This is a genomic window from Halostagnicola alkaliphila (assembly GCF_055379965.1).
Window position 1 is genome coordinate 1952856 of record NZ_AP043826.1, and the last position, 56118, is coordinate 2008973.

Consider the following 56118-nt stretch of genomic DNA (forward strand, 5'->3'; position numbering starts at 1 on the left):
ATCTCGAAATTCTCCAGCTCCTTTCGGAGGACGCTCGACGGCCTTATAGCGACATCGCGGACCACGTCGGGTTGACTCCGCCAGCCGTCTCCGATCGAGTGAACCGACTCGAGGAACAGGGCGTGATCCGGGGCTTTACTGTCGACGTCGACCACTCGTTGCTCGAGCGGACGCTTCCCGTTCTGATCGAGTTACAACCGAAACCGGAAGCGGTTACTGATGTGTACGAGTCCGTCGCCGCACTCGAGGAAGCCGAACACGTGTTCGAAGGACTCGACGGATCGCTGATCGTCTACGCGACGCTCCCCGAGACGGACGCGCGGTCCTGGCTCGAGTCTGGACTCGACCTGACGCGACTGCTCGGATACGACGTGACGGTCCTCAATCGCTCGAGTCGATCCCTCGGCGTTTCCGCGACCGGATTCTCCCTCGAGTGCGTCGTCTGCGGGAAAGCGATTACGGGCAACGGCGTCACTGCGACGGTCGACGGAGAACTCAAGCAGTTCTGCTGTTCGTCCTGCGAGTCACGGTACGTCGAGCGGTACGAAACTCACCAGAATGCGCTCGAATAATTTCCTAGCTCGAATAGCTATCGAAATAATATTTTGAATAGTGTCTTTATGGAGTCTATAGATTGAAAGCGGTCAAGTGGTCAGTTTGTGTCTTCTGCCGCGAGGGTTACTGGTCGAACGTTCACTCGGAATCGCGCGCGAGCGTTGCTCCAGTTCAATTCTCCATATTATTCTCGGAATTATTCGTGCGCGGGGCGATAGCTTGCTCGAGTCGGCCCGGTAGTATGGTAGCATATAGGGGAATAGTAAGGTGTATTAGGACGTTGATGTCTTGCGGTTTTGGACGCTCGACTGAGTGACACGCTCACAGCCGACGGAGGAAAAACACTAACAGCGTTAGCTTTATATATATCGTCGCACCTCGAAACTGATACAATGTCTTCACCAGACAACGGCTCTGATACCAGTCAGGGCGGTCGAGTTCTTCCAGGGCACGTTAGATTCCACTGAAGAAATCGAAACTGCTCGAGTCTTCGATACGACGCTCAGGGACGGCGAACAGTCCCCTGGAACGTCGTTTTCTTACGACGACAAGCGCCAGATCGCCTCGATACTGGACGAGATGGGCACCCACGTGATCGAAGCTGGGTTCCCCGTCAACTCCGACGCCGAATTCGAGGCAGTCCGGGATATTGCTTCGGCAACCAATGCGACGACCTGCGGGTTAGCCCGCGTCGTCGACGGGGATATCGAAGCAGCGCTAGATTCCGGCGTCGAGATGGTTCACGTCTTCGTGAGCACGAGCGATGTCCAGATTGAAGATTCGATGCACGCCACAAGAGAACAAGTCGTACAGAACGCAGTCGAGTCGGTCGAACGCGTCACCGAGGCGGGAGCTACTTGCATGTTCTCCCCGATGGACGCAACCCGAACCGACGAGGCGTTCCTGATCGACGTGATCGAAGCGGTCACTGAGGCAGGAACCGACTGGATCAACATTCCCGACACCTGCGGCGTCGCCACGCCCGGTCGATTCCGGGCGATGATCGAGAAGGTGTGCGATCACACCGACGCACGGATCGACGTCCACGCCCACGACGACTTCGGGCTGGCGACCGCGAACGCGATCGCCGGCATCGAAGCCGGAGCCGACCAGGCGCAGGTTTCGGTCAACTCCATCGGCGAGCGAGCGGGCAACGCCGCCTACGAGGAGTTCGTCATGTCCGTCGAATCCCTCTACCAGGTCGATACCGGTATCGACACCACTCGAATCACCGAACTCTCCGACATCGTCGAAGAGAAAAGCGGGATGGAGACGCCGGGCAACAAGCCGGTCGTCGGCGACAACGCCTTCTCTCACGAGAGCGGGATCCACGCCGCCGGTGTCATCGAAAACTCCGATACGTTCGAGCCGGGCGTCATGACCCCCGAAATGGTCGGCGCAGAACGCAAACTGGTCATGGGCAAACACACCGGCACCCACTCGGTCCGCGAGCGCCTGCACGAACGCGGGTTCGACCCCACGGACGAGCAGGTTCGTGCGGTCACTCGACGGGTCAAAGACTACGGCGCGGAAAAACGCCGCGTCACCGTCAGCGACCTCGAGCGCTTCGCCGAGGAAGCGGACGTCGAGCGCACACAGGAAAAAGAGGAGGTGCGCGCCTAGGGATGTTCTCCCCGTTTGCAAGCGTTCCCGAGCATCGGCTACGGGACCCATCGCGTCCTAATAAGACACGGAAGAGTTATGTCACTCGAGATAGCTACAGTCGAGGTAATGAGGTCACGCGCACAGTCGTTGGCCAGCGCGGTCGACACCGGCGCGTCCGTTCGGTTCGCTATTGTAGGGGCCGTCTAGCCCCTCACACTCCTCCTTCTCGTTCCGGCTCCGCATCGATTTCACAGCGACAAGTCACCCAACAGATGACACAACACACTACAGATTATCGCCGTACAACGGCGGGAGGACCCATATGAGCGAACGCGCTTCCTCGATCACATCACCAACAGAAGCGGACGACCCACCGGCAGGGGAACAGCACGCGGACGAACCGGACACATCGGAACCGGCGACGTCGGTTCCCGATAACGAGACCGACCAGGACCCCGTCACGACGGGTGCCCAGTCGGTGATTCGAGCGCTCGAGAACGCGGGCGTCGAGTACGCCTTCGGCGTTCAGGGCGGCGCAATCATGCCCGTCTACGACGCGCTCTACGATTCGGATATCTACCACGTGACGATGGCCCACGAACAGGGTGCCGCTCACGCGGCGGACGCCTATGGCATCGTCTCGGGCGAACCGGGAATCTGTCTGGCGACCTCCGGACCGGGTGCGACGAACCTCGTCACCGGCATCGCCGACGCCGACATGGACTCGGATCCGATGCTCGCACTGACGGGACAGGTTCCGCGGGAGTTCGTCGGCAACGACGCGTTTCAGGAGACCGACACCACCGGCGTCACCACGCCGGTCACGAAGGATAACACTTTCTCGAACGATCCTGACACCGTCGGATCGGACGTGAGCGAAGCGTTCGCGCTCGCTCGCGAAGGCCGACCTGGACCCACCCTAGTCGACCTGCCCAAGGACGTGACGAAAGCGGATACCGAACACGAACCCGACGAGCCACTGGTTCCGGACACCTACGAGGTCCAAGAACGCGCGGATCCCGAAATCGTCGAGCAAGCGGCTCGACGGATCGAAAACTCGAGCAAGCCCGCCTTGTTGTTGGGCGGCGGCGTCATCAAGGGCGAAGCCAGCGAAGCCTGTCGCGAGTTCGCCATCGAACACGAGATTCCGGTCATCACGACGATGCCCGGCATCGGTTCGTTCCCCGAAGATCACGAGCTGTCGATGGAGATGGCCGGCATGCACGGCACCGGCTACGCCAACATGGCGGTCACCCACTGCGACACGCTGATCGGCATCGGAACGCGCTTCGACGACCGGCTCACCGGCGGGATCGAGACGTTTGCACCCGACGCCGAACTGATTCACGTCGACATCGATCCAGCCGAGATTTCGAAGAACATCCACGCGGACTACCCGCTGATCGGCGACGCCGAAACGGTCGTCACCCAACTGGCCGAGGAGATGGAAACCTCGCCGCAGGCGACCAAGTGGCGAGCCCAGTGTCAGCAGTGGAAATCCGACTACTCGATGGCCTACGACGCCCCGGAGGACCGACCGGTCCAACCGGAGTTCGTCGTCGAAGCCTTGGACGAAGCGACCAGCGATCGAGCGGTCGTGACGACCGGCGTCGGCCAACACCAGATGTGGGCCTGCCAGTACTGGACCTACACCGAGCCGCGGACGTGGGTCTCGAGTCACGGACTCGGCGCGATGGGATACGGTCTCCCATCGGCTATCGGGGCGCGGATCGCCGCCGACGACGACCAGGAAGTCGTCTGCATCGACGGCGACGGCTCGTTCCTGATGACGCTGCAGGGTCTGTCCGTCGCGGTTCGCGAAAATCTCGACATCACCGTCGTCGTGCTCAACAACGAGTACATCGGGATGGTCCGGCAGTGGCAGGACGCCTTTTTCGAGGGGCGTCACGCCGCCTCGGAGTACAACTGGATGCCCGAGTTCGACAAGCTCGCCGAAGCGTTCGGCGCGCAGGGCTTCCGAATAGACGAGTACGACGAGGTTGCAGACACCATCGAGGAAGCGATCGACTACGACGGACCATCAGTGATCGACGCGCACATCGATCCGCAGGCGAACGTCTATCCGATGGTTCCAAGCGGCGGCGACAACGGCCAGTTCGCGCTGGCGGAGGACCAACTATGAGCGGTGGACTCGACGGACCGACCCCAGAGGAACGTCCGACGCCGGCGGGGCGGCGGACCGCACAGGGGATCCGCGTCGACCCCGAAGTCGAGGCCGAACACGAACCGCGCCGAACCGTGATCTCGACGCTCGTCGAGCACGAACCCGGCGTTCTCTCTGACGTTTCGGGGCTGTTCTCGAGACGCCAGTTCAACATTGAGAGTCTCACGGTCGGCCCGACGGACAACGAAGACCGGGCGCGGATCACCCTCGTCGTCGAGGAGACCGATCCCGGCATCGAACAGATCAAAAAGCAACTCCGGAAGCTCGTCCCGGTCGTTTCGGTCCAGGAGCTCGAGCCCGACGCGATGCGTCGCGAACTCGCGCTCGTAAAGGTCAACGCGATGCGGCCCGATCGGGTTGCGGCTGTTGCGGATATGTTCGACGGGAAGACCGTCGACGCCACTCCCGAGACGGCGACCATCGAGATCACGGGAAGCGACCAGAAGATCGATTCGGCGATCGAAGCGTTCGGCCAGTTCGGCATTCGCGAGATCTCCCGAACCGGAACGACGGCGCTGGCGCGCGGAACGACGGACACCGCCCGCGAAGCGCCGCCGGAAGAATCGGCCCAGAACGAACCAACCCAACCACAACAATCACACGCAGACGATGACTGAAGACTTTACCACCGAAATCTATTACGACGGAGACGTAGACGAATCGCACCTCGCAAACTCGACCGTTGCCGTCCTCGGCTACGGAAGCCAGGGCCACGCCCACGCGCTGAACCTCCACGAAAGCGGCGTCGACGTGATCGTCGGCCTCCGCGAGGATTCGTCCTCGCGCAAACCCGCCCGCGAAGAAGGCCTCGAGGTCGCGACCGCGGCCGAAGCGGCGAAACAGGCGGACGTCGTGTCCGTACTGGTCCCCGATACGGTCCAGCCGGCCGTCTACGAGGAGATCGAACCGCACCTCGAGGAGGGTGACACGCTCCAGTTCGCCCACGGTTTCAACATTCACTACAACCAGATCCAGCCGCCCGAGCACGTCGACGTGACCATGATCGCGCCGAAGTCGCCGGGCCACCTGGTTCGGCGAAACTACGAGCGCGACGAGGGAACACCCGGACTGCTCGCCGTCTATCAGGATACGACCGGAGACGCGAAGGAACGAGCGCTCGCCTACGCGAAGGGAATCGGCTGCACTCGAGCGGGCGTCGTCGAAACGACGTTCAAAGAGGAGACGGAAACCGACCTCTTCGGCGAGCAGGCCGTCCTCTGTGGCGGCATCGCCCAGCTGATCAAGGTTGGCTACGAGACGCTCGTCGACGCCGGCTACAGCGAGGAGATGGCCTACTTCGAGTGCATGAACGAGATGAAGCTCATCGTCGATCTGATGTACGAGGGCGGCCTCGGCGCGATGTGGGATTCGGTTTCCGACACGGCCGAGTACGGCGGCCTCACCCGCGGCGACGAGATCATCGACGACCACGCTCGAGAGAACATGGAGGAAGTTCTCCGGCAGGTTCAGGAAGGCGAGTTCGCGACCGAGTGGGTCGCGGAGAACCAGGCCAACCGGCCAGTCTACACCCAGTTGAACCAGGCGGAGAAGAACCACGAGATCGAAGATGTCGGCGAGCGACTTCGCGCCCTCTTCGCGTGGGAAGAAGCGAACGAGCAGAGCGAAGACGAGGACGAGAAAACGCGCGTTCAGGCGGACTAATCGAGGCGACCGAACACAGATGACACGAGAGACAGAAACGACGACCACCGATTCCGGGACGACGAGCGGCGCTTCTGGATCGACGACAAACACGTCCGGAACGACGACGGAAACAGCGTCCGGTTCGAGTGATACGATGGGAGAGATCAGTCACACTAATCCCTACACCGACGAATCGACGGGACAGCTGTTCAGTCGCGGCCCGATCGTTGCGGCGGACGGCGGCCGATCGGAGGCCGTCGAACCGGACGACGAACAATCCGAACGAACAGCGACGGACGAGCAAATGACGACCGACGAGCGAACGACGGCGGACGACCGAAGGATGAAAACCGTCAGTCACACGCCGCCGACCGAAGAAGCGGATTCGAATCGAACGAACCGGGTCTTCGAGCGGGGACACGTACGAACTGACGGGGTTGAGGACAACAAATGAGCGAGGGAACACTCTACGATAAGGTGTGGGATCGGCACAAAGTAACGACGCTTCCGACCGGACAGGATCAGCTGTTCGTCGGACTGCACCTCATCCACGAGGTCACCAGTCCGCAGGCCTTTGGCATGCTCGAGGAGCGCGACCTCGAGGTCGCCTACCCCGAACTGACCCACGCGACGGTCGATCACATCGTGCCGACATCCGATCAGTCGCGTCCGTACGACGAGGACTCGGCCGAAGAGATGATGTCCGAACTCGAGCAGAACGTTCGAGACGCGGGCATCGACTTTTCCGATCCGACCTCGGGCGATCAGGGGATCGTCCACGTCATCGGACCGGAGCAGGGACTCACCCAGCCGGGTAAGACGATCGTCTGTGGCGACTCACACACGAGCACCCACGGCGCGTTCGGCGCGCTGGCGTTCGGTATCGGGACCTCCCAGATTCGGGACGTCCTCGCGACGGGAACGCTCGCGTTCGAGAAACAGAAGGTCCGCAAGATCGAGATCACCGGCGAGCTCGGCGACGGCGTCGAAGCCAAGGACGTCATCCTCGAGATCATCAGCCGCCTGGGAACCGAAGGCGGCGTCGGCTACGTCTACGAGTACGCCGGCGAGGCCATCGAGAACCTCGGCATGGAGGGCCGGATGTCGATCTGTAACATGTCTATCGAGGGCGGCGCTCGAGCGGGGTACGTCAACCCCGACGAGACCACCTACGAGTGGCTCGAGCAGACCGATCACTTTCAGGAGAACCCCGAGAAGTTCGAGGCGCTCAAACCGTACTGGGAGTCGATCGCGAGCGACGACGACGCCGAGTACGACGACGTCGTCACCATCGACGGCTCGGAGCTCGAGCCCGTCGTCACCTGGGGAACGACCCCGGGCCAGGGAATCGGTATTACGGAGGAGATTCCGGCACCCGAAGACCTCCCCGCGGACAAAGCGGATACGGCAGAACGCGCACAGGAACACATGCGCGTCGAGCCCGGCGAGACGATGGACGGCTACGATATCGACGTCGCCTTCCTCGGCTCGTGTACCAACGCTCGACTGCCGGATCTGCGACGCGGTGCCGAAATCGTCGAAGGCCGTCAGGTCGACGACGACGTTCGGGCGCTGGTCGTTCCCGGCAGTCAGCGCGTACAGGAGACCGCGGAGGCCGAAGGCCTCAAGGACATCTACGAGGAAGCCGGCTTCGAGTGGCGAAACGCCGGCTGTTCGATGTGTCTCGGCATGAACGAAGACCAACTCGAGGGCGACGAGGCGTGTGCCTCCTCCTCGAACCGGAACTTCGTCGGCCGACAGGGGAGCAAGGACGGCCGCACCGTCCTGATGAACCCGCGGATGGTCGCCGCGGCGGCGATCACCGGGGAGGTTACCGACGTGCGCGAACTCAAGGAGGTGAACCTGGCGTGAGCGACGAAGTCGACATCCCGGAAGTAACCCACGAATCGGGATCCGGCGTTCCGATCGAGGGCAACGACATCGACACCGACCAGATCATCCCGGCTCGGTTCATGAAGGTCGTCACCTTCGACGGACTCGGAGAGTTCGCCTTCTTCGACCTGCGCTTTGACGACGACGACAACCAGAAGGAACACCCCTTCAACGAGGAGCGCTATCAGGACTCCTCGGTGATGGTCGTCAACAGCAACTTCGGCTGTGGCTCCTCGAGAGAGCACGCACCCCAGGCGCTGATGCGCTGGGGAATCGACGCGATCATCGGCGAGAGCTTCGCCGAGATTTTCGCGGGCAACTGTCTGGCGCTCGGGATTCCGACCGTCACCGCCGACAGCGAGACGATCCAGGAACTGCAGGCCTGGGTCGACGAGAACCCGAACGAAGATATCGACGTCGACATCGAGGAGGAGACGGTTACCTACGGCGGAGAGACGATCGACGTCACCGTCGACGACGCCCAGCGAAAGGCGCTAGTCGACGGCATCTGGGACACGACGGCGCTGATGAAGTCGAACGCCGGCGAAGTCCAGAAGAAGGCCGAAGAGTTGCCGTACGTCGACGACTCGACGGCTTCGTCGTAGCCGCGACGCTCGGTTTGAAGCTGTTTTCTTGTGGCGATCTGTTGAATCGACTTTCCCGTTCCGCTCGAGTCTAGCACGGAGGACAACGACGAACAGGGTTCCGTAGTACCGCGCGGCGCGCGATTGCCGATCCCGGTATCGACACCCTCATTTCGGTCCCCTCGAGACGTTCAACCATGACTCACGAAATCGCCGTTATCCCCGGAGACGGAATCGGACAGGAAGTAACGCCGGCAGCGGTCGAAGTTTTAGAATCCCTCGAGATCGACTTCGAGTTTCGCGAGGCCGACGCCGGCGACCGCGTGAAGGAAGTCACGGGCGAGGCACTTCCCGAGGAAACGTACGAACTGGCGGCCTCGGCGGACGCGACGCTGTTCGGCGCGGCGGGCGAGACTGCGGCGGACGTTATTCTGCCGCTCCGAGAGGCGGTCGATTCGTTCGTGAACATTCGTCCGGCGAAAGCCTATCCCGGAATCGACGCCGTTCGCCCGGAAACTGACCTGGTCTTCCTCCGCGAGAACACCGAAGGCGTCTACGCGGGCCACGAGGATCGCCTCTCCGAGGACGTCTCGACGTTGACGCGTGTCGTCACCCAATCGGCCTCGAGAGATCTCGGCGAGTTCGCCTGCGAGTACGTCGAAGACGGCGATCACGACGGCTTTACGATCGCCCACAAGGCGAACGTCATGCGCGAGACCGACGGCGTCTTTCGGAACACGATCAAGTCGGTCGCCGACGAGCAGGGCGTCGAAACCGACGAGGTGCTGATGGACGCCTTCGCGACGAAAGTCTGTCTCGATCCCGAGCAGTTCGACGTGATCGTCTGTCCGAACCTCGCGGGCGACGTGCTCTCGGATCTCGCCGCGGGGCTCGTCGGCGGCCTCGGCTTGCTCCCCTCGGCAAACGTCGGCTCCGAACGAGGTCTGTTCGAGCCCGTCCACGGCACCGCCCCCGATATCGCCGGCGAGGGCGTCGCGAACCCGGCCGCAACCATCGTCTCCGCCGCGATGATGCTCGAGTTCCTCGGCCACGACGAGGAGGCCGACGCGGTTCAGGATGCGGTCGAGACAACCCTCGAGAACGGGCCGCGGACGGCCGATCTCGGCGGAAGCGCCTCGACCGAGGACGTGACGGCCGCGATCATCGACGAGCTGTAGTCGAGCGCCACATTCCGCGCGAACAGTTATTTGGGGCGACGTGGTAGCGCCCCGTCGTGACTCGAGCGGATACACTCTCCGGCGTCGAATCGCGACTGGTCGAAACCGAACGGCTCGAGACGCACGTGCTTGAGGCCGGCGATCCCAGCGGACATCCAGTCGTCTTTCTTCACGGGAACGTCTCGTCCTCGCGATTTTTCGAAGATCGATTGATGGAGCTTCCGGACGGCTACCAAGCAATCGCACTGGATTTCCGAGGATACGGCGATTCGGAGACGAAACCCGTCGATGCAACGTGCGGCCTCGAGGATTTCGTCGCGGATCTCCGAGCGCTGTGCGTTGATCTCGAGATCGAAGACGGGGCGACGCTCGTGGGCTGGTCGAACGGTGGCAGTGTGGCTATGGAGTACACGATAGAGTACCCGGACGCCGTGGAAAGGCTCGTGTTACTGAACCCGGTCTCGCCGTACGGATTCGGCGGAACGAAGGATCTCGAGGGAACGCCGTGTTACGACGATTACGCCGGCTCCGGCGGCGGCCTCTCGACGGACGAGTTCGTCGCGGGCCTCGAGCAGCGAACTCGGAAGCCGACGGGCGACGGCTCTCCGCGGGCGGTGTTGCGCTCGTTCTACGTCGACCCGACGTACGATTTCGATCCGGAACGCGAGGAGTCATACGTCACCGGCATGCTCGATACGGAAACTGGAACCGAAAACTACCCTGGCGAATCGCTCGAGTCGCCGAACTGGCCCGGTGTGGCACCTGGCGAGGCCGGCGTCAACAACGCCGTTTCGCCGAAGTATTGTGACCTCTCGACGATCGCGGAGATCGATACGAAACCGCCCATCTTGTGGCTTCGCGGCAAAACCGACCAGATCGTCTCGAACGAGTCCGTGTTTGACCTGGGAGCGCTCGGTCGACTCGGAAAGGTTCCCGACTGGCCTGGCGAGGACGAGTTCCCACCGCAACCGATGGTCGACCAGACCCGCGCCGTCCTCGAGGACTACGAGGACGCAGGCGGCGAGTTCGAGGAGGTCGTCCTCTCCGGCGTCGGACACACGCCCCACGTCGAAGCACCGACGGAATTCGAGTCGCATCTCGAGTCGGCCCTCGAGCGGTAGTTCGACACACAGTAACGGTTTTACTTGGTGACAGATATGGTCGACTATGGCCACCGATCTTCCCACGTTCGAACAACGTCGGCTACTGGTCGGGATCGCGCTTCTTTCGGTCGGACTCTGGTTGTTCATCGGATTTCTGGCGCTCCCGGCGTTTTTGATGGCGATCCCGTTTTCGGGAATTCTCATCGTCCTCCCGCTCGTCTGGCTCCTCGGCGACGATTTCCCGCTCGTCGAATCGGCGGGAGACGAGAACTCATCGGCCACCGAAGACCCGGTCGATTCGCTTCAACACCGGTATTCGACCGGAAGGATCGACGAAGCCGAGTTCGAGCGGCGACTCGAGACCCTGCTCGAATCGGACGAACCGGAGACGGACGAACTGGAGAGAGACAAAATAGACAGGCAATCCGAAGGGTCGTCGAAGTACGACCGGCTTCCCGAAACCAAACTGGACGATGAGAGATTGTAGGTCGTCTTTTCGCTGAATTGATCGCAGTTCGTCTCGACCGAGCAAGCGAATCTCAGACGATATCGAGATCCTCGCGATTCGCACCCGCGAGTTCGACCAGCGCATCGGCCTCGAGTAAGTGACAGTCTCCGGGGACCACAAGCAAGTGGAGCGGGTCGCCGAACTCCCGCGTCGCGAGGTCGGTCATCGTCCCCGCTTCGACGAGCGGATCGGGGCTTCCCGCTCGAGCGACGACGACGCCGACGAGGTCGGGGTACTCCTCGGCGAGCAACTCGGCTCCGACGTCGGCGGTCATGTACTCCTCTATCGTCTCGTCGGTGTCGACGCGTTCGGTCGCGGCCTCGTTGTCGACTTTGATGTCCAGATAGACGACGGTGTGACTGCCTTCTTCGCGATTGTCGTCGATCGTATTCGTGACGCTCGCGGGAAGGCCGTCGGCGCCGTGAGCATAGGGAAACGGCAGCGTGGTCGCCGTTCCGAAGCGGTAGTTCTGGAGCCCCGTCAACGCGCTCGTGGCCGTCTGTGCCGTGACGCCGTGAATAACCCGCGTCTCGATCCCCCGTTCGTGTGCGCGGAGCCGAAGGTCGACGTGGGTCGTCGAGATCATCGTATCCCCTGCGGTGAGGAAGGCGACGTCTTCGGACTCGGCGGCCTCGAGAATCTCTTCGGGGTGCTGTTCGACGCCGGCGCGATCGCGAACCTCGATCGAGATGTCGTGGTGCGTCTCGAGGTTCTCAATCGTCGTTCCGACGAGTTTGCTGGTGTAGAACTCCGCGAACGCCTGATCGGCGGTTCGGAGCGCCTCCTGGCCCTCGACGGTGATCGAGCGTTCGTCGTAGAGACCGAGGCCGATGAAGGTGAGCATGGACTACCGTAGTGACGGGATCGTGGAGTAGGTTTCGAGTCGGAACCGTATCGTCGAGGGGACCTCTCAATCGGCTGGTGAGGCGTTTCGAACTGGGACAGCTTGTAGTGTATCCGTTCGAAGCGTATCGTTCAAAAATGCAAATTCGCGTGCGTACTGTGGGGAGTGGCATGAGTACGCTGCCAATCGATCGCGAGAACGATCGGCAACACAGAAGCTCCAGTCATCAGAGTGACGACCGATTGGTGACTGATCACGTAACCGTGACGCCATCTGCACAGACGCGTCACAGTCCATATCGCTTACCGGCCGGGTGTCACCTGGCACGTCCGTAGCCGGTCAGCACTTCCGTTTTCCGTTGTTCATCTCGAGTTGTTGATCACCTCCATGCGTAGTAGTCACGTCCACGCGACCCACCTTAAATTTTACCTAGCTAATTTTATTTTTAGACCTATCTAATCTCGTGGAGACAAAACCGGTCTCGCTACAGTGAAATGTGCGACGTCGACGACGGGCCGTCCTCATCGTCGTCTCCGTCGTCCTCGAGTCCGCCGGCGTGGTCGAACGTGTACTGACGATCGACGAGAGCGACGATTTCGACGCCTTCGTCCGTTGCTTCGTCGGCCGTGCTGGCCGTTTGCTCGCTCCCGTCCTCTTGGGCCGGCGAATCGACGACAACGTCGACATCGACCGACACGAGCCGCGTTCCGGCGGCTTCACCGTTGTCGCAGTCGCCCGAACAGGCGTCGAACAGCGAGCCGTGTTTCGGACAGATGATCTCGCCGTCGCGCATAGCGGCACCGAATCCGCGATCCAGCCGCTGGGCTTCGTGCGTGCATCGGTTCACCCACGCTTCGACGCCATCGTCGCACGGAACGAGGATGATTTCCTCCGGCTCGCCCTGGCGGTCTCGAGCGGTAAACAACCACGACCCCTCCTCGTGGACGGTTTCGACGGTCGTCAATCGAGTCTGCGTTGCCATGCGTCCCGTTCGGGCGTGAGCCAAATAGCAGTTGTTCCCGTCTCCCATCAGTTGCTCCCGTCTACCGGTTGAACGAAAATCCGTTCGCAGGCTCGTTTCGGAAGGGTCAACGGCGACGTGTCCCGATCCGTACCAGCGACGAGTTCGGTCGACTCGAGCGGCGTTCGCTCGAGAATTTCGACGGTGACGCCGGGCGTGATTCCGCAGTCGGCCAGATACCTGAGCCGCTCGCCATCGGCGCACACGCGTTCGACGCGGAGGGGCTCGTCCGTCTCGGCCTCGCTCAACCGAGTCCACGGTTGGCTCGGCGGGGCGAGTTCTTCGTCCGGAATCGGATCGCCGTGGGGATCGCTCGAGGGATCCTCGAGAATAGTCGTCAATCGGTTCACGAACCGGTCGCTGACGTAGTGCTCAAGTCGGTCCGCCTCGTCGTGGACTTCGTCCCACTCGTACTCGAGGTAGTCGGCGAGAAACGTCTCGAGGAGTCTGTGATTTCTGATGACGCCCAGTGCGACGTTCTCGCCGGCCTCGGTGAGCGTCACGGGCCGGTGTTTCTCCCTGTGGATCAACCCTCGGCGCTCGAGCTTCTCGAGCATGCTCGAGACCGTGGGTGGGGTCACTTCGAGGCGGTCGGCGATCCTCGAGGTCCAGACCGCTCCGTCGTGGTCGTACTGGAGTTCGTAGATCGTTTTCAGGTAATCTTCCATCACCGGCGTGACGGCGTTCGGATCGACGGTACTCCCCGAACGCGGTGTCTCTGCAGCGTCGGCTGGGGGATTGCGTTCAGTCGGCATAGTCGAACGGTTCGGTACCCGTCTGCCACCGCCTCGTTCGGATCATGCAATCACCGACCAGAGATAGAGTGCGATCGCGACGAGGATGATCATCGCTCCCGTAGCGATATTCCACTGGTAGGACAGAAAGATCCCCGCGAAGACGGCGACCTGTCCGAAGACGACCGAGAGGACGAGTCCCCGATTGAAACTGTTCGTGAACTGCATCGCCGCGGCGACGGGGATCACGAGCATCCCGGCGACGAGGATCGCACCGAGGATCTGCATTGCGGCGACGACGACGAGCGCGGTGAGGACGATCAACAGCGTATCGTAGAACCGGACGTTGATCCGGGCCAGCCGCGCCGCTTCTCGATCGAAGGTGATGAACAGGAGCTGTTTGTGCGTCAGGGCGACCGTTCCGATCACTAACAACGTGAGCCCGACCATGAGCTGGACGTTCTCGAAGGGGACAAAGAGGATGTCCCCGAAGAGATAACTCTCGACGGTCGCGTGAAACGTCACGCCGTAGGAGATGACGGCGATGCCGAGCGCGAACCCGCCCGTAAGCATGACCGCGATTGGGATGTCCGCGTAGCCGTCCGTTTTGATCGCGATGTACTGCATACAGAGCGCGGCGAGGGTCGCGGCGACGAGCGCGAACAGGAGCGGATAGTCGAGGCTGGGAACGGCAGCGCCGACGAACAGCCCGATTGCCACGCCGCCAAAAGCCATGTGTGCGAGCGCCTCGCCGATCAGGGCCATCTGTCGGTTCACGAGGTACGCGCCGACGACCGGCGCGGTAATGCCGATGAGGATGCCCGCGGTGAATCCGCGCTGTAGGAAGCCGCTGCAGACCAGCCACGTGTCGAAGGCACTGCAGGTCCCTCCCCAAAAGCTCTCGAACAGCGGGGGGAATAGAACGTACACCAACACGTAAAAGGCGGCTAAGACGATCGGAATCGCCGCCAGCAACCCGACGGGTTGGTTCCACGACTCGAGGCGTTCGATCGACATCTTAATCACCCGTTGCGAGCTCGGAAGACCCCGGATTCGTCGCTTGGAGGACGCGCGCCGAACTGTACGCTTTCTCGAGCGCACCGCTCTCGAGGAACCGTTCCGTTTCGCAGTGTTCGTACAGTTCGCAGTCGAGACAGGCCATCGTGTCCGCGTGCTCCGCGACGACGCCGATATCGTGTTCGATCAGGACGATGGTCATTCCGCTCTCGTTAAGTTCCGTAAGCAGGTCGTAGAACTGCTCGACCGAGTCGGCGTCGACGCCGACGGTCGGCTCGTCGAGTGCGAGTAAGTCCGCCTCGGAGGCGAGCGCTCGGGCGATGTACGCCCGCTGTTTCTGTCCGCCCGAGACTTGACTGATCCGTCTGTCGGCGAGGGCGGTGATATCTACTTGCTCTAATGCGTCGTCGATGATCCAGTGATCGTCGTCGTTCAATCGTTGTAACCCGGCGTGTGGATACCGACCCATCTCGACGACTTCGCGGACGGTAACCGGCATCATCGAGTCAGCTTCGGTGGATTGCTGTGAAACGTACCCAAGGCGGGTTCCGTCGGTGAACTCCGAGACCGGGGTGCCGAAGAGTTCGACCGCTCCGGAATCCGGTTGCTCCAATCCGAGCAATATTTTCAACAGCGTGGTTTTCCCGGACCCGTTCGGGCCGATCAAGCCGAGAAACTCACCCTTCTCGATGGTAAGCGAGACGTCTTCGACCACGGGTCGGTCGTCGTACGCAAAGCTTACGTTTTCGACGGTGGCTACGGAACTCATATGCGACAAATACGATGGCGATGTAGTTTATTCTTTGTCATAGCAATCTTTTATATTTGACTAGTCTAATATTTGTGGTTGCGCCAGTTACTGTACGTTCAGAGCCTTCTCGAGCGTCGGAAAGTTGACCTCTCGATAGTGATCGACGTAGCCCCAGTCGTTCTCGTCGTACTCCTCGAGTTGCGTTTCGACGGGTGAAATCGGGAGTACTTCGGCGTCGGTTTCGTCAGCGATCGATTCCGCGAGATCGTCCGGTTCGCCGACGTCGTAGACGACGTGCTCGATTCCGTGGTCTTCCATTACCTCCTCGATCTCTTCGACCTCCTGGGCGGACGGCTCGGAATCGGGGGACGTCCCGATGGGCGAATGAATGTCGAGGTCGTATCGGCGATTCCACCACTGGAAGGAATCGTGCGTACTGACGATCAGCTGGTCAATCTCGGCGCGATCAACGAGATCGTCAAAATCTTCGTGGAGTTCCTGAAGCTCCTCGTTGAACGCCTCCGCGTTCGCTTCGTACGCCTCGGCGTTGTCGGGATCGAACTCGGACAACTCCGCGGCGATGTAATCGACTGCGGTCTGGCACTCAAGTGGGTCCATCCAGAAGTGCTCGTCGTCGTCCTCGGCGGGGCTATCGAAGAATTCGATGTCGTCTGCGGATTCGATCACGTAGACATCGTCATCGTCCTCTAGTTCGGACGCTGCGTCGTCCTGCCAACTGGCGAAATCCCGAAGGTAGATGAACACGTCCGATTCTTCGATATCCGAGACGACGCCCGTTCCGGGGTCGAATTCGTGCCCGTGTTGTCCGACCGGGACGAGGTCGATTACGGCCATGTGTTCGCCGGCAACGTTACGCGTGAGGTCCCAGAGCGCAAGGAATCCGGTCGAAACGGTGTACTCCGCATCACCGGTATCATCCTGCGGATCGTCCCCGAGACAGCCTGCTATTGCTCCAAACCCGAGACCGCCCGCACCGGTGATCGTTTGTCGTCGCGTCACTCCGCCCGATTCGTCGTTCGCGTATTTCTTCATTGTCATCCGAAGTACCACCACCAACAAATATAGTTGTTATGATCTAATCAATAGATTAGTCTAGTCTAATAACTGGCAACAGTAGCTCTCGTGACGGAAACGTCAGCGTTACGGCGCCTCAGCGGCGAGTTCGTGTATGAACGTTCCGTGCGTCCGCGTGCCGCCCGCGAACGGAGAAGTGACGCGTCAGGAACTTGCGGACATGGATCTCATCGTCGACGGGTACGAGATCATCGTCGAAGACGGCTGGCTCTACATTCCAGTCACGGATCCGGAAATCGTCACCGAAGCGTTCGGGGACCTTGAACTCGTCACTTACGACCTTCCCGAGCGGGAAACGCAAACGACTCCCGCGGATATTTTGGGCGTTGATCCCTCGTACGAACGAATCGGGGATGTCGCGTTGCTCGACGAAGGAAACGACAGCGTCGGAGCCGACAGAGACGACAAAGGTGGAAACGACGAAGAGGACAGTACCAGAGGGAGAGACAACAGCGGCAGGGATAACGAAGACAAAACCGGCGGAGCCACCGATGACGACCGCGACGACTCTGAACGACGGCCGGCAGAAATCGCTCGAGCCATCGTCGATTCCGATCTTCCCGTCGAGACCGTCCTCAACAAAGCCTCGAAGGTCAAAGGCGAGACGCGCACCCGCGACTGGGAGGTGCTCGAGGGAGCGGGGACCGAGACGGTCCACCGGGAGTACGGCTGTGAGTTCGCTCTCGATCTCGCTGCGGTCTACTTCTCGCCCCGGTTAGCGACGGAGCGCCATCGAGTCGCCGAACAGGTCGTATCCGACGAGCACGCGTTCGACATGTTCGCAGGAGTCGGACCGTTCGTCGTCCCGTTCGCAAAACGCGGCGCGACCTGCGTCGGCGTCGATATCAACGAGACCGCGATCGAATACCTGCGCGAAAACGCACGTCGTAACGGCGTCGAGGACCGCGTCACGGCGATCTGTGACGACGTTCGGTCGGTAGCACCCGAGTACGAAGGGTGGGCCGACCGAGTCGTGATGAACCTTCCCCACAGCGCCGACGAATTCCTCGAGCCCGCCATCCAAATTGCGGGCGAGGAGTGCGTGTTGCATTATTACGACATCCAGCACGAGGACGATCCGTTCGGTCCCGGCGAGCAGGCGATCCGCGAAACTGCCGAACCGGCGTACACCGTTACCGTCGAAAACCGCCGAGTAGTCCGATCGTATGCGCCCCACGAACAGAACGTCTGTCTGGACGTTCGACTCGAGGGGTAATTGCGTGGGAATCCACCGCACGGCGGGACGGTCGAGATTCGCAACCCTTATGGCCTGTTTCGGACCTACGTAAGAATAGCACGTGACGGTGCCGGTGTCTTGTCGAGAAATCGAGATAAGGCTCGGCACTTGAACGAAGTGAATGTGCCGGTGTTGAGGCGACGACGTCGCCGATGCACGGGGCGCGAGTAAAACGAGCGTGCCGGTGTAGCTCAGACTGGCAGAGCGAATCCTTCGTAAGGATTAGGTCGAGGGTTCAAATCCCTCCACCGGCTTCTACCAAATTACTTACAATCCCACGATTCAGGGTCGGGGTATCCCGACGACTGCTGTGGGTTTGGTCCTACGTCGAATACTTCTAAGAGTAGGAATGAACCGGATTTCGCGATACCATCTGGAGGTGTCGCGGCATGAGCGGGCGGTCTTACGATGGTCACGCTCTCGACGGCACGGTTCAGTACATCACCGAACGGCCGGAGCTCGACAAAGAAGCCGAGAGCGTCGTCTACGCAACTGAACCGGAACCGGCCGGTCAAGAGCGAACCGAGGGTGTTCCGGAAATCGAGACCGACCCGGAGGTCGAACGTCCCGACGTCGACGGTCAATCGTCGTTCGACGACTGGGGGTGGTCAGCGTGACGACCGGTTACGTGGTCAACCTCGACAATGGGCACAACGCGTTCTGTGTCGAGATCATCCCCGGTGTCACCTACTGCGGAGGGATGTTCTCTCCCGCTGCGGCCGACCGCGAGGTGTACGCGATTGGTCGCGATGAAGATCACCCACACAACTACCTCTGTTACGACTGCTCGAAAGCCGATTCTCGCAGAGTCCGCGGTGCAGCACGGGGTGAGATCGCGTGAGCGACCGACCGTCCCTCGAGGAACAGGTCGAGCGCTACCTCGAGACCAACCCCGACGCGTCGGTCCCGGAAGTCGCAGGAGCGCTCGGAGAGTCACCCGCTGCGATCGCGGAGGTCGTCACCGACGAGACGCCGGAACCGGCCGAAGACTCAAATAATAGGGCCCGAGACCACCTGAGAAGGTCACGAACGCGGTCACGGACGGCCCTTCGCACACGGTTCTCGAAATGGGCCGATGCCGACTTCGCGAACCCCGAGTCGAACAGTTGGCCCGACGAACTGCTCGAACGTGAGCAGTGGATGGGGCACGTCGATAAGAAGCCGTTCGCCCCGTGGGCTGACCGCGATCACCCCGAGGCCGACGTCGACGAAGACGCTCGCTGGAAGTGGGGCCTCGAGGAGAACTACGGCGACGGTGAAACCATCGCGATGGCCGAGATCGATCCCCGACTCGACGGCCGTGCGTTCCTCCAGACCGAGAGCGATCCGTACGTCTACGTCGATGGTGACGACGTCCGCTGTCCCGAGACCGGCGACGTCCACCCGGCGTTCGTTGCTATCCTCGAGCACTTCGGAACGACCTACGCCGACATCTCTCAGTCCGGCGCCGGCGTTCACGCGATCTACCGTGGCGAGTTCCCCGATGACGTGAAGCAAGCCGCCTGGCGGATCGACGAGGATCCGTGGGGAGAGAACAACGATCTTCCGTCGATCGAGATCTATCCCGGCAAGCGCGTCTGTGTGATGACCGGCGACCACGTCGCTGGGACACCGACCGACGTTCGCGAGTGGGACGCCGACGTCCTCGAGCCGATCCTCGAGGCGAACGACCAGGTCGACACTCGCAATCGGGATCAGGATCCCGACGTCCCCGAGCGCGAGGAACTCGACTTCGAGGACTACGAACCGAACGCGACCTCGAGCAGCGAGACGACTGACGACATCCGTGATGTCTTCACGGCGATCGATCGCCTCGATGCTCAACGAGTCGGCGAACGTACGATTGTCCAGCGCTGGAACGATAGCGCGTCGACGAGTGAAGGCGAACGGGCGTTCTGGCCGACCTGGGGTAGTCTGAACGACGGCGGGACGGCGAACATCTGTAATTCGGAGCGCTGGCAGGACACCGGTGAACTCGGTGGCTACGGTGGCGTGGTCACGATGGCCGCGATCGACGCGGGCGAAATCCGACCGGCAAACGCGCGCCCCGTCGACGGTGAAACGTGGTGGCGCGGTGTCGAACGATTGCGCGAACTCGGCTTCGCGGTCCCGGAGTACGAACCCGACGATGACGGTTATAAGGGAGATGGTAACGCAAAAGCGGTCTCGGCACTCCCGATCGGACAGTTAGACGCGCTCGAGCCAGCTGAACGACGACGATACGCGAAGAAACGTGGTCTCGAGTGGCCGTCGACGGACGATGCTCGCGAAGAGCTCTTCGAGACGATCGCCGACGTGGTCCGCAACGAGGACGAACGGATCGTCGACGCGCCGACATCGCTCGGGAAGTCCCACACGATCGCGTCGACGCGATGGGGGGCTCGCGAGGACATCACCGGTGACCGACCGGTCGTTCATCTCCTCGAAACGCGCGATGCCCGCGACGAAGCCGTCGATGTCGCCGAAAAACACGGCGGGCAGTATCACGTTCTCCTCGGTCGTCACGAGGCCTGCCCCGTCTGTGCTGGTGACCACGACGACGAGATTTCGATCAACGGCGAGCCCGCCAGCGAGTGGCTGGACGCACAGTGTGAGGGGAAGGGGATGCCCTTCTCGGCAGCCCATCGCTACCTCGAGGACAACAACGACCAGGGCGTCGAGCTTCCCTGCGGCGGTGACCGCTGCTCGGCGATCACACAGTGGGAGACGTACCGCGACGGACCCGACGGTGAAATCGACTACTGGCCGCTCGTCATCGCGACGCACAACTTTGCGTTTGCACCCGGGCTCCGGATGCACAACAACGTCGTCGTCGACGAAGAGCCCAGTTACGCACAGGACGATCTCTCGACGAGCCGGATTCGAGAAGCCGTCGGTGCCTACCTCCGTGAGATCGACGCGCCTGTAAAGACTTGGGAAGCCTTCGTCCAACTCTCCCGGCACGACGATTACCAGGGCGACGCCGCGAACGAACGCGACGCTCTCGAGGACGCACTATGGACCGATCCCGACCAAGAGTGGTACTTCGAGGATCCCGACGCGCACACACTGGCCCCGGCGCTCGCGAGGGCAATCTTCCGCGCCGAGGATCGGGCGAACGACCGTCGGTTTGGGAAAACGGTGCACGAACCGCCGCGCCTCGAGGCCGGCGTTCGCGACGATGACGAGTGGAACCGCGAATGGGTCTCGATCGTCCTCGACGAGAGCAACGACGTCCGGTCAGTTCGGACCGTGCCCGACTTCGGCGCCGCGCGGTCGGTCGTCGGGCTCGACGCCCACCCCGCGACACCACTCTGGCAGGCGAACACCGTCCCCTGGATCAAGACCACCGACGTCCTCGAGCCCAAGCAACGCCAGCTGTGGCGACGCTACGAGCGCGGGCTTCGAGTTGTCCAGGTTGGCGATGCGACCCGCCCGCTGTCGGGTGACAAGGCACTCGAGTGGCTCAACGAGGACAAACTCGAAGTACTACTCGAGCACCTCGTCGACGAGTACGGTGCCCAGTTCCGAACGGCGATTACGACCGCCCAGACCGAAGATCGCCTCGCGGAGCTCATGGACGAAGCTGGCGTCGACGTCAAACGCGACGAACACGGCGACGCGAAGAACCTGATGCACTTCGGGGCCGAGAAATCGCGGAACGACTTCGCGAACGAGTCGATCGGCCTCGTCAACGGTTGCATGGATCCCGGTGACGACTACGTCCTCGATCTCCTCGCCGAACTCGACCTCGAGGCCGAGGTGGAGACTGCCGTCGACGACGCCGGCGACGAGTACCGAGCCCGTGGTCGTGGCTTCGAGGGTGACGACGCCGAGACAGCTAGCGAAATCCTCGCCTCGGTCCGCGAGAACCACATTGCACAGTCCGCCGGTCGGTACGCTCGCTCCCCTGACGATCCCGACGTGACGGCTACGGTGTTCGTTCGAACCGACGCTGTCCCCGCTGGGTTCGCCGATGTCCAAACCCCTGGTGTCGAGTGGGTGTTCACCGACCTCCAGGAGGAGATCGTCGACGAACTCCGCTCGAGTGCGAGCTCGAAGACGGCGCGGGAGATCGCCGAGTCGGTCGGCTGTACGAAAGAACACGTCCGACAAACGCTCGATCGACTCTCCGATAACGAGTTCGGTGAACCAGCTGTCCACGTCTCCGAAGGGACAGGATCCCATGGAGCAACGCTCTACAGCGAGTCTGGCCTCCCATCCGTCGGTTTTGTAGACATTCACGAATCACCAACTACCCCCTACGGGGACTCTAGTAGGTGGGCGTTGGCGATCCGCGACCCCTATGCAGGAGGTGACGTCGATCACGGGCTGAGTGGCACGGATAGTGACGACACTACCCCAGTCTGGGATTGGCGGTCACCGCCTGATATAGGTGACTGACCTTACCGACCCCCCACACGACGCAATGCTAGACGACCTGCCGCCGAGTGCCAAGTACGTCTTTAGAGTGCTGTCTGATGATGGTCCGATGACGGTTGCAGCACTTGTCCAGAAGACACAACTTCAACGCCGAACAATTCAAAACGCAACGGATCGGCTCGAAAATAGAGGTGTCGTTGAGTGCCGGGTTGGCCGTACTGACGCTAGAGAACGTGTTTACGGCTTGTCTGATGACGTATAAGACATAGTTTCTGATATCTGTTCCATTATTACTTATCGGTCTCCAACGGGATGAGTAACGAACCGCTGCAAGGGACTTGATCCGGTGGCCGAACTACCGGAGTAAAGTGTTCTACCTGGGGTCGTTGGAAGCGGCCTGGGTTTCATAGCTACGACCATGTCTGTTCAATTGCAACACCAGTCTGAGAGCTACGAGTGTGGCCACTGCCACGAGGAGTTCACGCCACCGGCAACTGCTGGCTCCTTTTGCTCGAAAGAATGTCACGACGCCCACCGGGCAGAAAAGCAAGCGGCCGAAGTTTTCGAACTCCTCGAGCACGACCACCGATTCTGCTCGACCTGTGGGCGGCAACTCAAGACCGTCGAAGAGCCTCCAGAACACAACGATGTCGGGAAAACGATCCCCGACTGCGTCATCGGCTGGGAGTATCGGACCAACCACGCTGAGCTGGGCGAGCGATCGCCCCGCGTTCAGGACGACCCGGCAGATCCCGATATCCCAGCCCAGGGCAAGGCTCCAGTCTACGCCTACGATCGTGACGACGAAACGCAGAATACTGGCACGTATCTCAACTACCGCAATCCACTCCCAACGAGTCCGTCGACGAACGATCCCGTCCGGACCGGTACAGTGTGCTCGTGTGGCAACACCGACCATAAGCACGAGGACGAAACCCTCCGGAAGCGCCTGCCGTTCACAACCGCCCACTATCTGGCGGTCGCGACGGAAACACTGCGATCGGAGGACAAACACGAAGTTCGAATCGACTACGAAAGATTGTTCGAGAGCGTCTTTGAGCGCGACTCGATCCGCGAGGCCTTCGCGAAGGCGGTGATCCTCTGATGTCTGATCTCGATCCCAATAATCTGGCAACCCGCCGTCTCCGTGGATATGAGTTCGAGCACGTCGTGCCGTGGGCAGAACTATTCGGCCTGGAGGAATCATGAGAGTCCAAAAAACAGGACCCGCTATCGGCGATTCGGTCGAAGCGCAGTTCCTCGGCCAGCCCACAACTGGCGAGGTCGCGGACATCCGCTTCGAGCCGTCGATTTCAACTCGAGATACCGAGTACGTCCTCAAGACAGACTCGGGGAAGATCGTCGTTCCTGAGGGCGACCTGATCGAGTAACCGATGACGTCGGCGTCGATCCGTCTCGACTCGCGCTCGAGACACGCCGACCGAGGCAGGCCCGTGTGGAGCCGGTTAATCCATGCATCAATAGCCTACTCGTGTGCGACCAAGGACTGGTACGTGGCACAAACAGTTCACTCCGAACTTCTCTGCACCCAGCGACATTCAACGACCGCTGATGCTCTCGGTATCGTCATCCACTCCATAGCGCCAGGTCACACGAGCCCGCGGTGAGGGATCTACCGTCAACCAACTCGGGGACAACTCGAACGTCGGCGGTTCGACGATCGACCGCTCGCGAAAGCCAGCGATCCCGACGTCGACCCACGGCCGCGAACCAACAAACGAGCCAGTCCGACCTGTATTCCCCTACCCGTTTTCAGTACACAACAGAGTCGGTAGCTCAGTCGGGCCAGAGCGCTGGGTTCCAGACTCGAGCTCCTGACACATACCTATGAGCACACACGATGAACGTTGTACCGACCCGACGGTTTTCAACGACTGGTCTCGCCCAGCTGAACGAGTCTGGGCCGAAATATCCTGTCTCGCGAGGACGATAATGCCCTCAAAGGCAACAGGAACCCGCGGGGCCGTCACAATCTTTTTGTTCCTCGTCTGGGCGATCATGATTCTCGGCGTCGAGGTCGACCACGCGATCGTCACGCTACAGTACGGCGCCGGCCAGTACATCCAACATCTGCTGACGGCCCTCGTGTTTCTGGTCATCGGCCGGATGTGGGGAATCGAGGTCGAGACGCTCATCTCGGGACTCGTTCGAGGCGACGGCTCGGGCAACGATCGCGATGCCGACCGCGGTTATCACTCTCGCGAAGAGCTCGAGGACGAGACCGAGGACTACCCGGACGACGACTGACGGATTTTCATACGCGAAACCATGACTGACGACGGAATTTGCGGATCAACCGATACCTCTAGCGGCGAGCCCTGCCAGAGACCGGCCGGGTGGGGAACGGATCACGATAGCGGTCACTGCAGAACACATAGAGACGACGACGCTGAACAGCAGTCTCGGGGCCCAGGCCGTCCGACAAAACTCACTCGACAGCGCCAGGAGAACATCGCGCAGATGCTCGAGAACGGCCAGTCCGTGCAAGCAGCCTGCCGTTGTAACGACATCCACGTCTCTACGTTCTACGAGTGGCTCGATCGTGGCGACGATCAAGAGGAGGGCATTTTTCGAGAATTTTCCGAGAGGGTCGCACGCGCACGTGGCGCCGGCGAAGCGAAGCTTGTCGACGAGCTCATCGAGACCTGTCGCGAGAAAGGCGACACGAGGACGATGCTCTCGATCATCCGCTCGCGCTATCCCGAATCGTGGGGAGACGCCGAGGAGACCGACGACGGCGGTTCGGTCAACATCCACCTGTCGCCACAGAAGCAGTCTACTCCCGAAGATAACTGATGAGCACGACGTCCTCGAGCTACCGCGACGCGTTCCCGGATCCGACACACTCTCGGTTTGATCGGGGCTCGTCGACGACGGTCAACCTCGCGCCCTATCAGCACGAGGAGACCGAGCTCTCGCCGCAGGCACAGTTCCTAGCCGGGCCCGCCGGCGAGGCCGATATCGTCTCCGACGCACGGAACCACGCGTTCGTCTCCGGTATCGGCGCCGGAAAGACGGCGTCGCTCGTCCTGCGAGCCTGGGTCAACGCCGAGCACTGGAACCCCGGCGAGCTCGGGATGCTGATCGCGCCGACGGTCCCATCGATCAAGAACGTCATCCTGCCGGAGATGCGTTCGATGGGGCTACTCGACGTCTGCGAGTATAACGGAAAAGGCTCGGAGCGACCGGGGATCATCACGCCATCGGGCTCGCGGATCATCCTCGAGTCGGCAGATAACTCCCGGAAGATCGACCGGCTCCGAGGCCCGTCGATCGCCTGGGCCGGCATGGACGAGCCCTCGAGCATCGCCGAGCGTGCCTATGACATCGTCACGGGCCGTCTCCGAACAGGCCAGTACCGGAACCTGTTCGTCACGGGGACGCCGAAGGGGTTCAACTGGGTCCACGATCGCTTCTACGATGATCCGGATCCAACAGTTCACTACGACGGCGTCTACGAGTGGCTCGAGGCCAACGGCACGAACGGCGTCTTCGGCGTTCCGTCGTGGCTCAACCCACACAACCCGGACGACTACATCGAGCGCCTCGAGGAGGAATTCGACGGCTCGTTCTTCGCTCAGGAGGTCGAAGGCGCGTTCACGAAGTTCGACGGGCTCGTCTACCCGTGGTTCTCTCGAGATGAGCACGTCCTCAAGGACCTCCCCGACGAGGGCGAGTACGACGAGGCGATCTACGGTGTCGACTGGGGGTTCAACAACCCTGGCGTGATCCTCGCCCTAGTTCGCCAGGGCGATCGCTGGGTCGTCGTCGAGGAGTTCTACGAGCGCCGCTGCACCGACGAGGACATGGCAAAGCAGGCGCTCGACATAATCGATCGCTGGGGACCCGGCAAGGTGTACTGCGATCCCGCGGAGCCCGCCTCGATCGAGACGTTCCAGCGCAAGGGCGTCTCAGCGGCGACGTCGGCTCAGAACGACGTGACCCCGGGAATCAAGCGCGTCTCGGGCCTACGTGACGAGCTTCGGGTTCACGACACCTGCCAAAGTCTTCGAAACGAGTTCTCGCAGTACCAGTACAAGGACGGCGGCGAGTCCGATGACCCGATCAAGGAAAACGACCACGCGATGGACGCGCTTCGCTACGCGCTGTTCTCGCACACAACGCCGGACGACGAAGACAGCGGCTTCATTATCAGCAGATAACCATGGCACTACGAGACCTACTTTCACGCTCCGATGGCGGCACCGATGACGACGAAATCCAGGAGCAACACGCCGAAGACCTCGAGCCCCGCGGCGAGTCGCGACAAGACGCCGGAAGCTACGTCGTCTCGCGAACCCGTCGCGACGAGGCCGATCCACGTCCTCGATACTCTCGACCGTCGGTGTCGACCGACGTCGAGAAAGCTCCAGATGTCATCGAGGAGTACCACCGAGAGTTCTACGTCGAGTTCGCACTCGGACAGGCCGCCCTCTCCATGTTCGACCTCTCGGTTTCCGAACCGGGCTGGTCGATCACCGCCGAGATCGGCGGCGAGAAAGACGAGGACATGACCGACGCGCTCGAGATGTGGGGAAAGAACTGCGCAATCCACGCTGGCGAGTCTGGTCAGGACATCATGCAACTCGTCTCGAAGTGCCCCTCTCACCGTCGGTCCAAGGGGACGCTGTTCGTCGAGAAAGTCCGCTCGAGAGAAAGCGAGCTCGGTGGCGTGATGATGCTCGACCCGTCGACGATGAGCATCTACAAGCGCGAGGACCAGAACCTCGTCGTCCAACCGAACGACGACGTCGAAGGCGATCACCCGACGACGCCGGACGGAAAGTCGGCGGCGTACGTCCAGTACGACGGGCACGCGACCAAAGACGAGATCGCGTTCGCCGAGGACGAGATCATCAAGCTCGCCTACAACGTCCCCGAAGGCCGCGCCTGGGGGCAGATGATCTGGCGGGCGATCCGCGATAACATCCGCCGCCTCCGGAAGATCAAACGCGACCGTGGTGCGTCGATCCGGCTCACCGGCTGGCCGCATCTGATCTACGGCCTCGAGGGTGCGACCCAAGACCAGGCACAAGACCTCGCCGATGCGCACGATGATGGCAACCTCCAGGCCAAAGAGGGTCCGAAGGACCAGGACGACGAGTCCTCGAGCTCTCGCGTCGGCCGAACCGACTACGTCAACCATCAGGTCAACGTCGAGGAAGTCTCGCCGGACATCCCCGACGTCGGCGATGCGATCATGGACGAGATCGAGGAGATCTTCTCGGTCATGCCGGTCTCGAAGCCGATGGTCGCCTACGCTCAGGACATCAACCAGTGGGTGATTGAGCCCCTCGAGCGCCGCGACGATCTCAATATCGACGATGAACGGCGCTACCTCGAGAGCAAGTGGGAGCCGCTATTCGAAGAGAAAGCCGACGAACTCGCCGGCGGCAGCTACGAAGGCGACGTTCGCTGGCGGATCGAGCAACCCAAGGAGGACAACCCGCTCCTGCGTGGTGACTTCGATCCGGAACGACTGCTCAACCTTGTGCGGGCGCACAACGAGTGGCCTTCGTCGTTCTCGAAAGAGCTCTTCTACCACTACGTTGGCATGAATCGCGAGGAGTGGGAGGATGAGATCGACGACGCGGCCGTCGAGCGCGCCCAGGAGATCGTCGCCCAAGCACAGGCCGAGAACGATGAATCGGACGAGGAGGCCGGTGACGAGGACGAGCTCGAAGAGGATGACGACGAGTAATGCCGTCCGAAGATCCCACGCAGTCGAAGAGCCGACGTCGACGTTGGACGGGCCGATTCAACTCTCGCTACGAGTCGATCATCGGCAACCTCAACGACGAGCTCCGCGGTGGGTCGGAGTTCCGCCCCCAGAACGACGTCGAGGAGTCGCTCCAGACGGCCGACTTCCGCGAGTGGTTCGAACAGCAACTCGAGGACGAGGTCGTCGAACCGCTCCCACAGCGCGCGGTTCGAAACGGCGCCCACTACACCGCCGACTACGTCGAGGAGTTCTACCGAACCGGCCTCCGGCTTGCCGACGAGGACATCCGCCAAGCCGGCGCGGACATTCCGGACGTCCCCCCGGAGGACGTCGCTTCGAGCGACCTCCATCAGGAGAGGCTCCGGTCCGAGTACGTCGAGGTCTATCAGGAGCTCGAGGACGTCGCTCGCGAGACGGAGCGCCAGGCAACTCGAGAGTACCGGGACGCTGTCGGCGCCGGCGCAACGCTGGCGGCCACGCTCTCGACACTGAAAGACCGCGTTAGAAAGGTCGGCGAGAGCCGGACGAAAAACCTGACCCACTCCTACGGCACGCGGATCGTCAACGACGCAGTTGTCGAACGCGCTCACGAACTCGGCATCGAAGAGATCGGTGTCGACGTCGAGACAGACATCACGATCGACGGCGAACCGCTCCAGGAGTGGGCAGCGGTTCTCGACGAGGCGACCTGCGATCAGTGCCGGGCGCTGCATGGCAACGCCTACAAAGTGAGTGACGTCCGGAACGGGGACGCCCCGAAACCGGTCGATGACACTCACAACTACTGCAGGTGCCGTTTCATCATCGTACAAATATGACACCACACGAAAACGAACTTCGAGAACAGTTAGCGGCGGCTGAAAGCGGCGGTGCGGCCGTCGCCGAACCATCGGACTCTGGAACGACCGTCCGGATCAACCCGATTCCAGAGGGTGAACGGACGGTCGGACACCGACCCGGATCCGAGGACGACGAGGTCGCGATCTGGGATCCCGAGCCGATGAAAGAGGCCGTTGAAAGCGGTACTCTAGATGGCTCGACGATCGTCAAAGGCCGCGCCGGGAAGAACCCACACTACGGCTTCGACGAGCAGGTTGGTGCTGACGACGTCCTCGGGAAAGTCGAGGAGTGGGAGTACGAGGACGGCGTTGGGCCCGTCGGCAAGGCACAACTCGCCGACGAGGGAATCGCCGATCGCATCGAGCTCGATCTTCTGGATGTCTCCGGCGACTGGCTTCGACGTCTCGGAGAGTTTGACGCCGATCGCGGCGGCAAGCCCGTCGAGGAGGTCCTCGGACTCCCTCGAGTGACCGTCGTCGAGCGTGGCGCATCGAACGCCTCGATCGACCTCGAGCCGGAGACGGCCGAGGCGCTGGGCTACAATCCCGACGCGCCGGACGTCCAGGAACAGCACGCCGACGCTGTCGCACCGGCGCCGCCGGACGGCTGGGTCGACTTCTACGATCAGCTGGTCGCCGGCGACGCCGTCTCGGTCTCGGGTGCGTACTACTCCGAGGCCGATTACTACGTCTCGATCCACCCCGAGGGCGACGTCCTCGAGGAGCCCGCCCCATCACTCGACGAGACGATCGCCGAGCTCGGCCCCTTCCCGGCCGAGCGGAGTGAGGGTTCGATCACGCTCCCACTCGAGGAGCCGCTCAACCAGTCCCAGACGCTCCATGCACTCCTCCGGGAAGCCGACGACGGCGCCGGCGACCCGATCGAGATCGACGGTCGGCACGTGATGAGCGGCGCGGTCGTCCGGGTCGCGGATCCGGAGGGCGACGCCGAGTACCTCGCAGAAACGGCTGAATCGAACGAAACGATGGGGGCGGAATCCCCTGCGGACGACGATGATCCAACACACATGGGATCCAAAAACGACGACGAACTCAAGGAACAGCTAGCCGAGGTCCGGAGCGAGCGCAACGAGCTCGAGTCAGACAAGAAGGACCTCGAGGAACAGCTCGCCGCGGCCGAAAGCGAAGTACAGGAAAAGGAGGACACGATCGACGACCTCCGGGACGACACACGGCACATGCGCCAGCGGTATGCCCTCCGGGCGACCGGTGGCAACGATCCCGCCGCGGAGACGCTCGTCGAGTCGGACAAAGATCTCGACGCGCTTGCCGAGATGGCGGCCGAGTCTGACGACGACCTCGAGCTCGATCGGGACTCCGACGAGTCCTACACCGAGCAGATCGAGGAGCAGCTCGCGGCGCCGCTCGACCCCCGCGGTAAGGGCGAGGAGGAAGACGGCCCCGTCGACGACTACAATCCCGAAGAGGTCGAGCAGCTCGCCGGGAGCGTCCTGTCGGCTCGAGACATCCAGCGCATCAACGGAGAGGACATCTCCCGCCGGGAGTACCTCAAGCGCGAGCACGACGTCGACCCCGCACAGTACGGCAGCGAGTCCTCGCTCCGCACGGCAATCGACTCGGCTAACGGAGGTGGGAACTGATGGTGTCTGGTGACTTCACGCTCTTCGAACCCGGCGAGCAGCCGCTTACGGTCACGCTGGTCGCTGACTCCGAGGGTAACGTCCCCGATCTCAACGACTTCGTCGAGATCGTCGGCGAGAACTCCCAGCACGCAGAGGTTTCGGTCGTCGAGAACGCCGGCGCAGGCGTCGGGACGATCACTCGACTCCCTCGAGACTACGACGAGGACGCCACCTACGAGGCCGGCGAGACGATCGGCGAGGCGTCGGTCATCCCACGCTCGCCTGTCGATTGGACCAACCCCTCCGATGGCGAGGACCTCTCGCCGGGCGACGATGTCGTCTCCGACGCCGGCGGCGGTGTCCGGGCCTTCGACGACGAGGCCGACACCGCGGACATGATCGTCGGTCCGGTCTGGACGACGATTTCCAAGGGGAACTACACCACGGGCAAGGTCGCGGTTCTGCGCCAGAACTAACAACGAGATACTGATCACACATGTCGCGAGTTACCTTTCAGAACGTCGATGGTCTGACCCCCGAAGTGCTGCGGAACACGATGGTCGAGACCATCAACCAGATGGATCGAATCAACGTCGGCGACGGCGAGGGCTACGCAAGCGCCCTCACCGTGTTCCCGATGGTGAACATGAACGCCCCCGAAGAGGGGTACTACACATTCGGCGGCGTCTCCGGTGGGATGCCGGCGGCCGCCCCCGACGCCGAGTCGCCGATGGGCGCACTCGAGCTGCCGGGCAAGAACACCTACGAGACCCACTCCTACAAGCGGAAGATCAACCCGAAAAAGGAGGTTGAGGTCGAGCTCGATTCGGCCAACGCGCCGTTCTCGCTGTTCAACTACGGCGCCAGCTACCTCAACGCGGAGACGTTCGTTCGCCGCGAGATCGTCACCTGGCGCGGCGACGAGAACATCGAAGGCCTGATCGGCCCTAACGGGGACGATCCGCACTCGGAGATTGTGGACGCGGACAACGCATACACGAACTACGACACGTGGGATGACTACGAGGCCTCGGATCCCTACCGGAACGTCCTCGACGTCGCTCACAACATCAAGACGCAGGGCCGGTTCATGGGCAACGAGAACCGCCCGCCGATGTTCGTCGGTCCGAACACTATCCGGGACATGCGACTCAACGAGTCGCTACGTAACCGGCTCGGGGCCACTCGAGATGCGACGCTCAACACCGCGGACGTCGCCGGGCTCATGGCCGACGATATCTCCGGGATTCGTGAGGTCGCGGTCCAGGTCCCGCGGACTAACAACAACGGCGAGCTGATCGACGAGGACGACAACGTCGTCGAAAAGGCCAGTGATGCGGCGATGGACAACATCCTTGAGCCGTACGATCCGGACACGGGCGAGAAGAACCGAAACGTCATCATCGGAACGCCCGGTGTCGAGTCGGCATTCATGCCGTGGTTCCTCGAGAAGCTCACCAAGATGGCCGATGGGGCACCGATCACCTCCTCGATCAGCATCGACGAGGAACGCGGATTCCTCACGCAGATGTGGAACAACGACGACCCGATCGCGACCTTCATGGCCTCGAAACAGGACCTCGGCTTCCACTTGCGCCGCCCCGAGAACTGGGCGGTAATGCAGGTGTAACGAGCAGATGGTCGAACTCTATTGGCCCCGGTCGACAACCTTTCTCGGGCCTAACGAGCACTACTCTGGCCCAGGTGTCCACGACGTTCCCGACGACCTCGAGGAAGGGTTCCGGGCCCGCGGCTGGGAAGACCCGCCTGACGAAGCCGACGACTCTGAGGACGAGGATGAGATCGACGAGCGCGCGCTTGACCTCGCTGACAGCGGCTATCAGGATGCCGTCGACGCCGTCGAAGCCGGCGAGGCCGACGAGTATCTCGATGATCTCGAGAACGTCGACGACCGCTCGACCATCCAGGACGCGATCGTCGAACGCGCTCACGAGCTCGGCATCGAGGAGTAACCCACGATGAGCGAGGATCACTACGCCGACATCCAGGACATCCGCGACGAGCTCCACGCCGAAGGCTGGGATCCGACCGGGCTCACCGACGAGTACCTCGAGCGCCGGATCGGCCGACGGGCCCATCCGATCGTCGAGAACGAACTCGCCGACGACAACCCGGAGTGGAAGCTCCCGATCCTCGAGGCGCTGCTCGCCGGTCATTACATCCTCGCTTCGGGAAACGACGACGTCCGGCAGATCAACCGCGAGTCCGACGCCGACGGCTCGACCGCGAACTATCAGGGCGACCTCGGCGAGCAGGGTCTCCGCGGAACGACGCTCGGCCAGCAGGCGATCGAGGAGGACGACAGCGGCATCCTCGCCGACCGGGCTGCGACCGTCGACGATCCCGAGGACGAGGACCCGTTCTGGTTCGTCTCGCGGAGCGCCTAGCCACTCATGAACGAGAACGTTACCGTCACCGTCTCGGCGTACGTCGAAACCGGCGAGACCGAGGACGACGGCATGGGCGGGACCCAGCCCGTCGAGGAGTGGGTCGTGATCGCCGAGGAGATCCCTGGCCGGTACACGCCCCACGGCAAAACGACGGTCAACGAGGACGCCGGCGAACGCGTCCGCTCGAGTGCCGTCTGCTCGATCCACCCGCGCTACGTCGGGGAGATCGCCGAGGATGGCACCTACCTGCGTGACGAACGACTACGTCCAGGAATCGACCGTCGCGTCGACATCCTCCGAGGCGATCGCGAACCGCGGCGCCGCGCGATCGAGACCGTCTCTGAAGTGCCGGGCCCGCAGGGCAAGGTTCCGAAGCGAGTCCGCCTCGAACTCGAGGTAGTGACATCATGACGATGGGTTTCAGCTGGGAGAACGGTTACGATCCCAGCTCGTTCGCCGCCGATCTCGGCACCTTCCGCGACAACTTTTTCGACAGCGTTGAGGACGACGTCGAGGCGGCGGTCGACGACGCCGTCGACGAGGCACAGTCTCGAGCTCGCGTGGACACCGGCGAGATGCGCAGTTCTATCCGCGGAGAGGTCGAGAAGATGGCCTCGAAGGTCGTCGCCGAGCTGATCGGCGGCGCCGAGCACACAATCTACAATGAGTTCGGAACGATCTACATGAGCGCCCAGCCGATGATCCGGCCGGCGCTGCGCTCGATCGAAAAGGACCTCGTCGAACGAATCGCCCGGAGCTGGCGCTCTGCCGCCCGGAGCTTATGACCATGAACCCACGCGAACACCTCAGCCGATCGCGACGAGAGTGTCCCGACTGCTCGGGGCTGTCACACTGCCAGACCCATCGGAAGGCTCGGCGTGTCCTCTCTCGGTCGGGTGCTGACGCCTACCGCAAGTTCGCCGCCGAGAACGAACGAACCGAACGCGAGGAGATCGCCGAGAGTCTCATCGGAGACGCGACGTTCGGTGCCGAGTCCATGCTTCCGGAGGGATCGAAGTGACCCGGCGCGGCTCCGACAACACGAAAGAGCTGACGGCCGATGTCACCACCGACCTTCGGACCGACGATCGACTCCTCGAGACGCTCGGCGACGGCAACGAGCCCGGCGATCCAACCGAGCGGATCCGAACACCGCTGACGGCACCAAGTCCCGACAACATCCCGCCGGCGTTGCTGGTCGTCGACGTCCAAGCCGTCGGCTCCATGTCAATGGGACGGCCGACGTCGGTCGACTACGAGATCGAGGCCGGACTCACCGTCACCGCGGGCTGGATAGAGGGCGACCGACCAGGCCCGAGCGCCGAGCTCGCCTTTTCGGACATCCTCGACGCCATCTCCGAGCGAGCCGCGGTGTCGTTCGGTGTCGATCACCTCGCACAAGTCGACAGCGGCAGTGGCGGGTCGGGCGTCCTGGACTCTCCGATGGAAGCTGGCGAACGCGCGGCCGCTCGAGTATTCGCGTTTACGCAGTCACGAAACTAACCCCATGACAGTCTACAGAAACGAGAAAGGCACGCTCACGTGGGCCGGATCGAACGGCGCTTATCGACGCGGCGACGTCGTCGTCGAGCCGCCCGAACACATCCTTGAGAAGTTCGGCGACGAGTTCGAGCGTCTCGACGATCCCGAGACAGGTACCATCGACCGCGACCTCCTCGAGGGGCTCAGGTATCGGACGCTACAGCGGATTGCCGCGAGCGATGCCTACGACGGCGTCAACGGGAACGCTCCGAAGGCGAAGATCCTCGAGACCGTCGGCACCGTCGCAGGCGAATCGGCTGACGAGTAACCAACCGTCCCGCTCCCGGATAGCGAGCGGATCACAACATCATGTACGCAGAACCCAACACCGAGACGAATTATCAGGGCCGATGGGTCGACATAGGATTCGTGTCCGACCTCGGCACCACAGAAGAAACGATCGAATGGCTCGACCACGTCTATGCGGACACCACGATCAGCAAGGATCCCGACGAGGACGAGTTCGTGTACAACGGCCACCGATACACGATCACCGAGGAAGGTCACATCACTCGCGAGGCCGGGCTCGGGATCTATCCCGATGCCGATAACGCCGACCTCGAGACGGCGGGCCTCGTCAGCGAGGAGGGTGCCGAACAGCACAACGTTCGCCATGAGGCCGTCCTGTTCGTGATCTGGCCGAACGCCGAAGAGGACGACGAGACGAACGCGATCCGTCGCCTCGGAGAGAACGTTCGCGTCCAGGCTGGCGACGAGGAGCTCGCCGACGGTCCCTATGAGATGGGATTCACGCTCTCGATTGAGGGCAAGTACTGGTTCGATCCCGAGGGCGCCCTCAACGGAGGCACCACTGAGTAATTATGTCTCAGTCACAACCCAGGCCGCCGGAACCGGAGGATCGCGAGGAGGTCCTTGGCGAACTCGGCGGCGAGAACGTTGAGGAGGTCCTTGAGCGCGGCGAGAAAAAGCACGAACGCGCCGAGGAAGAACGCCAAGAGCAGCTTGAGGAGCAACGCGAGAGCGCCGCCGACGCCCAGGCCGTCGAAGACTGGCTCACGCAGGAGACGACCCACGACGTTGACGAGATCGCGTTCCGTGGCCGCAACTTCGAGTTCTCCCAGCCCGGCGTGATCCACCGACGCGAGACGCTCAAACTCCTCTCGGAGTCCGACCCCGAGGAGTTCGAGGATGTCGACCCCGATGATGACGAGGCTGTCAACGAAAAAATCGAGGAGAATCTCGATCCCGAGTCGATCAAGAGCGTCGTCGGACTGTACGATCATCAACTCGAGACGCTGTGCGAGCTCTGTACCGACCCCGTGATGGGCGACAAGGAGGTCCCTGAAGGTGACGACCTCTCACTCGGTGCTCAGCGCTGGGGTCGGTTCGGCCTCGAAGACGACGTCGACGAAGACGGCAACGTACTCAAAAAGGGGCTGTCGTGGCTCGCTCGCAAGGTCGTCGCCGAACGCCTCGAGGCGACTGACGACAACGAGGGAAACGACAACTAACGGACGACGAACGTGAGGCGATCGACGACTTTCTCAGCCGCGACGATCGCTACGGAGAGGCCTGGATGGAGGTCGTCGTCGAAGGCCTCGGGAAGACGCCGATCGAGTTCGGACGCGATACCGAGCCCAAGGAGAAGTACGCAATCCGCCAGTACGCACGAATGAAAGCCGCCGGTAAGCGCGAGCGCATCAAGCAGACCCAACAGGCCGCCAACCGGAACAGCTAGTAGGCCGACAGACGTTTTTCATACCATGACTGACGAACCGGATGTTATCCGCCCGCTCGGCCCGCTCGCCGAGCTCCGGGAGTACGCCATCGAGCAGCGCGACGCCGCTCGCGAACACGGCAACCGGGCCGGCGCCCTCGCATTCGATGACATCGTCAAGAAGACGAACGAACTCGAACGCGACGCGATCGACGACGGCATCCCGATCCAGATCGAACGCAGTAAACTGAAAACGGAGGGGTCGCAGTGATCGACTCACTTCAGTCAGATACTGCCCGCGTCGTCGACGTTGACGAACTCCCGCCGGCGGCCGACGGACGAGAGTATCGCTTCGAGGTGACGCTCGTCCTGGAGGACAGCGATGAGCCACCGACCGAGTCCGACGTCCGCGAGATTGCCGACGGTGTCCTTGAGGAGATCGAGACAATCCAGGATTCCAACTGGCCAGGTGCTGACGAACTCTACATCCAGGTCTACGGTCCCGACGGCACCGACGGCGGCGCCTGCGGGACGGCCCACTGGGTACACGGTGAGTTTGAGTCCGTAGAATCGCGACCGTACCTTTTCTGACACGCCGAATTGGCAGCGTTCTGAATACCACCGTTTCCGGAAATAGCAATCCCGCTCTGAACACCGCATAGCGCGACGACCGACACCTGAGAGGCCCGTTTTACCAATGATCCAGACCCCTAGTGAGCGAGGTGTGTAGCCGTGGGTGCGCTTTCTGAGCTCCGCGGCTCGATCGAGATCGATCACAGCGCCGCCGAGTCCGCGATCAACGACGTCCAGAGTCAGGCTGAAGATATGGGCTCGTCGTTCGACTCGACGGGCCAGCGAATGCAGTCAGCTGGTAAGACGATGACTGCCGGTGTCACGGCGCCGCTGACCGCGATGGGCGGAATGGCCGCGAAGACGGCCGCTGATTTCGAGGGTTCGATGCAAGAAAGCATCGCCGTCATGGGCGATGTCGACGACTCGATGCGGCAGGACCTCGAGCAGACCGCCCAAGATGTCGCCACGAGTACGACGAAGTCGCACGAGGAGGCGGCCGACTCCTACTACTACCTCGCGTCAGCGGGGATGGACGCCGCCGAGTCGATGGAAGCGATGCCGGAAGTAGCTGCGTTTGCCGAGGCTGGCGCCCTCGGCATGGCCGAGGCGACCGACTACGCTACGGACACTGCCTCGGCGTTCGGGATCGAAGCGGAGAACCTCAACCGTGTCACCGACACGATGGCCGGGACGTTCTCTGCCCATAATCAGACCGCGGAGGACATGGGACAGGCCCTCTCGAAGATCGGCCCGGTCGCGTCCGGGTTGGGCATGGAGATCGAGGAGGCCTCCGCCGCGATCGGGATGCTCGGCGACGTCGGGTACTCGGGCTCGGAAGCGGCTACCGCTCTCCGGACCGGGCTCTCTTCGCTTGCCTCGCCGACGAACAAGCAGGCGGGACTCCTCGAGGATCTCGGCGTCTCGGTCAAGAACTCCGAGGGAGAGATGCGGGACTTCGACGCCATCATGGCCGACCTCGAGGCGTCGGGGGCTGACACTGGCCAGGTCATGGAGCTGTTCGGTGATCAGGCCGGGCCAGCCATGCAGGCGCTCCTCGATCAGGGATCTGACGCCCTCCAGGATCACACCGAACAGATCCGCGACTCCGACGGTGCAACGCAGGACATCGCCGAAACCCAGCGGGACACACTGCATGGCTCCCTCGAGATGCTCAAGTCCTCGGTCGCCGACCTCGGCGTCCAGTTCGGCTCACAGCTCACCCCCCACATCCGTACAGCGGCAGAGGCTGTCACTGGGGCCGCCGACCGGTTCGGCACACTTGACGAGCGAACACAGCGGATCGTCGTCGCGCTCGGTGGTGTCGCTGCTGCAATCGGGCCGCTACTAGTCGCGTTCGGCGCGCTCATCGGCCCACTCTCGACGGCCGTCACGACACTCGGTGGCCTAGTCGGTGCGATCGGACCCGTCGTCGGCAGTCTCGGTGCGCTCGTCGCCGCCCTCAATCCGGTCACGCTCGCGATCGGTGCCGTCGTCGCGGCCATCGCTGCCCTCGCGTTGGCGTTCTCCGGAGAGTTCGATCAGGTTACCTCGACCGCTGCGTCGGCGGCTGCGTCTGTGACCGAGACGATCAGTGGAATACCCGCCTGGATCACCTCTACCGGGATCCCGATGTTCCGGGGCGCGGCGACGCGACTCGGTTCGGTGTTCGTGACCGGCCTCGGCAATATGCGCGAGCAGCTGCCGCCGATCGTCCGGCAGGGCATCACGTCGGCCGCGATGTGGGCTCGCGAGAGCGGTCCGTCGATGATTCGGTCGGCGATGAGTCTGCTCGTGACGGGCGCCGTGACTGCGCTCACTGCCCTCCGAACCAATCTCCCACCAATCGTTCAACAGGGCATCTTGGCCGCAGTCACGTGGGCGCGTGAAAACGGCCCAGGGCTTCTTCGCTCAGCGTTTGAGACGTACGTCAACGTTGTCACGACTGTGTGGGGTGGGATCTTCGACCGCCTCCCGCCGATCGTTCAAGAGGGAATCTCGAGGGCAGCGACGTGGATCCGGGAGAACGGTCCAGGACTGCTTGGCTCGGCTTTCAAGGCGATCGGGTCAGGTATCCGCACAGTCGTCCTTGGGATCTTCGGCTCCGAAGGATCGCTCCGTGCGATTGTCACGGACGGACTGTCGGCAGTCGCATCCTACCTGCGCGAGGATGCACGCGGAGATCTCGAGACGGCGATCGGCGTAGCATTCGACGGTCTCGTCGAGGCCGGCCGTACGTCCCTCGAGGCGCTGACGCCAACCGACGGCCTGATCGTCGACACTATCACGTCGGTCGCGTCCTACCTGCGAAATGAAGGGCCGGGCATCGTCGCTGGAGCGTTCGGGTTCATCGTCGACGCCGTCCTCGAGGCCGCGCGAGGGTTCTACACCGGCCTAATCGGCAACTCGATCGTACCGGAGACGATGCAAGCGATCGCGGACTATCTCCGCGGCGAAGCGTTAAGCGACATCTCCGGAGCGTTCGGAGAGATCGTCACGCAGACGCTCGACGACGCCCGCCAGTGGGCCGACGACAAAGTCGAGACTGTTCGCGACATGAAAGAGCGAACGACTGAGCAGGTCACGCAGCTCAAAGACGATGCTGTCGCACGCGTCGGCGAGCTCAAGGACGACGCCATCGAGGAAGTAACATCGATGAAGGACGGCGCGGTCGGGCTCGTCGAGACGCTCCGGAATGAGACGGTCGGCGAGATCTCGTCGATGGCGTCAGATGCGGTCCAAGAGGTCCAAGAGATGGCGCCTAACCTTCTTGAGGAGGTCGATATCGCCGCGGACTTCAAGGAAGCCGGTGGGAACTTGATATCATCGCTAGCCGATGGCATCTCTGGGGCAGTCGGTGAGGCGACCGACGCTGTCTCGGGTGCGGTCGACTCGGTCGCCTCGTACTTACCGAGTTCGCCAGCCGATACCGGTCCACTGGCCAACGACGACTGGATCTACGGTCTTCCGGATTCAATGATCGAAGGGATGGAGAGTCGGACGAGCGGCCTCGAGTCGGCGTCCTCGGATGTTGCCCAGGCGGCTCACCCTGAACCCAACAGCGTCGACGCGTCGACCGCGACCCAAACTCCTCAGCCCACCGAGCCGAGACAGTCATCTAGCGACGACGGCGGCGAGCCACGCCCGATCGTGATCGACGCTCCCGACGACGCCTACATGCTTGTCGGCGATCTCCAAGAGATGATCGACGAAATCGTTCGCGACTTCCAACGTCGCGAGTCGAACCGGACCGCATAACTGACGGTACTATTCATGCCAGACCTACCTAGATCAGTCCCGCAGACCGCGTGGTACGTCTACCTCCACGACGGCGAACGGGAATATGTCACGTACGCGAACGGGCTCACTGAGGATATCCCCCCGCGGACCGTCAGCGAAGGTGGCTCGTGGGAGTTTCACTTCACGCGCGACGGTGGCCCCCGGAGCTACGATCCCCTCGAGCACACTGACCGCTATCAGCGCGTCCAGGAGGTCGGCAAGTGGGCTGGCCGGTACATCCTCAAGGAGCCGATCGAAGATGAGCCACGCTACCGAGAGCGCGTTCCACACGGCGGATCCTCGCTACTCGTCGGCGTCCGACCGGCCTACCAGACGCCCGCTGGCGGGATCTGGGGGCTAGTCGACAGCTACGACGAGACGAACTCGCTGCCGGAAACGGGGCTGACCGTCACGCTCGAACTGACGATGCTCGCGTCGATGGACGACTACGCTGATCGCGACGACGTCGTTGCGGAACTCTCGTTTTAGACACATATGCACGAGTACGAAACCGGTCACGCGCATCATGCGCTGACACAGAACCAGAACAGGCGAGCAACCCGGGGCGACGGCGTCCTGCAGGGTTGTGAAGTCACGGCGGGCGATTCGACCGATAGCGTCGAGACCGATATCGCAGCTGGCTATGTCCGAATCGCCGGGGATGTCCTCGAGGTCGCTCCCGACGCCGTCACGCACGCCAACAACTCGACCGACAACCCACGTCGGGACGTTGTTGTCGCGCAGCACGCCAGCGACGGCGAGGCGAACATCACCTACGACCAGGGCGACTACGGCGAGTGGTCGACGATCGACGGCGAGGAGTATCGCTACGCTGAGTCGTGGGAACCACAACCGCCCTCAACCGCAAATAGCGACTCGATCGTTCTTGCAGTCGTCTCGATTGAGTCCGGCGCGACACAGTCCTCGGGCATCCTCGACGTCGAAGACCGCCGCCGCGAGCCTGCTCCCATCCCACGGGATCCGTGGCAACAGCCCAACGTCACAACGCCGACGGTCAACCTCGAGAGCGACGACTTTTATGCGAAGCCACTCCCGGTACCAGGCGATTCGTGGATCCATGTCTGGTCGGTCGCACAGATGCGGTTCGACGATGGCGATCGCGTCTCGTGGGACGACGATCTCGAGCTCTCGATCATGGAACCACGCGACGACGACTCTGACGAGTCGATCCGGTCGACAACCAGTGAGTTCGAGTTTGACGATGGCGGTCTCGTGTGGGGTATCTCCGTTGGCGGCGATCGCGACGAGATCCAGCCCTACTGGATCCGACTCGAGAACACCGGTGACGACATGAGTAATGAAGAGTTCTGGTCGGCCCAGCTCTCCGTAACCGTCGACCGGAGGACGGTGTGACTCTCTCGCCTCCTGGACGGACCGCCGGCGGCCCAGCGCCGATGACCGCCGGCGGGCCACGATCCGGCGTCGCCGGCTCGCCCGATCCCTTCGAGGGCGAGCTCGTCAGCGAACCCGAACCGTTGTACGAATTGCGCCTCGAGCGCAACGACGGCGAGACGCGACCTGTTGCGGGGATCGAGAGCGTCGACATCGTTCGCGAGCACACGGATCTCTCGGACTGGCAAGTGACGGTCCCCGAGGATGACACGCTCCCGGAGTGGCGGTTTGCTGACGCTGAGCTTCGGCATCGGGGTGAGACGCTTTTTACCGGCCAGTTGCAGCGCGTCGATCCGTCGATCCTATCGGCCGAGACCGTGCTCGAGGGGTTCGGTCCCGGCTCCGATCTGCGCCTCGGCCATGTCCGGATCGAGCGCCAAAACGTCAATCTCCATCAAGTGATCGAGGAAGTCTGGCGCGAACACACACCGTTCGACGCGATCGTACTCCGCCCCGAGGAGCCTCAGCAGTTCTCAAGTGTTACGGTCTCGGGCTCGCCGAAAAGCGTCCTGAAGGACCTTCACGAGCGAGCGGGGATGCGGTTCTATCTCCCGATGGGCGACGGCGAGATCGACGCCGTCTCGTTCCGCCCGGGCCGGATCACGCGACCGAGCGGATGGACACGCCTCGATATCGATCCGACGTACGACGTTGGGGACTACCGCAACGCCGTCGTTGTCGAAGGCGCACGCTCAGAGGAGCTCGGCCGACGCTACCGCGGCGAGGCTGTCGACGAGGACGAGATCGATCGTGTCGGTGAGCGTCTCGAGGAGCCGATCGGTCCGCTCCCCGAGCTCGAGAGCGACGAGGACTGTCAGCGAATCGCCGACCGCCGCCTCGAGGAGCGCGTCGCCGAGGATCAGCAGGAGGGTTCGGTCGACATCCTCCCGCGGCTGATGCCTCCTGGAGTGAGAGTTCCGGTGCCATACTACGGCGGTGACGAACGAGACATCGACCAGGTGAGCTACACCGAGAGTCTCGGCGACGCCGAGGCGACGATCACGTTCGACAAGGAGTACAGCGTCGCGGAGAGGGTCGAGGAGGTCGACAGCGAACTCGACAGCACCAAGGAGATGATTAGGTGATGCGAGGCTACCCTGCGAGTAGCGGCGGATTTCAGGCATCGTCTGGCGGTCTCGTCGACGATGTCGACCGTGGTTTCTTTGACAGCTTCGACGAGGACATGATGAGCGCCTACTACGAGCGCTCGACCGGGGGCACGATCGAGCGCATCGATGGCGCTGGCTTTCATACGAACTGGGGGCTCCAGTTCGAGGGTTTCAACCATATCTGGACGCTTCCCGGGAGCGGTTTCTCTCGCTACCCAGATACCGGCGAATGGATCATGTTCTTGTTCACGATCGAGAGCTGGCAGGACATCACCCAAATTTGGCTTCCGGTGTTCGGCGACCCGGGAAACGAGGGCGATCGCCAGCCGTGCTATGAGATACAGTTCATCAACTCGACCGAGACGTTCCGGATCCAGAGTCGGAACAACTCCGACAATCGTGAAGACGTCGCGACCGACGCTGAGTCGGATCAGGAGTACGACTGGCTCGAGACAGGCACGCCCTACGCCACCGGGATCTACCGTGCCGAGAGCGGTCGGATCCTCGGTGGCCTCTGGAACGCGAACGATGACTATCCGACAGAGAGCGAGGCGATCGCGTTCATCGACTCTGGGGATCACCCCTACGACGACGGTAGTGACATCGAAGGGATCGGTCCCGACGACGGTCCCGGCCGTTGGGGCGTCCGGACTGGCGAGGACATGGTCCTTGACGTCCACGAAGTTGAGCACGCCGAACTGGTCGACGAAAACACCGAGTAACAACACGATCCACATATGACACAAAGACGACTGAGAGCCATCTGGGCGGCCGGACAGCACACGAACGTCTCCCGCGAGTTTCAGCTTCTCGAGGAGAGCGACGAGGTTCCCGGGACGTTCGAGCCCGTCGACCTGAGTGACGCCGACACCGTCACAGTCACGCTGGTTCACGACTCGTGGGGACACACGGCCGTTGACGAGCTTGAAGGCGAGGTCACGGACGCCGACGAGGGTAAGGTTGAGTTCACGTTCACGGCCGAGCACCTTGCGGCATATGGCGACCACCGAATCCAGTTCGAAGTCGACTACGGTGACGAGGAGCAGCTCGTCCCGCCGAACACCGGTGACTGGATTATCGCCGTTGGTCGACGCTCGGCAGGTGCGGATCTCCCGCTCGATATCTCCGAGTTGACTGCGGCGGATGCGGTGATCGGCTCGCTCGACGTCGACGAAATCGATGGCGGGATTGTTACGAATGGTCCGCTTAACGGATCACTTCACGGCCCAGGGCTGACGATCGACAACGGAGATCTTGCGGTTACATTAGACATAGACGAGATTGAGGGGCTGTCTAACCCACTCAATGAGCACATCGATGCGAATAACTATGACATCACTAGCATCCGCGAGGTGGATGCACAGAGCGCGTCTGTTAGTTCGGAGCCTGAAAACCCGTCGGATGCGGCCCGATTGTCGGAGATTAATGACGTATCGAACGAGATCGAAGACACTCGTACACAACTAGAAAGTGATATTGACTCGATCGAAGAGCAAACAAGCGGACTCTCATCAGACGGGAGTGACGCAACGTTTGACTCTTTTAAGACCAGAGAGGCATCGATCGGTCAAGACACCACAACGGAAGACTCGCTGACACTCGAGCACCCCGAAACAGGAGCCCAATTCGAATTCGGACCGGACGGTACCTTCTCGATAGATCAACTCTATACCAGTGGTGGTGATTCCGACCTCCACTATGATCGAGTATATCGGGATATATGGGAGGACGAAACCATTGACGCGAATATCTCTGTCAACGCCGATCGAGATCAAATAATCAAAATCGACAGCTTCCGTGCAGATACATCCAGCTCACTTTACCTGCGATTCGACGGCAAGGATAGCGAAAATTACAGTTACACAGCAGAAGACGCAGGAACGGGAGACGGTGTTCATGGGTCCGAAGATACGGAAATACCAATCATAAACAACGTGGATGATAGCTTCCCTGCCGGTGGCTTCGCGGGAAGATATGAGATTGTCAATCCAAGGTCTTCTCGACCAGGAATTATCGGCGACGGTGTTACCCGAAACCTCGAAGCGGGCGAGGAAATCCTCAAACGCGGAACATTCGATAACTCAACATATCCGAGCGAGATCAACATCTACACGAACAATACGGTCGAAGAATGCGAGATAGAAGTTCTCGAGCCTGTCCCAGATGCAAGCCGACCAACAGATCAATGGGGTTAAAGTACACACATGGTTGATTTAATATCATGCATAGGCGGGGGATACTTGCGGCAGGCGTGGCAAGCGTTTTTGCAGGTTGTACGGCTCAATCCGATGAATCAGACGAGCCGACAGAAATCGACGAATACGTTCCGGGGGATGGAATGAGTCGAATCTGGAATAACCCGTATTCGAACGTCGATTGGCATAATGATGGATTCTACAAAGCCGATCATCACGTTCACTGGCGGGGATTCGGAGACGAGCCCGCCCACACGCTCGACGTCTTAGCCGATGGTGTTGAAAACGAGGGTCACTCACTCCCTCAAGATGAGTGGTATGAAGTCTTAGGAGCGGGCTCGCAAGCCGAGAGTGAAGATTGCTACTGGGGCCCGAACGGTGCTGATTCCGGCTATCACGATATGTCCGATACGAATTCGGACTACTCAGATCGTGACGCCGAAAATCTCGGACTCGACGGAATCATTGAATATCCCTCGCAAGAGATCGACGACGTTGAACACATTTGCCACTTGTTCGCTACCTCGAGTCCGCAGGACTTCGATTATTACCCCGGATCGGGTGGATCAAACGGAAACATCGAGGACTTCGCTGAAGCTTTACCCCAAGTTATCGAGGACGAAGACCACACGGTTGTCGACGGACGCGGACAGGTTGTTATCCCCCATCCGACTCGACACATGGATTCAGCAGACGAGTGGGATCGATATCTCGAGTTCTTCGAGAATTACAGCTTAGCCGGTGGCTTGCTCGGTCTCGAAATCTTCACAAAGTCTCTCGGTTCTCAAGGGAACCACTACGGAGACGGCCTAAATCTCGATGACGTATTCGAAATTTGGGATAGTCTCATGTTACAGACCATGCCGGAACGGCCTATCTGGGGTTTCGCGGCCAACGATTGTAATTTCGGCGACTGGGGACACGGGGCCGGCCCCGATCAACGTTGGTGGACGGTCGCACTCTCGGACGACGAGTTCGACCCGACCGACCAACACGCTTCGAGACTCGCGCTGAAAGACGCACTCAAAGAGGGTCGGTTTTGGATCAACCAGCGGCAGACGTACGACCACGGCGACCCGAACGACGCACCACAGCCACCGATCCTCAACGAGATCGATGTCGACCACGATACCGAAACGATAACGCTCGATATAACGTGGCCGGAGCAATCAGGGCAAATCGATTGGTACTCGAACAATGCGATCGTTGAGACCGGCGAGACAATCGAGATTGAAGACGCGTACACGCCGTTTGTCCGAGCTCACGCCTACTATGAGGATAACGGCGACATGGAAGGCGAGATAGCCACGCAACCGTTCACAGTCGTCGAAGACGATTACGAGCCCCCGGACACATTCAACTTCTCGAGCATGTCGACGTGGGATGCAACCAGCGAATCCGAATGGTCGCTTACGTAGACAGTAACCAGCCGAACCGGCGGTAATCCGGCGCGACACTTTTCACAAATGATCGAAGGAATCACAGAAATCGATAGCATCGGCCTTGTACTACTCGCGGCCCTCGGCGGCGCTGGTTACGCTCTTATCACGGGGTTACAGAACAAAGTCAAACGGAAAGACGAGACGGTGAAAATCAGGTGGAAAAGCGTTGGACGTGTAGCTCTTGAGGGAGGGATAGCCGGTGCAATCATGGTTTTCTCCGGCGACGCTCTCGGAATCGAAGCCCTCGAAGCCGCGGCTCCAATGGCTTCCGTTTGGGCTGATAAAATCGTCAAAATCATGGGTGATCTCCGATGAATGAGAATTTCCTAACCGAAGCGCTCGAAGAACTCAAGCAGATCGCCCGAAACACGGCCAAACTCCGAGACGATAGTGACCGTTTCGATTACGACGTTGACGACGTTCCCGACACACACGACTTCACGATCCTTATCCGCAACGAGTGGGGAGACCGCATCGATGACTTCGTGGTCGACGCCCGAGCGCATATCGACCACCCCAGTGACGACATCCAGCTAGCGTTTGGGCGCGGCGGCTGGCCCGAATCGGGCAAATACGAAAACGTCGTTTATGAGAGTCGCTATACGTTGACTGTCTCTGCTGACGGCTACCGTACTCACAGCCAAGAGATCACCATCGACGACGACAAACAGGTCATCATCAACCTCGAGACCACTGACAGAGACCCCGACTACGCCGAGGGCGAGACTGAACGGATCGAGATCGGCGAGGGCGAGTTGAACCAAATGCGGCCGGGCAAGGACCTCAACGACATCCTCGGCGGGCGGACTGACGAGGCGCATATGCGCTATCAGGTCCATTTCCCCGAGGACTTCGAGTATCATCCCGCCGGGAACCCTGGCGGATGCAAGCTTCCCGGATTCCTGAACACGACGACAGGTTCGGCAACCGGTGGCCGTGCATCGGATGGCGTGTCCTGGTCGACCCGACCTGCGACGATCCGACCCAACCACCCCAAATCTCGAGACTATGCTGGCGACGCTGAAATGAAGGGACTAAGCCAGGTCTACCACCTCGGAGCGACCGATCTTCCTCACGGCGAAGACATGATGTGGCAAGTCGGCTGGGACCGCGGCGACGTCGTCACGCTCGATCAATACGTTCGGCTCAACGACCCTGATCAATCGAACGGCATCCTACGGGTATGGGTCGACGGTGAGCTGGCGCTCGACCGCACGAACATCAAGTTCCGAGATACGGTCGAATCGGACATCGAGCGTATTTGGTGGGGCACCTACTTCGGCGGCACGTGGGGATCGCCTCGCGACCAATACCTCGAGCTCCGGAACCTTGAGGTGTGGGAGGGGGCGTCACCGAAGATATCGGAGCCGTGATCGATGCACTCGAAACCGGAAAATAGTGAGATATTCCGATCAGGACGGGTCCGTCTTCGCCTCGAACGGGTCGGGGGCGTGGTGGTACTATCCGGAGTTGTCGCTCGCAGAGCACCACGAGACCGACGAACCGTTCGAAAGCGAAACCGTGCGGTCGGATCGAGCCGAGATGGCTGCCGAACAACTCCAGTGGTACGACCTCGACTACCAAGGAGCTGAGGTGATTGCCGACCGCGAGACCAACGTCCTCGACATCGATCTGAAGGAGGAAGGGGTCGAAGACGGTATTTCCGTTCTCATCGGTAGCACCGAGTACGTCTATGCGCTCGAGGCGGTCGACGTCCCCGACGAACTCAACGTCGTCGAGCAGACGGTCTGGGTCGACGACGAGTACGACTACCCGCTGAAAGAGCGGATGGTCTTCGAGAACGCCGACGGCGAACGGTACGAGATGATCGAACGGTTCGAAACGGTCTCGTTCAACGAGGAACTCGACGACAAGACGTTCGAGTTCGAGCCGCCGGAGAACGCCACGGTCGAATCGAGGTAGCCGCACACGACGGTGAGAAACGGCTCGCTACCACCGGAGCGTCACTCGGACCGACTTGATCTTGAACGATCTGCCAAAACAGGACGAACACGATGGACGGGCGAACAGGGAAATGAACTGCGCTCGTCGCGGCAGGCCGCGACGTGCTTCGAGTGTTGTCTGCTGAGGAGGGAACGAACTATCACGATGAACTTGGCCCGACGACACAGTGAGCGTGCCATCAAGCGAGAACTCGTCGGTTACTCTATCACCGTCGCCGGAGAACGACCTAGTGTCGGGATCGAATAGCGGGTCGTTGTCTTCGAGGGTGTCAACGATAGAGAGGAGCTGGCCGTCACCCGATCGGGGTGGTTCGTCCTCGTCTTCGTCGTCACCCTGATCTTCACCTTCGTTCTCGCCACCACCCTCGTCGGGTTCTGGCGTGTCCTCTTCGAGACTATCGCCGTTGTCATCGTCTCCGTTTCCGTTATCATCCCCGTTGCCGTTGTCGTCCCCATTACCGGTACCATTGTCATCGTCAGCACCGCCTGTTTAGTCGGCGATGAGCGTCGATAGTGTGACCCCACTCCCCACTAGCAGTTTGCGTCGGTTCACATCATCTAAATTGGACAGATGGGTGAAACATGTTTTGGCAATACGACCCTTACGTGAAGCGTCAGCCGTAGAAGTCATAGACGGCGGTCTGTCCATACGGTTTGGTTACAGAAATCTACGGCACTGCTTTAGACAACCTTCAGGATCTAAGGATAGTCTTTAGTTTCAAACAGATCGTGAACGGTCTTTGGTCAATATATACCCCCAGAAGTTATCGAGTAACACCGTCAGAGGCCCCGTTCACGGGGCTCTGATGCAATGAACCATGAGAATAGAAATATCGGTACGCGCAGACACGGAAGTACTGTTCGCAATCAATCTTACGATCGCACTTGCAGCCCTCTTCCTCTAAAAGAGGGCTAAAGAAGCAAGATGGACTTCTACAGTATCCCATCGTAGAATAGGGAGTTCACGTACATACTCCTTCTCACAACTCGATAACATTCGAATATCGCAAGCGAAGGGAAAGTTTAGTCGATTTCAAGTGCCTCGACAGCTTCTACTGGCTCGATGTCGTGTTCGAGCAAGCGATCTGCCGCTAACTGCCAGGCGTGCTCGGCGAGATCGGGATCGGCGTCTTCGAACTGGACTGAGAATCGAGTCAGTGCCACTGCGATCAGGAGATCGTCGCGTCGTTCTGCGGACATCGGGGTGTCTGTCGCGGCTTCTCATATAAACCGTCGCACAAAGGGCGGCGTCGAATGGAGCGTGCCTCTGAAAATGCGTCGGGAAGGACTGGTGATTTTTGGTGTGTTAATCGATCTGTTGGCAACAACAGATTCCCCCACATTCCTCCCGTTCGCGAGTAGGTGTTGGAGCATACACACATCAATCTTGTTGCCAGTTTGATATGCTAATTCGGACTGGAAATGGGTGTCGTGACTGTGGTCTCGAGGGGAGATGCAAGGAAAACGCCAGGTGGGGATTAGCAGGCTGGGGGAGCCCACGATCCTGGCGTGGGTGAAACTACCACGATCTCCTATATGAACTACCGGGCGATTTCGAGCGGTGAGTTGAGCGGTCTGCTAAAATCGGAACTGTCGGAATCGGTCTGGATACGGCTATCAACTTTCGAAACTCCACACTAGGTGTGCGAGAACATGAACGCGAACGGCTCGTGCTTAAACGAACACTCCCCGAACCGTGACCAAGGCGCCTCGCGGGTATTTCACATTACTTATGCTCTATTTCGAGTGACCACTCGCCATCAGCTTTCACTTCAAACCATAGAATCCCTGTCTGGTCGCTTTCTACCTCGCCCTCGAACTCCGCGTATTCATTGAAGAGATGCTCACGGCCGAACCCGGAGCTGGCTGACCGGCTATAGCCACCTACAATGAAGTTACTTTCCCCGTCGTGTGTCGCAGAAACCATTATCGGCTCATATACCTCCACCGGACCAACGACATCCTGTCCTACACCAGTTGCCGAAACAGGTGGAACGCGGATCGTTTCGTCGGGGCTTCGGGGCTGACCGAGATAGAGTTCCCACTCACCGTCAGCACCAACCTCGAGGTGATAATCATCACTCGAGATTGGCTCTGCCGCAGCCCCCGAAACCTCCCCGATCTCGTTCACAAACTGATCGGGAAAGCCCTCACCTTCCACAAGGTCAATGGTGAAATTTGAGGTCCCATCTCGATGTTCGAACTGGGCAATTGTAAGGCCATTACCCAGGCTGAATTCGTCGGTGACCGTGCTTCCGTCTCCCTCAAAGTAATTCGTTCCAGATCGAAATAATGACGACCCTGTGCCGACCTCCGACTCTGCAATCGAGAGGAGTTCGCTCTCAGATGACCGTGGGGGTCCCTCGGTACCACCATCACCAGAGCCATCCGCAGTACCATCGTTATTGCCCGCGCTGCCATCACCAGTCGGCAGCGGTGGCGTATCATCCTCTGATCCCGTACAGCCAGCAACGGTCGTTCCGATACCCACCCCAGCCACCCCCAGTAATTCTCGGCGTCGCATATAACTAAACACTCAAAAGAACACAATTAGCGTTTCGGTGATCTATTTTCTATCTGAATATCGCTTCTTTCGCCTTCTGGATCCGTTTGAACTCAGACTCGTCAGGATCGTCGCCGCTATCCGCGGACATCGGGATGTCTGTCCGCGGCTTTGTATTTAAACTCTCGAGGGCTTAATGAGTTTCACGATCTTATTCAGGACGCACGGTGCGGATCCCAGTCGTATTTGATCCGTTCTTGTTCCTCCTCTTCACCCTTTGTCCACTGTTTGTACCGCCGCCAGAGCACCCGATATACCACAATCCCAATCATCAAAGCAACATATAATATAAACAGATCGGCCATCTCTGATAGGGAATTTATGCTTCCCAAATATGTTGCTGAATATCCTGCTACAGCTCCAATTAATAACGACTCTGATACTACTCGTTGATCTGGAAACAAACCGGGTTCGGACATTACTCTTTTGCATATACTTCTGATAGCCTTAAACAACTTGCATTTGACATTACAGCATATCAGAACTGTCGGAATCGGCCTGGATACGGCTTTGAGGGGTCGAGCGGAGGCGTTGGGTATGCGAGAAGCCGAACGCGAACGACTTGTGTTGAAACACGAACTCTCAGAACTGTATCTCCGGCTTCGCGATCACGACGTCTCGAGTATCGTCCGGCGACTGCAGAAGGGGTTCGTCGAGGGGGAGTTCCTGGCGCTTCGAGACCGCGGCCGCGAGGCGATCGTGTTCCGGAGTTCGTACCACGGGTTGGGGGAGATCGTCTGCTATCAAGTGAGGGATTCAGGACACACCGCGTGGGATGAGGTCGTCTGCTCGACGAACGATCCGACAGAGTGGCTCGAGCACCATCGCGACGAACTCGAGTGGGTACATTACGAGTGTCGGAGTAATGATTGATTCACGACCGGATTTACAAAACGCCTACGGATATTTCGAGGCCCGCCCCTAAATGTAAAACCAAACACTCAGCCAATAGTGTAGCTCAGTACTAAGTTAAACAAAAAGTATCAGAGGGAAACATCTTAGAGATCTATATCTCTCCGATTCAAAACTCCTATACTATCGACTGCTGGAATAGCAACAATGGGTTCTTCGAATCCCGTTATCTCCGCAACCGGAGGGAGATGGACTGTTATCACCCTCGGACTGATGTACATAGTTGCTGCAACGGGATGGGCGTTCCTCCACATAGTCGGAGGTGATCCATTTTTCAGTTTCATGATTGCTTCGCTGTTAATTGCCGGCCCAGGGTTTGTCTTACTCGCTGGCGGCTATCAATTACCTCGCGCTGATATCGATCCCGAACTTTATCCTCACGTCGCAGGATGGTGTATCGGTGGAATCGCACTGATGATTGGCATCCTCGCTGCCTATCACTTCCAACCGACAGGCAGTCTCAATAACCCGGACCAAAGTATTCTCATTCTATCGGCGCTCAGCAGCGTTGCCGGTTTTGGAGTCGGTACGCGTGATGCACGAGCAAAAACACGAGCGCTCGAACTCAACCAACGGAATCAGGAGCTAGAGGAACTCCAAGCGCAACTCGAGGAGTCCAACGAGCGACTCGAGCAGTTCGCCTACGCGGCCTCGCACGACTTACAGGAGCCGCTACGAATGATCACGAGTTATCTCAACCTCCTCGAGCGCCGGTATACGGACGATCTCGACGAGGATGGTGAGGAGTTTATCGAGTTCGCCGTCGACGGCGCTGAACGGATGAAAGAGATGATCGATGCACTACTCGAGTATTCGCGCATCGAGACACAGGGCGAACCATTCGAACAGGTCGATCTTGAGGAGATTGTCCGTGATGTACAGAAGAACCTGGAAATGCAAATTTCTGAAACGGATGCTACCATCGATGCCGATCCGTTACCCGAGGTCATCGCCGACGAGCGCCAGTTGCGCCAGGTCTTCCAAAATATCGTGAGCAACGCGATCGAGTATAGTGAGGATGGGCCACCACAGGTTCACATCTCGGCCGACCGAGATGGCATGAAGTGGATCGTCTCAGTTCGAGATGAGGGGATTGGAATCCCGCGTGAGAACCAAGCGGATATCTTCGATATATTCCAGCGACTCCACACCCACGAAGAACACGCTGGAACCGGGATCGGTCTTGCCATCTGTAAACGAATCATCGAGCGCCATGGCGGAGACATTTGGGTCGAATCCGAGCCAGGCGGGGGATCAACTTTTTTCTTCACACTCCAATCGAAGTGAGATCGGCGCGTCTATCTGCGGGCATCGGGTATCTGGCCGCGGTTTCGGATACAACCCCCACAGACAATTCGGAACTGTCGGAATCGGCCTGGATACGGCTTTGACCCCTCAAGCGAACGCGTTGGTATGCAGCAAGCTGAGCGCGAACGGCTGGTGCTCAAACACGAGCTCTCAGAACTGTACCTCCGGCTTCGCGATCACGACGTCTCGAGTATCGTCCGACGGCTGCAGAAAGGGTTCGTCGAGGGGGAGTTCCTGGCACTTCGAGATCGCGGCCGCGAGGCGATCGTGTTCCGGAGCTCGTATCACGGGTTGGGGGAGATCGTCTCGTTTCGCGTGCGGGATTCGGGGCATACTGCGTGGGATGAGGTCCTCTGCGCGACGGACGATCCGACGGAATGGCTCGACCACCATCGCGACGATCTCGAGTGGGTGCATTACGAGTGGCGCAGCGTTTGATTATGGTGTCGTCTTCTAACATTACAATACTGAAACATAAGTTAGTGTGCTCTCATCACGCAGTTACTGATGCTGTCTGTTATCAAGAATAGTGCTCATTACTGCGTTGCAGTGAAGTTTGTGCTATTTTCGTCAGTCTATCAGCTTGTCATTGTGCTCAATGATGAGATCACCGGAGGACAGTTAATTAGAACGGTGGATTTTGGTTGAATTTCTCAGTAAATAGAAAATTTCACCATTGTCGTGTCTGTCTTGAGATGTTTTAACAAGAAATCGGGAAGACGTTCAAAGACACCCATGTTATAATTGTTCGTATCAATAATCCGTATCTGTGGATCATATACATTCAAATCTCGCTTTGCGTCAACTTTGAGAGTGAAAAAGAATCGTACATTGTCTGCCTCTTTAGCAGATAATGTATTGGTCTCCTCGTCGTAATCTGAATTATCAGGACGGCCAGCTCCCGGATAAGCTTCCAATGGGTAATCTGAGTCAAATTGGATGCTATACGAATCTACCGACGGATCAAATAAGACAGTAACCCTAATTTCGACGTTTCCTCCATTTTCACCAACATATATATGATCACGATGGTTCGCCCGTGCTGCTAGATTTCCTTTTGGATATAATTGCTCCCAATCCACCTTCACATTAAATGGCCTAAATCTAATAAAGAAATAAATAGCAGGTGCTAAAAGTGTGAATACAGCTATTAGTTTTATGGATAATGCCCATGCTTCAGGCACAATAGAAGAGATGATCCAAAATACGGAAGATAGTGGAGACGTGACCTTGAATAGAAGAGAACTCGTATACTGTTTTAAGAAGAGTGCTAATTTGCGAAGAATGTAATATCTTTGCCAGATCGGATCTGTGCTATACATTCTATTCTGAAATCGCGGTTTCAAAGGCTTGAACGGCGATACGTATGTCTTCATAAGAACAAGAATCGATTTTCAATTTTCCATCAAAATAGTTTACATCAAAACTGTCTTCTTCTGATTCGAACTTAACTATAGCTGAATCTACTGGGTAGTTGCTCACCGCTTTATTGAATGAGACACCAGACGAACCATTTTCTTCAAACGAAACACGTTGGACACCTCCAAAGGGGGTGACAACCTCAATCCTCTGAGGATGTCCAAACAGAATGAAGTCCCATAATGTGCTTACTTCGGGGACAAACCTTTTCTTGACATTTATCTCGGGTTTTAAACTATTTCTGGCTTCCCGAAATACTTGATCAATGTCCGCAGAATCGTTAGAGGAATGGATAATTATTAAGCCAGACCCTTTCCTAATATCGATAACTCCTTTAGTGGTTTCGACGGCTCCAAAACCGGATGAAGGAGTATATTCAAACTCAGTCGAAGAAATCTCTTGATCTGATAAGTTATATCCTGTGAAAAAAGCATCTGGATCTTGGGACTCCCAAGAGCTGACCGTAATTGAATCTCCGAAATAGTCGCCACTAGATGTCCATTCATCGAGCCCGGTCACCTCTCTAATTCCCACTATAGACATCTCACATTCCTATTTGCAGATACAGGTTCATCTGCTATACGGTTTTGCTATATGACTGTTAGTCATTGTCCTCATCTGGTTCATACACTTCAAACTCAAAGTCGTAGTTGGATGGGTCCTCATTTCGTAGTTCGGCGTACCGATGTACAAGGCCAGTAAAATTAAAAGCATAATTTGCGCCCATCCTGTTCGCTTCATCGTGGAGATCCTTGAAGTACCTTGGATGTGGATACTTGTCCTGTTGTGAAGACTCTGTCCATTCGCGGTATTCGCTTAACAGTTCAGACAAGAACAAATTAGATATCAATGCTCGCTTGAGTTTAGATGAGTCACTAAGATCTCTGTTTGCATACAAACGAACGCGTCCATCCGAATGAAATTTCACATTTATTTCATATTTGTCATCAAGAGTGAAATCGCCTTCAAGCATTGCAATATCCATGTCTTTGAGAATTCCGGCTAAGATTGGTAATGATTGGGAAATGTCATCCGATTGATCGACTTCCGCGTCACGACCGAAGTCTGCGGGATCACCACCTGTGATTTCACTTGCACGAAGTTGATCTATTGCTATATCTGAATTGAGGGGCTCTGAGTGTTTGTCCTTAAGAACCAGCCATAATAGAAATTCCTCATCAAATTCATGATAGGTGAAATCGACGTTTTCTCCAAGGGATGTGTTTACTTTTGGAGTGACTTCTTCAACTCTCGTCTTAGCTCCTTGAACAAATATAGTTTGAGGATAATCCCAGTAAAGAAAGACGCTACGTGTCTTTCGTTGGAACGCCTCTCCATGCTGTGGTTTTCCATCATCATCATATCTCACAACTTCTACTGGATCGTTGGGATATTCCTCGTATCGGTACTCTATACCAATTATCTTTTTTGCAACATCTTTCAATTCAGAGGGGAGAGATTCTTCCTCAGAGTAATGTTCTAGATCAAGGTTGATACGCCCGGATCCTTCGGCTCCGGGATTTCCACGCTCGAACTCAGCAAGATTGTCGATAATTTGATTTTTTAATTTTCCCGGCTCATCCTTTTTTACATCTGTTCGAATGATACCGTTGAATACCAACTCCCCACCATAGTCAAACTCCTCTTCTTCGCTTTCGCCTTTCTCCTCTTGAGTTGTTTCTGACATTTTATTCTGTGTACTCGAGAACGTTTTCGATTAAGAACTCTGCAAAATCATTCGATTCGTAGTTACTCGGTTGATAGAGTTCAACGTAGCCGCTCTCACTCATCGTAATCTTGATCACATATTC

64 protein-coding genes, 1 tRNA gene and 1 pseudogene (2 of these 66 running past the window's edge) are annotated in these 56118 nt (G+C 59.7%); 53 read left to right on the plus strand and 13 right to left on the minus strand.

Going from position 1 to position 56118, the window contains the following annotated elements; all coding sequences use genetic code 11:
* The 11 genes from ACZ5C7_RS14905 to ACZ5C7_RS14955 all read left to right on the plus strand — a co-directional run.
* Positions 1-572 carry the 3' portion of a winged helix-turn-helix transcriptional regulator gene (locus tag ACZ5C7_RS14905; protein WP_464377077.1) on the plus strand. The gene continues 22 nt to the left of window position 1, outside the view, so the window shows 572 of its 594 coding nt (coding positions 23-594); its start codon lies off the left edge, out of view; it ends in the stop codon at positions 570-572.
* A 367-nt stretch (positions 573-939) separates the two neighbouring features.
* A complete protein-coding gene (locus tag ACZ5C7_RS14910) occupies positions 940-2178 on the plus strand; it encodes a LeuA family protein (RefSeq protein ID WP_464378456.1) in 1239 nt (412 codons plus the stop codon).
* Positions 2179-2482: 304 nt separating this feature from the next.
* Positions 2483-4303 carry a biosynthetic-type acetolactate synthase large subunit gene (ilvB, locus tag ACZ5C7_RS14915; protein ID WP_464377078.1) on the plus strand — a complete coding sequence of 607 codons (1821 nt, stop codon included), beginning with the start codon at positions 2483-2485 and terminating at the stop codon, positions 4301-4303.
* Complete coding sequence (ilvN, locus tag ACZ5C7_RS14920) at positions 4300-4962, plus strand: acetolactate synthase small subunit (RefSeq protein ID WP_464377079.1); 663 nt, start codon at positions 4300-4302, stop codon at positions 4960-4962. The genes ilvB and ilvN overlap by 4 nt, the downstream gene beginning before the upstream one ends.
* A complete protein-coding gene (gene ilvC / locus ACZ5C7_RS14925) occupies positions 4955-6007 on the plus strand; it encodes a ketol-acid reductoisomerase (protein ID WP_464377080.1) in 1053 nt (350 codons plus the stop codon). Before ilvN ends, ilvC begins: the two co-directional genes overlap by 8 nt.
* 19 nt (positions 6008-6026) lie before the next feature.
* Positions 6027-6443 carry a hypothetical protein gene (locus tag ACZ5C7_RS14930; RefSeq protein WP_464377081.1) on the plus strand — a complete coding sequence of 139 codons (417 nt, stop codon included), beginning with the start codon at positions 6027-6029 and terminating at the stop codon, positions 6441-6443.
* Complete coding sequence (gene leuC / locus ACZ5C7_RS14935) at positions 6440-7861, plus strand: 3-isopropylmalate dehydratase large subunit (RefSeq protein WP_464377082.1); 1422 nt, start codon at positions 6440-6442, stop codon at positions 7859-7861. The genes ACZ5C7_RS14930 and leuC overlap by 4 nt, the downstream gene beginning before the upstream one ends.
* Positions 7858-8487 (plus strand): 3-isopropylmalate dehydratase small subunit, encoded by a 630-nt coding sequence (gene leuD, locus ACZ5C7_RS14940; protein WP_464377083.1) that lies wholly within the window; start codon positions 7858-7860, stop codon positions 8485-8487. The genes leuC and leuD overlap by 4 nt, the downstream gene beginning before the upstream one ends.
* Positions 8488-8663: 176 nt before the next feature.
* Positions 8664-9644: an isocitrate/isopropylmalate family dehydrogenase gene (locus ACZ5C7_RS14945; RefSeq protein ID WP_464377084.1), complete on the plus strand. Its 981-nt coding sequence runs from the start codon at positions 8664-8666 to the stop codon at positions 9642-9644.
* Positions 9645-9700: 56 nt separating this feature from the next.
* Positions 9701-10765 carry an alpha/beta fold hydrolase gene (locus ACZ5C7_RS14950; RefSeq protein WP_464377085.1) on the plus strand — a complete coding sequence of 355 codons (1065 nt, stop codon included), beginning with the start codon at positions 9701-9703 and terminating at the stop codon, positions 10763-10765.
* 46 nt (positions 10766-10811) lie between these two features.
* Entirely contained in the window at positions 10812-11234 is a 423-nt protein-coding gene (locus ACZ5C7_RS14955) for an SHOCT domain-containing protein (RefSeq protein ID WP_464377086.1), read from the plus strand.
* Between the two features lie 52 nt (positions 11235-11286).
* On the opposite strand, the gene dph5 is transcribed toward ACZ5C7_RS14955, so the two are convergent.
* The 6 genes from dph5 to ACZ5C7_RS14985 all read right to left on the minus strand — a co-directional run bounded on the left by dph5 (position 11287) and on the right by ACZ5C7_RS14985 (position 16675).
* Entirely contained in the window at positions 11287-12099 is an 813-nt protein-coding gene (gene dph5, locus ACZ5C7_RS14960) for a diphthine synthase (protein WP_464377087.1), read from the minus strand.
* A 484-nt stretch (positions 12100-12583) separates the two neighbouring features.
* The gene (locus ACZ5C7_RS14965) at positions 12584-13081 is read right to left on the minus strand and encodes a Rieske (2Fe-2S) protein (RefSeq protein WP_464377088.1); all 498 of its coding nucleotides are present in this window, start codon (positions 13079-13081) and stop codon (positions 12584-12586) included.
* A gap of 47 nt (positions 13082-13128) precedes the next feature.
* Complete coding sequence (locus ACZ5C7_RS14970; protein WP_464377089.1) at positions 13129-13875, minus strand: metal-dependent transcriptional regulator; 747 nt, start codon at positions 13873-13875, stop codon at positions 13129-13131.
* Positions 13876-13917: 42 nt separating this feature from the next.
* Positions 13918-14871, minus strand: a complete 954-nt coding sequence (locus tag ACZ5C7_RS14975) for a metal ABC transporter permease (RefSeq protein ID WP_464377090.1) — start codon at positions 14869-14871, stop codon at positions 13918-13920.
* 1 nt (position 14872) lies between these two features.
* Positions 14873-15640, minus strand: coding sequence for a metal ABC transporter ATP-binding protein (locus tag ACZ5C7_RS14980; RefSeq protein ID WP_464377091.1), 768 nt, complete (start codon positions 15638-15640; stop codon positions 14873-14875).
* A gap of 87 nt (positions 15641-15727) precedes the next feature.
* Entirely contained in the window at positions 15728-16675 is a 948-nt protein-coding gene (locus ACZ5C7_RS14985) for a metal ABC transporter substrate-binding protein (RefSeq protein WP_464378457.1), read from the minus strand.
* A gap of 136 nt (positions 16676-16811) precedes the next feature.
* On the opposite strand from ACZ5C7_RS14985, the gene ACZ5C7_RS14990 reads away from it, so the two are divergent.
* The 39 genes and pseudogenes from ACZ5C7_RS14990 to ACZ5C7_RS15180 form a co-directional block, all read left to right on the plus strand.
* Complete coding sequence (locus tag ACZ5C7_RS14990; protein ID WP_464377092.1) at positions 16812-17933, plus strand: class I SAM-dependent methyltransferase; 1122 nt, start codon at positions 16812-16814, stop codon at positions 17931-17933.
* A gap of 201 nt (positions 17934-18134) precedes the next feature.
* A tRNA-Thr gene (locus ACZ5C7_RS14995) sits at positions 18135-18208 on the plus strand.
* Positions 18209-18343: 135 nt separating this feature from the next.
* The gene (locus ACZ5C7_RS15000) at positions 18344-18571 is read left to right on the plus strand and encodes a hypothetical protein (protein WP_464377093.1); all 228 of its coding nucleotides are present in this window, start codon (positions 18344-18346) and stop codon (positions 18569-18571) included.
* Positions 18568-18795 (plus strand): hypothetical protein, encoded by a 228-nt coding sequence (locus ACZ5C7_RS15005; protein WP_464377094.1) that lies wholly within the window; start codon positions 18568-18570, stop codon positions 18793-18795. The genes ACZ5C7_RS15000 and ACZ5C7_RS15005 overlap by 4 nt, the downstream gene beginning before the upstream one ends.
* On the plus strand, positions 18792-22337 hold the full coding sequence (locus ACZ5C7_RS15010; RefSeq protein WP_464377095.1) for a hypothetical protein: 3546 nt from the start codon (positions 18792-18794) through the stop codon (positions 22335-22337). The genes ACZ5C7_RS15005 and ACZ5C7_RS15010 overlap by 4 nt, the downstream gene beginning before the upstream one ends.
* A gap of 25 nt (positions 22338-22362) precedes the next feature.
* On the plus strand, positions 22363-22578 hold the full coding sequence (locus tag ACZ5C7_RS15015) for a MarR family transcriptional regulator (protein WP_464377096.1): 216 nt from the start codon (positions 22363-22365) through the stop codon (positions 22576-22578).
* Between the two features lie 156 nt (positions 22579-22734).
* Positions 22735-23421, plus strand: coding sequence for a hypothetical protein (locus tag ACZ5C7_RS15020; protein WP_464377097.1), 687 nt, complete (start codon positions 22735-22737; stop codon positions 23419-23421).
* A 100-nt stretch (positions 23422-23521) separates the two neighbouring features.
* A complete protein-coding gene (locus ACZ5C7_RS15025) occupies positions 23522-23707 on the plus strand; it encodes a hypothetical protein (RefSeq protein ID WP_464377098.1) in 186 nt (61 codons plus the stop codon).
* Between the two features lie 562 nt (positions 23708-24269).
* Positions 24270-24584, plus strand: coding sequence for a hypothetical protein (locus ACZ5C7_RS15030; protein WP_464377099.1), 315 nt, complete (start codon positions 24270-24272; stop codon positions 24582-24584).
* Between the two features lie 21 nt (positions 24585-24605).
* The gene (locus tag ACZ5C7_RS15035; RefSeq protein ID WP_464377100.1) at positions 24606-25133 is read left to right on the plus strand and encodes a terminase small subunit-like protein; all 528 of its coding nucleotides are present in this window, start codon (positions 24606-24608) and stop codon (positions 25131-25133) included.
* Entirely contained in the window at positions 25133-26500 is a 1368-nt protein-coding gene (locus tag ACZ5C7_RS15040) for a PBSX family phage terminase large subunit (protein ID WP_464377101.1), read from the plus strand. Before ACZ5C7_RS15035 ends, ACZ5C7_RS15040 begins: the two co-directional genes overlap by 1 nt.
* Before the next feature lie 2 nt (positions 26501-26502).
* Positions 26503-28038, plus strand: coding sequence for a hypothetical protein (locus tag ACZ5C7_RS15045; protein WP_464377102.1), 1536 nt, complete (start codon positions 26503-26505; stop codon positions 28036-28038).
* On the plus strand, positions 28038-28877 hold the full coding sequence (locus ACZ5C7_RS15050; RefSeq protein WP_464377103.1) for a hypothetical protein: 840 nt from the start codon (positions 28038-28040) through the stop codon (positions 28875-28877). The genes ACZ5C7_RS15045 and ACZ5C7_RS15050 overlap by 1 nt, the downstream gene beginning before the upstream one ends.
* Positions 28874-30520 carry a hypothetical protein gene (locus ACZ5C7_RS15055; protein ID WP_464377104.1) on the plus strand — a complete coding sequence of 549 codons (1647 nt, stop codon included), beginning with the start codon at positions 28874-28876 and terminating at the stop codon, positions 30518-30520. The genes ACZ5C7_RS15050 and ACZ5C7_RS15055 overlap by 4 nt, the downstream gene beginning before the upstream one ends.
* Positions 30520-30978 carry a hypothetical protein gene (locus ACZ5C7_RS15060; RefSeq protein WP_464377105.1) on the plus strand — a complete coding sequence of 153 codons (459 nt, stop codon included), beginning with the start codon at positions 30520-30522 and terminating at the stop codon, positions 30976-30978. Before ACZ5C7_RS15055 ends, ACZ5C7_RS15060 begins: the two co-directional genes overlap by 1 nt.
* Before the next feature lie 20 nt (positions 30979-30998).
* Complete coding sequence (locus ACZ5C7_RS15065; RefSeq protein WP_464377106.1) at positions 30999-32132, plus strand: hypothetical protein; 1134 nt, start codon at positions 30999-31001, stop codon at positions 32130-32132.
* Positions 32133-32139: 7 nt separating this feature from the next.
* On the plus strand, positions 32140-32475 hold the full coding sequence (locus ACZ5C7_RS15070) for a hypothetical protein (protein WP_464377107.1): 336 nt from the start codon (positions 32140-32142) through the stop codon (positions 32473-32475).
* A 6-nt stretch (positions 32476-32481) separates the two neighbouring features.
* Positions 32482-32910 (plus strand): hypothetical protein, encoded by a 429-nt coding sequence (locus ACZ5C7_RS15075; RefSeq protein WP_464377108.1) that lies wholly within the window; start codon positions 32482-32484, stop codon positions 32908-32910.
* Positions 32911-32916: 6 nt separating this feature from the next.
* Positions 32917-33324, plus strand: coding sequence for a hypothetical protein (locus ACZ5C7_RS15080; RefSeq protein ID WP_464377109.1), 408 nt, complete (start codon positions 32917-32919; stop codon positions 33322-33324).
* Complete coding sequence (locus ACZ5C7_RS15085; protein WP_464377110.1) at positions 33321-33698, plus strand: HK97-gp10 family putative phage morphogenesis protein; 378 nt, start codon at positions 33321-33323, stop codon at positions 33696-33698. Before ACZ5C7_RS15080 ends, ACZ5C7_RS15085 begins: the two co-directional genes overlap by 4 nt.
* Before the next feature lie 2 nt (positions 33699-33700).
* Positions 33701-33934 (plus strand): hypothetical protein, encoded by a 234-nt coding sequence (locus tag ACZ5C7_RS15090; protein ID WP_464377111.1) that lies wholly within the window; start codon positions 33701-33703, stop codon positions 33932-33934.
* Positions 33931-34416, plus strand: a complete 486-nt coding sequence (locus tag ACZ5C7_RS15095) for a hypothetical protein (RefSeq protein ID WP_464377112.1) — start codon at positions 33931-33933, stop codon at positions 34414-34416. The genes ACZ5C7_RS15090 and ACZ5C7_RS15095 overlap by 4 nt, the downstream gene beginning before the upstream one ends.
* 4 nt (positions 34417-34420) lie before the next feature.
* Positions 34421-34723, plus strand: coding sequence for a hypothetical protein (locus ACZ5C7_RS15100; RefSeq protein ID WP_464377113.1), 303 nt, complete (start codon positions 34421-34423; stop codon positions 34721-34723).
* Between the two features lie 41 nt (positions 34724-34764).
* Entirely contained in the window at positions 34765-35274 is a 510-nt protein-coding gene (locus ACZ5C7_RS15105) for a hypothetical protein (protein ID WP_464377114.1), read from the plus strand.
* 2 nt (positions 35275-35276) lie between these two features.
* Positions 35277-35927: a hypothetical protein gene (locus ACZ5C7_RS15110; RefSeq protein ID WP_464377115.1), complete on the plus strand. Its 651-nt coding sequence runs from the start codon at positions 35277-35279 to the stop codon at positions 35925-35927.
* Positions 35928-35992: 65 nt separating this feature from the next.
* Entirely contained in the window at positions 35993-36154 is a 162-nt protein-coding gene (locus ACZ5C7_RS15115) for a hypothetical protein (RefSeq protein ID WP_464377116.1), read from the plus strand.
* Between the two features lie 25 nt (positions 36155-36179).
* Positions 36180-36404 carry a hypothetical protein gene (locus tag ACZ5C7_RS15120; RefSeq protein WP_464377117.1) on the plus strand — a complete coding sequence of 75 codons (225 nt, stop codon included), beginning with the start codon at positions 36180-36182 and terminating at the stop codon, positions 36402-36404.
* Positions 36401-36724, plus strand: a complete 324-nt coding sequence (locus ACZ5C7_RS15125) for a hypothetical protein (protein ID WP_464377118.1) — start codon at positions 36401-36403, stop codon at positions 36722-36724. The genes ACZ5C7_RS15120 and ACZ5C7_RS15125 overlap by 4 nt, the downstream gene beginning before the upstream one ends.
* 141 nt (positions 36725-36865) lie before the next feature.
* A complete protein-coding gene (locus ACZ5C7_RS15130) occupies positions 36866-39961 on the plus strand; it encodes a phage tail tape measure protein (RefSeq protein ID WP_464377119.1) in 3096 nt (1031 codons plus the stop codon).
* 15 nt (positions 39962-39976) lie between these two features.
* The gene (locus ACZ5C7_RS15135; RefSeq protein ID WP_464377120.1) at positions 39977-40471 is read left to right on the plus strand and encodes a hypothetical protein; all 495 of its coding nucleotides are present in this window, start codon (positions 39977-39979) and stop codon (positions 40469-40471) included.
* A gap of 6 nt (positions 40472-40477) precedes the next feature.
* Entirely contained in the window at positions 40478-41356 is an 879-nt protein-coding gene (locus tag ACZ5C7_RS15140) for a hypothetical protein (protein ID WP_283837631.1), read from the plus strand.
* A complete protein-coding gene (locus ACZ5C7_RS15145) occupies positions 41353-42480 on the plus strand; it encodes a hypothetical protein (protein ID WP_464377121.1) in 1128 nt (375 codons plus the stop codon). Before ACZ5C7_RS15140 ends, ACZ5C7_RS15145 begins: the two co-directional genes overlap by 4 nt.
* On the plus strand, positions 42480-43226 hold the full coding sequence (locus tag ACZ5C7_RS15150; protein ID WP_464377122.1) for a hypothetical protein: 747 nt from the start codon (positions 42480-42482) through the stop codon (positions 43224-43226). The genes ACZ5C7_RS15145 and ACZ5C7_RS15150 overlap by 1 nt, the downstream gene beginning before the upstream one ends.
* A gap of 15 nt (positions 43227-43241) precedes the next feature.
* Complete coding sequence (locus tag ACZ5C7_RS15155; protein WP_464377123.1) at positions 43242-44699, plus strand: hypothetical protein; 1458 nt, start codon at positions 43242-43244, stop codon at positions 44697-44699.
* 143 nt (positions 44700-44842) lie between these two features.
* Positions 44843-46117, plus strand: a complete 1275-nt coding sequence (locus ACZ5C7_RS15160; RefSeq protein WP_464377124.1) for a hypothetical protein — start codon at positions 44843-44845, stop codon at positions 46115-46117.
* Between the two features lie 48 nt (positions 46118-46165).
* Positions 46166-46456, plus strand: coding sequence for a hypothetical protein (locus tag ACZ5C7_RS15165; RefSeq protein WP_464377125.1), 291 nt, complete (start codon positions 46166-46168; stop codon positions 46454-46456).
* Complete coding sequence (locus tag ACZ5C7_RS15170) at positions 46453-47514, plus strand: polysaccharide lyase (protein WP_464377126.1); 1062 nt, start codon at positions 46453-46455, stop codon at positions 47512-47514. Before ACZ5C7_RS15165 ends, ACZ5C7_RS15170 begins: the two co-directional genes overlap by 4 nt.
* Before the next feature lie 25 nt (positions 47515-47539).
* Complete coding sequence (locus ACZ5C7_RS15175; RefSeq protein WP_464377127.1) at positions 47540-48064, plus strand: LolA family protein; 525 nt, start codon at positions 47540-47542, stop codon at positions 48062-48064.
* A gap of 75 nt (positions 48065-48139) precedes the next feature.
* Positions 48140-48273: pseudogene (locus tag ACZ5C7_RS15180) on the plus strand (IS1595 family transposase); the annotation flags it as partial.
* Between the two features lie 30 nt (positions 48274-48303).
* Here ACZ5C7_RS15180 and ACZ5C7_RS15185 read toward each other — a convergent pair.
* The 3 genes from ACZ5C7_RS15185 to ACZ5C7_RS15195 form a co-directional block, all read right to left on the minus strand.
* The gene (locus ACZ5C7_RS15185) at positions 48304-48561 is read right to left on the minus strand and encodes a hypothetical protein (protein ID WP_464377128.1); all 258 of its coding nucleotides are present in this window, start codon (positions 48559-48561) and stop codon (positions 48304-48306) included.
* A gap of 567 nt (positions 48562-49128) precedes the next feature.
* Positions 49129-49305 (minus strand): hypothetical protein, encoded by a 177-nt coding sequence (locus ACZ5C7_RS15190; protein WP_464377129.1) that lies wholly within the window; start codon positions 49303-49305, stop codon positions 49129-49131.
* Between the two features lie 526 nt (positions 49306-49831).
* Positions 49832-50629 (minus strand): cell surface glycoprotein, encoded by a 798-nt coding sequence (locus ACZ5C7_RS15195; RefSeq protein WP_464377130.1) that lies wholly within the window; start codon positions 50627-50629, stop codon positions 49832-49834.
* 576 nt (positions 50630-51205) lie between these two features.
* On the opposite strand from ACZ5C7_RS15195, the gene ACZ5C7_RS15200 reads away from it, so the two are divergent.
* From ACZ5C7_RS15200 to ACZ5C7_RS15210, 3 genes are all read left to right on the plus strand, one after another.
* Positions 51206-51541, plus strand: a complete 336-nt coding sequence (locus tag ACZ5C7_RS15200; protein ID WP_464377131.1) for a hypothetical protein — start codon at positions 51206-51208, stop codon at positions 51539-51541.
* Between the two features lie 186 nt (positions 51542-51727).
* Positions 51728-52867, plus strand: coding sequence for a sensor histidine kinase (locus ACZ5C7_RS15205; RefSeq protein ID WP_464377132.1), 1140 nt, complete (start codon positions 51728-51730; stop codon positions 52865-52867).
* 126 nt (positions 52868-52993) lie between these two features.
* Positions 52994-53326 carry a hypothetical protein gene (locus ACZ5C7_RS15210; RefSeq protein WP_464377133.1) on the plus strand — a complete coding sequence of 111 codons (333 nt, stop codon included), beginning with the start codon at positions 52994-52996 and terminating at the stop codon, positions 53324-53326.
* Positions 53327-53541: 215 nt separating this feature from the next.
* On the opposite strand, the gene ACZ5C7_RS15215 is transcribed toward ACZ5C7_RS15210, so the two are convergent.
* The 4 genes from ACZ5C7_RS15215 to ACZ5C7_RS15230 form a co-directional block, all read right to left on the minus strand.
* On the minus strand, positions 53542-54072 hold the full coding sequence (locus ACZ5C7_RS15215; protein WP_464377134.1) for a hypothetical protein: 531 nt from the start codon (positions 54070-54072) through the stop codon (positions 53542-53544).
* A gap of 139 nt (positions 54073-54211) precedes the next feature.
* Positions 54212-54841 (minus strand): hypothetical protein, encoded by a 630-nt coding sequence (locus tag ACZ5C7_RS15220; RefSeq protein WP_464377135.1) that lies wholly within the window; start codon positions 54839-54841, stop codon positions 54212-54214.
* Between the two features lie 67 nt (positions 54842-54908).
* Positions 54909-55994, minus strand: a complete 1086-nt coding sequence (locus ACZ5C7_RS15225) for a hypothetical protein (protein WP_464377136.1) — start codon at positions 55992-55994, stop codon at positions 54909-54911.
* Position 55995: 1 nt separating this feature from the next.
* A protein-coding gene (locus tag ACZ5C7_RS15230) for a hypothetical protein (RefSeq protein ID WP_464377137.1) crosses the window boundary here: on the minus strand, positions 55996-56118 show its end. It continues 564 nt past the right edge of the window; the window shows 123 of its 687 coding nt (coding positions 565-687); its start codon lies off the right edge, out of view — the gene reads right to left on this strand; its stop codon occupies positions 55996-55998.

Excerpts from the sequence above, each read along its gene's own strand:
- ACZ5C7_RS15085 (WP_464377110.1), top strand. The coding sequence starts at position 33,321 with ATGACGATGGGTTTCAGCTGGGAGAACGGTTACGATCCCAGCTCGTTC.
- ACZ5C7_RS14980 (WP_464377091.1), bottom strand. The coding sequence starts at position 15,640 with ATGAGTTCCGTAGCCACCGTCGAAAACGTAAGCTTTGCGTACGACGAC.
- ACZ5C7_RS14955 (WP_464377086.1), top strand. The coding sequence starts at position 10,812 with ATGGCCACCGATCTTCCCACGTTCGAACAACGTCGGCTACTGGTCGGG.
- ACZ5C7_RS15195 (WP_464377130.1), bottom strand. The coding sequence starts at position 50,629 with ATGCGACGCCGAGAATTACTGGGGGTGGCTGGGGTGGGTATCGGAACG.
- ACZ5C7_RS15000 (WP_464377093.1), top strand. The coding sequence starts at position 18,344 with ATGAGCGGGCGGTCTTACGATGGTCACGCTCTCGACGGCACGGTTCAG.
- ACZ5C7_RS15090 (WP_464377111.1), top strand. The coding sequence starts at position 33,701 with ATGAACCCACGCGAACACCTCAGCCGATCGCGACGAGAGTGTCCCGAC.
- ilvN (WP_464377079.1), top strand. The coding sequence starts at position 4,300 with ATGAGCGGTGGACTCGACGGACCGACCCCAGAGGAACGTCCGACGCCG.
- ACZ5C7_RS15050 (WP_464377103.1), top strand. The coding sequence starts at position 28,038 with ATGCCGTCCGAAGATCCCACGCAGTCGAAGAGCCGACGTCGACGTTGG.
- ACZ5C7_RS14945 (WP_464377084.1), top strand. The coding sequence starts at position 8,664 with ATGACTCACGAAATCGCCGTTATCCCCGGAGACGGAATCGGACAGGAA.
- ACZ5C7_RS14970 (WP_464377089.1), bottom strand. The coding sequence starts at position 13,875 with ATGCCGACTGAACGCAATCCCCCAGCCGACGCTGCAGAGACACCGCGT.
- ACZ5C7_RS15225 (WP_464377136.1), bottom strand. The coding sequence starts at position 55,994 with ATGTCAGAAACAACTCAAGAGGAGAAAGGCGAAAGCGAAGAAGAGGAG.
- ACZ5C7_RS15030 (WP_464377099.1), top strand. The coding sequence starts at position 24,270 with ATGCCCTCAAAGGCAACAGGAACCCGCGGGGCCGTCACAATCTTTTTG.
- ACZ5C7_RS15190 (WP_464377129.1), bottom strand. The coding sequence starts at position 49,305 with ATGTCCGCAGAACGACGCGACGATCTCCTGATCGCAGTGGCACTGACT.
- ACZ5C7_RS15045 (WP_464377102.1), top strand. The coding sequence starts at position 26,503 with ATGGCACTACGAGACCTACTTTCACGCTCCGATGGCGGCACCGATGAC.
- ACZ5C7_RS15120 (WP_464377117.1), top strand. The coding sequence starts at position 36,180 with ATGACTGACGAACCGGATGTTATCCGCCCGCTCGGCCCGCTCGCCGAG.
- dph5 (WP_464377087.1), bottom strand. The coding sequence starts at position 12,099 with ATGCTCACCTTCATCGGCCTCGGTCTCTACGACGAACGCTCGATCACC.
- ACZ5C7_RS15205 (WP_464377132.1), top strand. The coding sequence starts at position 51,728 with ATGGGTTCTTCGAATCCCGTTATCTCCGCAACCGGAGGGAGATGGACT.
- ACZ5C7_RS15200 (WP_464377131.1), top strand. The coding sequence starts at position 51,206 with ATGCGAGAAGCCGAACGCGAACGACTTGTGTTGAAACACGAACTCTCA.
- ACZ5C7_RS15040 (WP_464377101.1), top strand. The coding sequence starts at position 25,133 with ATGAGCACGACGTCCTCGAGCTACCGCGACGCGTTCCCGGATCCGACA.
- ACZ5C7_RS15155 (WP_464377123.1), top strand. The coding sequence starts at position 43,242 with ATGACACAAAGACGACTGAGAGCCATCTGGGCGGCCGGACAGCACACG.
- ACZ5C7_RS14990 (WP_464377092.1), top strand. The coding sequence starts at position 16,812 with ATGAACGTTCCGTGCGTCCGCGTGCCGCCCGCGAACGGAGAAGTGACG.
- ACZ5C7_RS14975 (WP_464377090.1), bottom strand. The coding sequence starts at position 14,871 with ATGTCGATCGAACGCCTCGAGTCGTGGAACCAACCCGTCGGGTTGCTG.
- ACZ5C7_RS15100 (WP_464377113.1), top strand. The coding sequence starts at position 34,421 with ATGACAGTCTACAGAAACGAGAAAGGCACGCTCACGTGGGCCGGATCG.
- ACZ5C7_RS15025 (WP_464377098.1), top strand. The coding sequence starts at position 23,522 with ATGAGAGTCCAAAAAACAGGACCCGCTATCGGCGATTCGGTCGAAGCG.
- ACZ5C7_RS15210 (WP_464377133.1), top strand. The coding sequence starts at position 52,994 with ATGCAGCAAGCTGAGCGCGAACGGCTGGTGCTCAAACACGAGCTCTCA.
- ACZ5C7_RS15060 (WP_464377105.1), top strand. The coding sequence starts at position 30,520 with ATGGTGTCTGGTGACTTCACGCTCTTCGAACCCGGCGAGCAGCCGCTT.
- leuC (WP_464377082.1), top strand. The coding sequence starts at position 6,440 with ATGAGCGAGGGAACACTCTACGATAAGGTGTGGGATCGGCACAAAGTA.
- ACZ5C7_RS15015 (WP_464377096.1), top strand. The coding sequence starts at position 22,363 with ATGCTAGACGACCTGCCGCCGAGTGCCAAGTACGTCTTTAGAGTGCTG.
- ACZ5C7_RS15080 (WP_464377109.1), top strand. The coding sequence starts at position 32,917 with ATGAACGAGAACGTTACCGTCACCGTCTCGGCGTACGTCGAAACCGGC.
- ilvB (WP_464377078.1), top strand. The coding sequence starts at position 2,483 with ATGAGCGAACGCGCTTCCTCGATCACATCACCAACAGAAGCGGACGAC.
- ACZ5C7_RS15140 (WP_283837631.1), top strand. The coding sequence starts at position 40,478 with ATGCACGAGTACGAAACCGGTCACGCGCATCATGCGCTGACACAGAAC.
- ACZ5C7_RS15070 (WP_464377107.1), top strand. The coding sequence starts at position 32,140 with ATGGTCGAACTCTATTGGCCCCGGTCGACAACCTTTCTCGGGCCTAAC.
- ACZ5C7_RS15110 (WP_464377115.1), top strand. The coding sequence starts at position 35,277 with ATGTCTCAGTCACAACCCAGGCCGCCGGAACCGGAGGATCGCGAGGAG.
- ACZ5C7_RS15150 (WP_464377122.1), top strand. The coding sequence starts at position 42,480 with ATGCGAGGCTACCCTGCGAGTAGCGGCGGATTTCAGGCATCGTCTGGC.
- ACZ5C7_RS15020 (WP_464377097.1), top strand. The coding sequence starts at position 22,735 with ATGTCTGTTCAATTGCAACACCAGTCTGAGAGCTACGAGTGTGGCCAC.
- ACZ5C7_RS15105 (WP_464377114.1), top strand. The coding sequence starts at position 34,765 with ATGTACGCAGAACCCAACACCGAGACGAATTATCAGGGCCGATGGGTC.
- ACZ5C7_RS14930 (WP_464377081.1), top strand. The coding sequence starts at position 6,027 with ATGACACGAGAGACAGAAACGACGACCACCGATTCCGGGACGACGAGC.
- ACZ5C7_RS15160 (WP_464377124.1), top strand. The coding sequence starts at position 44,843 with ATGAGTCGAATCTGGAATAACCCGTATTCGAACGTCGATTGGCATAAT.
- ilvC (WP_464377080.1), top strand. The coding sequence starts at position 4,955 with ATGACTGAAGACTTTACCACCGAAATCTATTACGACGGAGACGTAGAC.
- ACZ5C7_RS15165 (WP_464377125.1), top strand. The coding sequence starts at position 46,166 with ATGATCGAAGGAATCACAGAAATCGATAGCATCGGCCTTGTACTACTC.
- ACZ5C7_RS15035 (WP_464377100.1), top strand. The coding sequence starts at position 24,606 with ATGACTGACGACGGAATTTGCGGATCAACCGATACCTCTAGCGGCGAG.
- ACZ5C7_RS15055 (WP_464377104.1), top strand. The coding sequence starts at position 28,874 with ATGACACCACACGAAAACGAACTTCGAGAACAGTTAGCGGCGGCTGAA.
- ACZ5C7_RS15170 (WP_464377126.1), top strand. The coding sequence starts at position 46,453 with ATGAATGAGAATTTCCTAACCGAAGCGCTCGAAGAACTCAAGCAGATC.
- ACZ5C7_RS15185 (WP_464377128.1), bottom strand. The coding sequence starts at position 48,561 with ATGGGGACGACAACGGCAACGGGGATGATAACGGAAACGGAGACGATG.
- ACZ5C7_RS14965 (WP_464377088.1), bottom strand. The coding sequence starts at position 13,081 with ATGGCAACGCAGACTCGATTGACGACCGTCGAAACCGTCCACGAGGAG.
- ACZ5C7_RS15115 (WP_464377116.1), top strand. The coding sequence starts at position 35,993 with ATGGAGGTCGTCGTCGAAGGCCTCGGGAAGACGCCGATCGAGTTCGGA.
- ACZ5C7_RS15065 (WP_464377106.1), top strand. The coding sequence starts at position 30,999 with ATGTCGCGAGTTACCTTTCAGAACGTCGATGGTCTGACCCCCGAAGTG.
- ACZ5C7_RS15075 (WP_464377108.1), top strand. The coding sequence starts at position 32,482 with ATGAGCGAGGATCACTACGCCGACATCCAGGACATCCGCGACGAGCTC.
- ACZ5C7_RS14985 (WP_464378457.1), bottom strand. The coding sequence starts at position 16,675 with ATGAAGAAATACGCGAACGACGAATCGGGCGGAGTGACGCGACGACAA.
- ACZ5C7_RS15135 (WP_464377120.1), top strand. The coding sequence starts at position 39,977 with ATGCCAGACCTACCTAGATCAGTCCCGCAGACCGCGTGGTACGTCTAC.